This is a genomic window from Bacillus sp. FSL K6-0042 (genome assembly GCF_038006685.1).
Lineage (GTDB): Bacteria > Bacillota > Bacilli > Bacillales > Bacillaceae_G > Bacillus_A > Bacillus_A pseudomycoides.
On record NZ_JBBOVS010000001.1, the window covers coordinates 2,479,874 to 2,537,544 of the forward strand.

Genomic DNA, 57,671 nt, shown 5'->3' on the forward strand with positions numbered 1-57,671 from the left:
GCATCTTTCATAACTGTTTTTTCAAATGTAGCACGTGTACCAGAAGATGCTGGACGGTTTACCACATTAATTTTCTCATCTTTACCGCCTAGCTCTTTCCAGTTTGTAACTTTTCCAGAGAAGATATCTTGTACTTGTTTCACAGTTAAGTTATCAACCTTCACATCTTTATTTACAACAAGTGCAAATGCAATACCTGCCACTTTGTTATCTACTAATTCCTTCGCTTTTGCTGGATCTTTTATTTTATCTGCAGCTGGAACATCAGAGTTACCGATTTGAACCGCCCCAGAAGCTACTTGGTTAATCCCTGTTCCACTACCGCCACCTTGAACTTGAATAGAAACTTTCGAATTCTTTTCCATGAATTTTTTACCCGCTTCTTCAGCAAGCGGTTGAAGAGCTGTAGAACCAGCTGCCGCAATTGTACCCGACAATTCTTGTTTTGCATCGTTACTACCTTTAGCAGTTTCTTTGCTATCTGTGCTTTCTGATTTGCCGCATCCAACTAAAGCACCAGCAACCACTAATGCCGCTAACGAAAATTTAATACCTTTTTTCATAACCATGTCTTGTACCCCCATTTGGATTATCGCTTTTTCACATTCATCTACTTCTTTCGAATACAAATTCATTGTAGGACAATAATATTATGTTAGTGTTAAGCAATTTTTAATTTTAAGTAAAGAGAGGCAGCATACCGCAAAACCTATATATCTCACCTCTTTTTATTAAAAAAACCAAAAGAATCCACACCAAATAGCTCGTATTGTAAATTTACTTTTAATAATGTAAATTTATCGTAAATAAAATTCTGTTTTTCACTACTAATGTTAAAAATATATTTACAAATCCCTTCATTTTTTGGACTTTATAGATGTTACTCCACATGTATCCCACATAATTTCAATAATATTTTTCTGTACAACAAAATAAATTGGAACAATTCTAAAAATAATTGAATATTTTTAAAGTACCAATTGACAACATCATCCAATGTATTCTACTATATTAGTAGCAAAAAGTTTCCCTCGGCAAACTTTTTAAACCAAAACTAAAAATATAGAAGAGAGGTAACTTTTATGGTATCGGCTAATATCAAACCCCTTTCAAAATTCCAAACAGGGCAGTTTGTACAAATCGAGAAGATACAATTAGAAGGAACTATGAAACGTCGTTTATTAGATTTAGGCTTTATTCCCGGAGCTACTATTAAAGTATTGCAAAGAAGCCCGCTCGGAGATCCAATCGCTTATCAAGTGAGCAATACGACCATTGCACTGCGTAGTGAAGAAAGTTCCCTTATTTTCGGGAGATTAATAGGAGATGATTTAGTATGAAAAACCATCGCATTGCGCTAGCAGGAAACCCAAATACCGGAAAGAGCACATTGTTTAATACGTTAACAGGATTAAAACAACATACCGGAAACTGGACTGGCAAAACTGTATTAAAAGCAGAAGGTGAATATGAACATAACGGAAGTGTATATACCGTAATTGATTTACCTGGAACATACTCCCTATATTCAAACTCTGCCGATGAGGAAGTTGCACGGGATTATATTATTTTTGAAAAACCTGAGGTAACAGTAGTAGTTGTAGATGCAACTGCAATGGAAAGAAACTTAAATTTAGCATTACAAGTGACTGAAATGACTAACGACGTTATAGTGTGTATTAACTTAATCGATGAAGCAGAAAAAAAAGGAATCATCATTGATGAAAAGAAATTAGCAAAATCACTGGGTGTACCTGTAGTCAAAATTTCAGCTCGAAACCGCGTTGGAATCGGACATTTGCTAAATGTAATCGCTAAAGTGGCTAGCAGAAAATTAATTCCTACACCTGTTCAAATTACTTATAATGAACAAATTGAAAATATGATTCAGGAATTAGAACCTCAAATTTATAAAGTGTTCGGTGATACATACCCTGCACGCTGGGTTGCACTACGAATACTAGATGGAGATAAAAACTTTCTAGCTACACTTCAAAAACATCATAAAGAGCCGCTGATAAGGGAGGTCGTAATAAATGGAATCTCACTCAGCCAGTAAGACCCTTCCATTAGATTATATTGTTCAACATGCACAAACACTTACAAAAGATGATATACGAGATGATATTGTAGGTGATATTTACCGAACTTCCGCAAGTATATGTAAAGAAGCTGTTCAATACACGAATACTGATAAGTTATACCGTTCAGAAAGGCTAGATAAAATTTTCACTTCTCCTATATTTGGATTCCCAATTATGCTCGGAATTTTATCTATTATTTTTTATCTTACAATTGCAGGAGCTAACGTGCCATCTGATATGATTGCTGAATTTTTCGGGTGGGCAGAAGGTCATTTAACCGCTTGGTTTCAAGCGATGAATGCACCGACTTGGGTACATGGCATCTTAATTCTCGGCTTATTCCGTGGTACTGGAGCTGTAATTAGTGTTATGTTACCACCTATGGCTATTTTCTTCCCCATGTTTGCTTTATTGGAAAATTACGGATACTTACCACGTGTTGCTTTTAACATGGATCGTTTATTCAAACGTTCTGGCGCTCACGGAAAACAATCATTAACAATGGCAATGGGGTTTGGTTGTAACGCTGCTGCCATTATGTCAACACGTATTATCGAATCACCACGCGAGCGTATGTTAGCGATTTTAACAAATAACTTCGTTCCATGTAATGGACGTTGGCCTACATTAATATTAATGGCATCATTATTCATGGCCGCTGGATATACCGGCAGTATGCAAACACTTGTTACGGCAGGTGTTGTAATCGGAATGGTTATAATTGGGGTTATTGTAACATTAACTGTATCTTGGGTATTATCAAAAACCGCTTTAAAAGGCGTCCCAACTCACTATACGTTAGAGTTACCACCATACCGTAAGCCGAAAATTTGGAATACCATTGTACGTTCCACACTTGATAAGTCATTATATGTTTTAAAACGCGCAGTTATCGTAGCTGCACCTGCCGCTATGCTAACTTGGGTTTTAGCAAATATTTATGTTGGTGACACAAGCATACTTATGTATTTTGTGAATTTCTTAGATCCATTCGCTAAATTACTCGGTCTTGACGGATTTATTCTAGCTGCATTCATCCTTGGATTGCCAGCCAATGAAATTGTCATTCCGATTTTATTAATGTCTTATTTATCAACGGGTGCCTTAACTGAAATAGATGATTTAAATCAAATTAAAAACTTGTTCTTAGAACATGGCTGGACTTGGTTAACTGCGTTAAATACAATGTTGTTCTCTCTTCTTCATTTCCCATGCGGAACAACATTAGTTAACATATATAAAGAAACAAAAAGTCCAAAATGGACATTTCTATCGTTTGCAATCCCTACCGTTATCGCCATTGTTGTTACATTCTTCACAGCGCAATTGGTACATTGGTTAGGGCTTATATAAAGTGAAACTTCTATCAGTCGGGAGTTTTCTTCATCCCCACTGATAGTTAGCCCGCACCAATCGTTCTTTTACGGACAGTTATTCACCACCTATCTTCCTCGCTTTCATTTGAATTTTGCGGTGGGTAGATTACTTTCCGTTAATGCGGGATAAAGTGAGACCAGGCATCAATAGAGGGAATCTCATTAACGCTTCGTTGATTATCAAAGGAAATCTGAGATTTATTCAGATTTCCTTTTTTGCTTATTCTTTTGCCACGGCTGTGCACCATACTCCATAATTTTCTTATGAAGAAAGTATACTGTATATGGGAGAATTGCTATTAATATCGTACATATTATACTCAATTTGGTAAACAAGATAAAACACCTCTACTCCACTCGAGTTGGTAATGAAGAACCTGAATGCTCAATTGTCGGATGCACCCGAACTACGATGTCACAATTACTAAAATAATTTTTACCTTGATCCCAATTCTTTTTTATTTTGCTCCACTTTTTATAATCATGACGTTTATATTCTTCTCCCAATCCTAATACATCTACCTTATAATCTTTTTGTACAATTTTTATCGTTTTTTGAATACGTTTTTCTATCTCTTTTGCAATATACTGCTTTAGTTTCTTCTCTCCCATAATTTGGTCATGATCACTAAAATGCAGTTCCGCCAAAGTTCCTTCTAACGATAAATCAATAACAAACTTTGGCTTAGTAGCATTTGTAACGGACGTAGTAATTTTACGCCGCATTTTATGAATTTCATATGTAACAAATTGATTCCCTTTACGAATCGTAAAAAAACCTGCCATCTTCTCTCCAATAATATAATTTAATCCTAGTGTGTTTTCTCCACTCAACCTACCGACAAGCTTATTATCCTTCCCTCTAAATAAGGCTGCTCCATTCATTTGCACCCCTTGTTTTGTCAATCCTAAAACAGGCAATACAAAACTTCTTTTGGCTGTAATTTTCCCCTGGACATCACCAATCCGAGCCGCTTCTATCATCTGTGCATTTTTCGAAGCGTGGTCAACTAACATATCAATATACTTTGCAGGTAAATTCTCAGGTTTTGCACTTTGGTTTAATATATCCTCTGCTTTTTTTTCAGAAACAAAAATACGAATGTTCCGTCTCATTTCATGGTCACGAACATATACATCCAATGTATTTTCTAACACATACGGTTTTGCTAACAAATCGTTAGAAAAAATTAGCACTTGTATATGAGGGAAAAATAGTGCACGACTAATTTTTTTAGCAACGATACGAATTTGTTCAAAAACTCCATCTGCTACCGCACTAATGTTAATATAATTTTTACTCCCCGCATTCCCTTGTGCTCCTTGTGGTGTTAGCGTACGGGGCAAAACCATTTGGTATGTTCCCTTCATAACCGGATTGGACTTTTTTTCTTTTACAAGATCGTACGCTGCCCCTACAACAAAGCCTCTTTCTTCAATTTCTTGTTGTTCGGAGCAAGCACTGAGGTAACATAACAAACTAATCAGATATATGAATTTAAGAAGGCGTTTCATTTCTACCAGCCCTTCTTTTTATTTTATATACAATTAGAACTAGTAAGGGCACCAATAGGATACACCCCATATCTATCCAAGCTAAATATGTACCATAATTCGATAACTTTCTCACATCTCCTGGAACCATATTGATCCAAAAAATAATAGGCGCACTTATAAAAATAAAAATATGTTTATTCACTTTAGAAAACATTGCACAAAACAATAGAGAAGCAAGGTCATAATACATAGCTGTTGTGTTATAAACCGTAATAATCCAAGTCGTAAAGAAGATTGCGTCGAATCGTTCTAAAAATCCTCCTCCAATTTCAATTTCCTTTCCTAGTTCAATTGTAGGATACGTTAATCCCCTCGTTGTCATATACGTAAAAACACTAATACAAGTCACATAAATTAAAATATACGACATAACGGTTACCATTACGCCTTTCGCTACAGCCAAAGGAGCTTTTTTTATATCCCCCTTTAACATCATTGAATAAAAAAGAGCAACTTCAAATCCAATAAAAGTGAAAATAGAATCTTTAATTCCTCCTGCATATTTACTTACTTTCGTTTGAAATACCGGTAATAAGCTATTTACCTCCATTAAATTTATATTTAATAAAGACAAGAGCACTATAGCTAGTAGAACAATCGGCAAAAATAATACATTCAGTCTTAATAATGCAGCTCTTGATCCACTCACTCCGTAAATCACAACAAGTAAAAAGAAAAAAGAAAGCCATTGTATAGACGTATCACTAAATAAATAAGTTTGTGAAATAATAGAAATCGTTCTGATCTCATACGCTGTCAACGCAACAAATGTCAAAATCAAAATAACACTAAATACATAAGTAACTGGTTTTGTTAAATGAGCACTTGTATATTCAACAAAATTTTTTTTTGGAAATAAAATCGCAACTTTTGTTACAAACCAAGCAAAAAATGCACATATAATTCCACCCGCTAATAAAATGATCCAACCATCAGAAAACAAAGTTTGTGTAGCAATGACCCTTGGCATTGACAACGCACCGGTACCAATAATGGTTGAAGATACTGCAAAAGCGAGTTCACGCGTTCCAATTTCTTCATCCCCGTACTCAAACGGTCTCAATTTACTCTCGCTCCTTTGGACGTAATGTATCATCCTTCGTTTGCAAATATTCTGGTCGTTCCTTAAGCATTGATTTTGGTAAGCGAATAATTTCTTCTTTCCAATCTTTATAGAATGCTGGCGCAATAGGCGTAGTATAAGGTACCCCCACACTCTTTAAATTTGTAAGGTGAATTCCTAGGGCAATTAAAGCCAAAATAATACCGTATAATCCGAATACTGTAGCAGCTAAAACGAATACAAATAATAAAATTCGAAATGTAATTGTGATGCTATATACCGGAAGAGAAAAAGTAGCAATGGCAGTTACAGCAATGATAATTACTAAAAAAGGATTTACAATCCCTGCACTTACTGCCGCTTCTCCAATTACAAGCCCACCAACAATTCCGATTGTTTGCCCCATCGGTTTTGGTAGCCTGATACCGGCCTCTCTTATCAGTTCCATCGTGAGCGCCATCATAAACGTTTCAATATAAGCTGGAAATGGCACCCCTTCTCTCGCTCCAGCAATAGAATAAGCCAATTTTGATGGAATCAGCCCTTGATGATAAGAGACAAGAGCTACATACATAGCTGGCAATAAAACTGCAATAATACCAGCCCCCATTCGTAAAAACCTTAGTAACGTTCCAATTATCCAACGTTCATAATGGTCTTCTACAGATTGAAATATATCAACAAATACCATTGGAGCAATCAGAGCAAATGGAGAGCCATCTACCAAAATGGCAGCTTTTCCTTTCCCCAACGAAGCGACTACATTATCAGGTCTTTCTGTATCCAAAAACTGAGGGAAAGGCGATAAATTATTATCTTGAAGTAGCTGTTCAATTGTTCCTGTTTCAAAAATAATATCTGTTGCTATCGATTGGAGTCTCCGATCTAACTCTTCTATAATATAAGAATTAATAATATCTTCTATATATACTAAGGTTACTTCTTTTTGCGAACGCTTCCCCATGATATAAGATTGAAACCTAAGCTGCGGATCACGTAAGCCACGACGAATTAACATTTTATTTACGTTGATATCCTCATTAAAACCAATTCTCGGCCCACGAATTAGAGCCTCTGTCACTGGAGATTCTAAACTTCTTTTTTCCCACGCTCGACTGTTTATAACTACCGCAGAAGGAATGTCATCAATTAGTAAAATTGTATCTCCAGCTAAAAGGGCATTAATAATATCCGGAAACGTTTTTGCAATATTCACCTCTGCAATAGAAAGGAAACGATCCAGTAGAGTTTGAATGATTGCAGCTTGTTTCGGTAATTCTTCATATTGAAGTGGCCTGATAATAAACTTATAAATATTATCTTTATCTGTTAATCCACATAAAAACACAACCGCACAACGTGTAGAACAACCGGCAAGTGTAAATTCTCTAACCGTTAGATCATTAGGTGAATCTAACTTTTCTCGAATTTCCTTTGTAATTTTAGATAAGTTAGCATCTAACTTGAACAAACTTCCCACCTAACTTTCTTTTCAACAAGTTGTAGTTAGATTTCGCCAATAGAAACAAATATATACAAAAAGAGCTATCTCTTTTATAAGATAGCTCTTACATATGAATTATTTATCCCGCATTAACGGACAGTAACACTCCCACCTCAAAATTCAGTGAAAGCAAAGCAGTTAGGTGGGAGATGAACTGTCCGTAAAAGCCCGATTGGTGAGGGCTAATAATCAGTGGGGGATGGAGAAAACCCCCACTGATTAAAGTTTCACTTTATCTACTATCTCCTTTGCTCATAAAATTCAAAACAGATGAAACAAAAACTTCTACCCCAATCGGCAAAGCATCTTCATCAATTGTAAAACGAGGATGATGATGTGGATACAGAATCCCCTTCTCTTTATTCCCAGCACCAATAAAGAAAAATGTACCCGGCGCTTCTTGTAAAAAAGCTGAAAAATCCTCTCCGGCCATCGTCGCCTGTAACCTTACTACTCGTTCCCTTCCGTAAAGCTCTAATGCCGTATGTTCAACAAGTTGCGTAACCTGTTCATCATTTACAACCGGACGATAGCCGTACTCATATGAAAATGTATAATTCGCGCCATAAGATTCCGTAATATGTTTAACAAGCTTTTCAATTCGCTGCGCAGTTTGTTCTCGTAATTCATGCTTTAAACTTCTTATAGTTCCTTCAATCTTTGCTTGTTCTGGAATTACATTATGTGTTGTTCCGGCATGAAATTGCGTTACAGATAAAACGAGGGAATCTAACGGATTCGTAAGACGGGATACGATTTGTTGAAGCTGCGTGACTACTTGCGTACCAATGGCAATGCTATCCACTGTCTCATGAGGAATACCAGCATGCCCACCTTTTCCTTCTATTGTAATTTTAAATACATCAGGTGCTGCCATCGCTGGACCATAAATTACACCAACTTTACCCACTTCTAAAGAAGCCCAAAGATGTGCTCCAATAATATAATCAACATTTTCCATCACTCCTGCTGCAACCATTTCTTGTGCACCACCTGGAAAATTTTCTTCAGCATGTTGAAATAGAAAACGAATTTCCCCTTTAATTTTTTCCCTTTGCTCTACGAGCGCATATACAGCACCAAGAAGCATCGCAATATGTCCATCATGCCCACAAGCATGCATCACTCCTGGATAGTTAGAAACAAATTCAAATTGATTTTCTTCTTGAATTGGAAGGGCATCCATATCAGCGCGAATTGCAATTACTTTTCCAGGTTGTTCACCAATTAATCTTGCCATAATGCTGTACTTTGTCGGCCTTGAAATTTCTAGATGAGGAATTGTTTGAAGTATGTCGTATATATACTGAGATGTTTTTTCTTCTTGAAAAGATAACTCTGGATATCTGTGAAAATGCCTTCTCCATTTTATTAATCGTTCTTTAGAAAGAACAATTTCTTCAATTTCACCCATCTATCCTCTTCCTTTCTTCACTAAGTTAAACGTTATTATAGCTCGAAGTAAAAACAAAATAAATAATATTCTGAATATTTAACTTACAATAAAAGCTACCTGACATTAGATAGCTTTTATTTTTATAAAATAGTAATTGCTTGTTTTCCCATTTGTTCCCACGCTTTTTCAAATTCAGAACGTGATACTTTTTTATTCGGATTGTTAGCTAACGGATCATTCATATATACAAAGTTTTGATCGTATCCAACAACTACTGCACTATGCTCATAATATGTAATTTTCACATCACCGTTATTTGTATTCCAGGTTTCAAAACTATCCTCAGCTAGCGGCTGAAACGTTGTATTTGCAATTACCCATACTGGTGAGCCTGAACTAATGACTTTATATATATCTTCAATCTCTCTTCCAGTTAAATCAATCGTTTTTTCAGGTACATATTTTTCTGCAAGTTTAAAAATCGGCCCATGATAAACACCGTAACCTGGTTCAGATTTCGTGTAAATATTTCCAACAAATCCTTCATGAGGATTTCCTCGAAGATTATTTTCTTTAAATGAAACATGATTGATTTCACTTGCGAGTTGCATCTTATCCACTTGCACATTTTTATACTGCAATAACATCGCTAAACTCGTAACCTCACAACCTCGCTGTAATTCCGGAAGTTGTTTTATAAATGGAACATTTTCAATCATAGCTGTTTCTTTCATATCAAACAAAAAATTCACTCGTAACGCTTGTACTTTTTGAAGAATTTTATTTTTCCCTACAAAAATAGCACCAACAAGTATAACCCCTATAATACATATATATTTAAATTTCTTTAACATATGCAAAACTCCATTACATCATTATTTTCATCAAACACTATCCTTTTTATTGTACCTTTCTTCTACCTAGTTTGCTAGAAAGATTATATGAATTATTATTCAATTAAATTGTTTTAAAATTCTTATTCTTTGTAATAAAAAGAAAAATAAATATACATTTTCAGAATATTTTGCTAGAATTAAAAATGTTTAATGTGGTTAAAGAAAAATGTATTTCTTTCAATCACAAAACGAAAATCAAGGAACACTAATCATTTCGTTGTTGTTTTTTATTACTACTCAAGCACCCAGAAAATATACGTAATCCATTCGTATAGGAACATAAAGAAAAACTACAATCAGTATGTTTTTTATCCCCCACTGATGATTAGCGAAACGAAGCAAGCTCAATATTCATTGAGTAAAACAAACAAGAGAAAAGTACGGGGTGAAGGGAATATGGATCAAACAACTACAGAACAAACTAGTTTAAAACGTACAATGAAAAGCAGACACCTTTTTATGATTGCGCTCGGAGGTGTCATCGGTACGGGATTATTCATGGGATCAGGACAAATCGTCCATAATGCCGGACCTGGTGGGGCAATCCTTGCATTTTTAGTTGGTGGTTTCGTCATGTATTTAACAATGCTCTGTCTTGGCGAATTATCCGTTGCCATGCCAGAAGCAGGTTCATTCCAAAGTTATGCAAGCAAATTTATTTCACCTGGTTTTGGATTTGTCGTTGGCTGGATGTATTGGTTAAATTGGGCTGTTACAGTTGGGGTAGAGCTAACGACTGTTAGCATTTTAATGAAGCGTTGGTTTCCAGACGTATCTTCATGGATTTGGTGTGTTACATTTGCAGTAATTCTTTTCCTTGTAAACGCTTTATCAACAAAAGCATTTGCAGAGACGGAGTTTTGGTTTTCCAGTGTAAAAGTCTCAACAATTGTTGTCTTCATTATACTTGGAGGCGCTGTTATGTTTGGGTTCTTAGATTTCAATGGGCAACCCGCACCAATGCTTCATAACTTCACCGAAAATGGTGGATTATTTCCAAATGGTGCCTTAGCCGTTCTTCTTACAATGATTACTGTAAATTATTCCTTCCAAGGAACCGAACTAATTGGAATTGCTTCAGGTGAAAGTGAAAACCCTGAAAAAACAATTCCAAAAGCAATTAAAAATACAATTTGGCGTACTTTATTCTTTTTCGTACTAGCAATTGCTGTTGTTGTTGGTTTACTTCCATGGCAGGAGGCTAATCTTGTAGAAAGTCCATTTGTACTTGTTTTTGATACAGTTGGTATTCCATATGCGGCTGACATTATGAACTTTGTCATTATTACTGCTGTACTATCAGTAGCAAATTCAGGATTATACGCGAATTCACGTATGCTTTGGGCTATGTCAAAACAAGGTATGGCAAGTCCTGCATTTGCGAAATTAACAAAAAAGGGAATACCTCTGAATGCTTTGATTTTCAGCTTAGTCTTTGCAAGTCTCTCGCTTTTAACAAGCGTATTTGCAGCAGATACAGTCTTTTTAGTACTAACATCAATTGCCGCGATGGCAGCAGTTGTCGTCTGGATGTCAATTGCTGCTTCACAATTCTTCTTTCGAAGAGATTTTATAAAGAATGGCGGAAATATAAACGATTTAAAATATCGTACACCGCTTTATCCAATCGTTCCAATTGTTGCTTTTTCTTTAAATTTCATTACATTCGTTAGTTTAGCTTTTATACCGGATCAACGCATCGCACTTTATTGCGGAATTCCATTTATGATCATTTGCTACATCTTGTATCAAATTAAATATAAAAAAGTTGTCACATTTGAACAGCAACGAAATATTACACAAGAAATAAACTAAATATATAAAATATTCAACTATCTTATCCTATGATAAGATAGTTTTTTTCTATTTCTTGGATATGTTGGTATAACTTTATTTATCTTAAAATTTTTACAATCATGTTTTCATCAAAAAAATAGTTTACAATGTTATCAAGTTACAAATGATATTCACCGTAAAAAGTGTGCATTTGTGTCTATTTTTTAACAATATGACAAAAACTATTGCCTTCTATAAATTAATAGGTTTATATTGTTTTATTGGCATAGTTTCAATCCAAGGAGAAAGGAGATTTTCAATCGTGCAACTGAAAAAAAAATTTTGGAAGTTGGCTTCGCTTCTTCCACTATCACTACTCTTGTTCCTCGGTGGCTGTGATAAAAAACTTGCAGTATTAAATCCGCAGGGGCCTGTTGCAAAAGCACAGTATGATTTGATCATTTGGTCATTCATACTCATGTCGTTGATTATTGCAATTGTATTTATCTTGTTTACAGTCATCTTGATTCGTTACCGTGAAAAACCGGAAAATATGGACTATGAGCCACCTGATATACACGGTAATACTCTTTTAGAGGTTATCTGGACTATTTTCCCTGTTATCATCGTGATTGCATTGTCAATCCCAACAGTAAAAGCAACATTTGCATCGGAAAAGCCGCCAGAGCAAACAAAAGATATGAAACCAGTTGAAATTTACGTTACATCTGCCAACTGGAAATGGTTATTCAGTTATCCAGAGGAAAATATTGAAACCGTTAACTATTTAAATGTACCAGCAGGTGTACCAATTCAATTTAAGCTAACTTCTGTTGGTCCAATGAATGCCTTCTGGATTCCAGAGCTTGGTGGTATGAAATACACAATGGATGGCATGATCATGGACTTATATCTACAGGCTGATAAGCCAGGTTCTTACATTGGCCGTAGCGCAAACTTCTCTGGTGAAGGATTCACTGACATGGAGTTTGAGCTTGAAGCAAAAACAAAAGAAAAGTATGACAAGTGGGTAAAAGAAGTTAAAGAAACTGCTAAACCACTTACAGAAGAAAAATACAATGAAATCATTAAACCTGGTGTAGTAGGGCGTATGACATTCTCTAGTACACATTTAAAATACGTAGATCCAAAATCACTTGAATATTGTGATTACAACTACTACAAAAACAAAAAGTAATAACGAATATTCCGACAGATTGGAGTGAATATAGTGAAGCTTGATGAATTTTTTGTCACAGGCGATCCGATTATCTATGGAGCGGACGTATCTATTGTTCTTGTGACGTTAGCGATCCTTTTTGTGCTAACAAAGTACAAAAAATGGAGATGGCTTTGGGATGAGTGGTTAACTTCTGTTGACCATAAGAAAATTGGGGTTATGTATATCATTTCAGCAATTGTAATGATGTTCCGCGGCGGTATGGACGGATTAATGATTCGTGCCCAGTTAACGTTCCCTGACACAACATATTTAAACGCTGAACACTATAATGGTATATTTACAACACACGGTACGGTTATGATCCTCTTCATGGCAATGCCGTTTGTTATGGGACTTATGAACGTTGTTGTTCCTCTTCAAATTGGAGCACGTGACGTTGCATTTCCTTTCTTAAATGCATTAAGTTTTTGGTTATTCTTCGTAGGTGCTATGTTATTTAACATCGCCTTCGTTATCGGTGGTTCTCCAGATGCTGGGTGGACATCATACTTCCCAATGGCTGGTACAGAATTCTCACCTGGAGTAGGAAATAACTTCTATGCAATTGCATTGCAGATTTCAGGTCTCGGGACGCTGATGACAGGGATTAACTTCATGGTAACAATCTTAAAAATGCGTGCACCAGGCATGAAGTTAATGCAAATGCCAATGTTTACTTGGTCTATTTTAATTACATGTGTAATCATTATCTTTGCTTTCCCAGTATTAACAGTTGCTCTTGCATTAATGACATTCGACCGTCTATTTGATGCTCACTTCTTTACAATGGCAAGCGGCGGTATGCCAATGCTTTGGGCGAACTTGTTCTGGGTATGGGGTCACCCTGAAGTATATATCGTTATTTTACCGGCATTCGGTATTTTCTCTGAAATCGTAAGTACATTCTCACGTAAACGCTTATTTGGATATACCGCAATGGTTTATTCAATGGTTGCAATCGCAGCTCTAAGTGGTCTTGTATGGCTGCATCACTTCTTTACAATGGGTGCAGGACCAGCAGTTAACTCATTCTTCTCGATTTCAACAATGGCGATTTCGATCCCAACCGGTGTTAAAATCTTTAACTGGTTGTTTACGCTTTATAAAGGTCGTATCCGTTTTACAGTTCCAATGCTTTGGTCATTGGCATTTATTCCAAACTTCGTAATTGGTGGAGTTACGGGTGTTATGCTTGCGATGGCAGCAGCTGACTATCAATACCATAACAGCTACTTCCTAATCGCTCACTTCCACTACGTATTAATCGCTGGTACAGTATTCGCGATGCTTGCTGGATTTACATTCTGGTATCCGAAGATGACTGGTCATATGCTAAATGAACGCCTTGGTAAATGGACATTCTGGATCTTTATGAGTGGATTTAACATTTGTTTCTTCCCAATGTACTTCTTAGGTTTAGATGGTATGACTCGTCGTATGTACACTTACTCTGCAGACCTTGGATGGGGTTGGTTAAACCAAATCGCATCTGTCGGTGCAGTAATGATGGCAATTGGCTTCGCCTTATTATGCTACAACGTAGTTTATAGCATTCGTCATGGTGAGCGCGATGTAACTGGAGATCCTTGGGATGCTCGTACACTTGAGTGGGCAACACAATCTCCAGTACAACATTACAACTTCGCAAAATTACCAGAAATTAAGTCTAGCGATGTATTCTGGGAAATGAAGAAGAACGGCGAATCTATTACACCAAAACCTGAAGAGTTGAAACCAATTCATATGCCAAGTACTACAGGCGTTCCAATCATTATGTCTTGTTTTATTGGTCTTGCAGGTTTTGCATTAGTATTTAGCTGGTTCTGGTTAGCAATTGTCGGTGGTATTGGTATGTTAGGTTGTATGATCTGGCGTTCGTTTGATTACAACGACGGATATTACGTTAGCGTAGATGAAATTAAAAAGACAGAACATGTTGCATGAGAGGTGAAACGAAATGGCGGCTTTAGATAAAAGCTTACCTCTAGAATATCAATCCGAACAAAGCAGATTGAATATTTTAGGGTTTTGGATTTTTCTTGGGGCTGAAATCGTGCTGTTCGCAACACTTTTCGCCTCTTATCTAGTACTTGCTGGTCGTACGGCTGATGGCCCTACACCAGCTCAGCTGTTTGAACTTAAAACCCTTTTAATTCAAACGCTCCTACTTTTAACAAGTAGTTTTACATGCGGTATCGCAATTCATGAAATGCGTAAGCACAACCAAAAAGCGATGTTAGGATGGTTCATCTTCACATTAATTTTAGGTGCAGGCTTCCTTTTCTTTGAAGTTGAAGAGTTTATGGCTTATGTTGCAGAAGGCGCAACAATCCAAACAAGCGGATTCTTATCTGGATTCTTCGTTCTTCTTGGAACGCATGGTGCCCACGTAACAGCTGGTATCATTTGGGCAACTTGTGTTGTTATCCAAATTTTAAAACGAGGTTTAACACCAGTTACAGCTCGTAAAGTATTTATTATCAGCTTATACTGGCATTTCCTTGATGTTGTTTGGATCTTCATTTACACACTAGTTTACTTGAATGGGATGGTGGCGTAATAATGGGACAAAACAATACACAAGCAAACGCACATAGCGGTTTTCCATGGTCACACGTTTTCGGATTTATTTTATCGCTTGCATTAACGTTCCTCGCTGTATATGTAACGTTATATACAAGCTTGCCACTTTCAACAATCTTAACAGCCATTCTTGTAATGGCAGTGGCACAAGCAGCATTGCAATTTGTTATGTTTATGCACATGACAGAAGGCGAAGGAGTAATACAAACAATCACAATCGTATTCCACTTTTTCATCGCTGCAGTAACGGTTGTTGGTACAGTTTGGATTTTCTTCTCTATGTAATGAACATGAAAAAGACTGCTGAGGTAATCTCAGCAGTCTTTTTTTATTTCCCTTCCCCTTTTCATCCACATTACGGAAATTAAAACATAATCATGAAACCTATACTTATTATGACAAATGTTAAGAAAACTCTTTCTTTATGGAATCGAGTTCACATGCATTGCTTTTCTTCCTATAATATGGCTAAAATGAGTACTATATTATTTGAAGGGAGAGAACGCAGTGGAACACCATTCCTCAGTCCTATCACTTATGATTGTTGTCGCAATCGCGTTTTTCATTCCCCTTTTGTTACAACGCTTTAAACTAAAAGCACTTCCTGTCGTTGTTGCCGAAATTATTGCAGGAATTTTTGTAGGAAAAAGTGGATTTAATATTATCGAGCCAGATATGTGGCTACAAGTTTTATCAACACTAGGATTTATCTTCTTAATGTTCTTAAGCGGTTTAGAAATTGATTTTTCTATATTTAAACAAAAAGGGAAAAAGAATAAGACGAATGAACCCAATACGTTCCAAGCAGCAAGCATTATCTTCTTATTTATTTTCATCTTATCCTATGCCCTATCACTTATATTTGTATGGCTTGGATTTGTAGATAACGCGATGTTCATGACATTGATTATCTCAACGATTTCTTTAGGTGTTGTTGTCCCAACACTAAAAGAAAACAACTTAGGAAAAACAGCAATCGGTCAAATTATTTTGTTAGTCGCCGTTATTGCAGACTTAGTTACAATGATTTTACTCGCTGTTTTCGTTGGATTAAACTCCGAAAGCGGTCAGAGTATGTGGCTTCTTCTCGTTCTATTTGGGGCAGGTATTGTAATTTACTTTGTTGCAAGACGCTTTAAAAATATTCCATACCTGGAAAGCCTAAAAGCTGGTAGTGTACAAATTGACACACGTGCTGTTTTTGCGCTTATTTTAATACTAGTCGGATTATCTGAATCTGTTGGTGCAGAAAATATTTTAGGAGCCTTTTTAGCAGGTGTACTCGTATCCTTATTATCACCAAATGAAGATATGGTTGAAAAACTCGATTCCATCGGATATGGTTTCTTCATTCCAATTTTCTTTGTAATGGTTGGTGTTAATCTAGAAGTATGGTCTATTTTTAAAGAGCCTTCTAGTATGTTAATGATTCCAATTTTAATTGTTGGACTCTTTATTTCAAAATTATTACCATCACTCGTACTGCGAAAATGGTACCCACATAATATCGTATTAGGAAGTGCGATTTTATTAACATCTACACTTTCCTTAGTTATTGCCGCAGCACAAATTGGTGAAAAGCTAAATATTATTAGTCCGAGTCTGTCTGCTTCCCTTATCTTGAGCGCAGTTATTACATGTATTTTTGCACCTGTATTATTTAAAAAGATGTTTCCAAAAGTGGCAACACCAAAACCAAGAGTTTCTATTATTGGTGCAAGTCGAATCACTCTTCCATTATCACTTGATTTAAAACGCGAAGATTATGATGTAACACTATACATGATGCGTCAAAATAAAGTAAATGCCGAGGAAGCGAAATCTCATGACTTCCCAATCGTAAAACTAAATACAATTACGATAGAACTATTAGAAGAACAAAAAGCCTTCGATGCAGATCGAGTTGTCGTCGCAACAAGTGATGATGAGCAAAACTTATTATTAGCAGAACACGCAAAAGAATTAGGCGTTGAGCATGTCATTGCAAGTGTAGAAGATCCTCTTTTACAGGAAAAAGCAACGCAAGAGCATATTGCTGTATTCTCGACGATTAACTCCACACGCATTTTATTACGTGCACTCATTGATAAGCCGAGTCTCGTTCGTTTAATTACGACTGCGAATGAAACGGTTCGCGAAGTAGAATTACGTAGTAATACATACAACGGTTTACCGCTTCGTCGTTTGCCATTCCTAGGTGACGTACTTATCATCCAAATTTACCGTGGTAACAAAGCATTAATACCACATGGTGATACAAAATTACAAAATGGTGATACACTTCTTGTAACAGGATCAAAAGAGCACATTGATACAATGAAAAGCATATTAGAATAGCAAAAAGTCCCCTTTCAAAATTGAGAGGGGACTTTTTAAATCGGCATGTAAAAAATAACACAAAACAATTACTCCTTGTTTCCCTAAACCATAATACTTTTAATTTTTTTCTTAAGATTCTTACTTCCTTATGGTAAAATATTACTATCATAAATTATAAGGATGAATCACACTATGTCTATTTCAACTTTAGCTCTTTTATTATTAGCAGAGGTACTTGTAGCCATTATTCTCATCGGTATTAGCATTGAAATTTGCAGCTATGGGTGGAAGAAGCCAAATGGAACGAAATACTTTTGTCTCTTTCTTTCCCTTATTATTGGTACTTGTAGCATATTAGGCCTTTGTGTCGCGCCGGCCTATTTCTTTTTACAACTGATAGAAAAATCTTCATAAGAAAGGTGAATTATGTATGGTTACAATTAAATGTATTGACGCCTCCGAAACATACGAACTACGCCAAAAAATTTTACGCCCAACTCAACAGTTGGACGATTGTAAATACCCATCTGATTACGAAACAAATTCCTTTCATCTTGGTGCCTTCTTAAATGATAAACTTATTAGCATTGCTTCGTTCTCTCATGAAATACCCCCTTCCTTACAGGGTAACCATCACTATCGTTTACGAGGCATGGCTACAGTACCTACCTTTCGGAAACAACATGCCGGTAGCTCATTAATCCAACAAGCTGAAGTAATCTTAAAAGAGCGTCAAGCAGAGATATTATGGTGTAATGCTCGTATTACCGTTACAGATTACTACAAACGATTAGGATTCCTTGAGCATGGTGAAATATTCGATATACATCCGATTGGACTTCATAAATTAATGTATAAAACATTATGAATTGAACTACCCCCACCTACCTCTACAATGAAGTGCACCCCAATTGTTAGACGCAGTCTAACAATTGGAGGTGCACTTCAGCTTGCGGTGGGGGATTCTACTGTTTTTGTCGCAACAAAAACACTTCCTCTCGATAAAGAGGATATCCTCTTTATTTCACAATTCCGCTCTCTCCTTGTAGCTCTTTTAAATACTCTTCTTTCTCATCACGGTAAAATAAATTATACGTATCAAATGGAATAATCCTTCCATCTGGGTGTACAATATGAACACATGATTTCTTTACCGAACGTATATCTAGATCATAGTTGTCCATAAACTTCATAATTAACACACGAAATACATTTTCATAACCAATCCCTGTTGGAAGACTTACTTTTGGCAAGCAACAGAGTAATTCTTTTAATGAATCCTAGCCACTTTCTGGTGAATGATTCAAGCTAAATAACTTAAAATTTTTCCCTTTTAATTGCTCATCACTTTCAAAAACAATCGTATTTCGATCAATCATACTTGTCAGCCGAAAAATAGATCCATTCAATTTTAGTCCATATCCCACTCCTTTTATGACATAACGGTAAAAAACCATACATAATATCACAAGGTTTTGTAAAACAAATGCCATTCTAGTATGTTTTAGTCCTTGAATCATTAAGCGTTCATCTTTCACGATCCTCATCGATATCCTTCACTCCTTATCCTCCCAAAATAAATCATTTAATGTTTGATTTACGGCATAACAAATTTTTAAACACAAATCTAAAGAAGGGTTATATTTTCCTTTTTCAATTAAACTAATCGTTTGCCGTGTAACTCCTACTTTTTCTGCTAATTGTTGTTGTGTTAAATCTAACTGAACACGAGCGACCTTTATTTTACTTACAGCCAATCTATGCCCCTCCTTCACTATTAATTGTAACGTATATATTCCATTATTAAATTACATTATTATTGAAATACAATTTCTCTCTTCATAACGAATTATCCATTTCTACGAATAAAAGTTTCACCTTATTATACACGAAAAAAGGCACTCCTATTAAAATGTACCCTATAGAATAGACACTTAAAAAAAAGTCTATTCTATAGGGTATTTCTTGTATAATAGGAGAAAAATTAGAATCGGAGAAATTTCACAATGACGAAAAAGCTATTTACAGAAAAAGAGGTTCAAACGCTATCAAAGAATCCATACGTAAAATCTATGAGTGAGAAAGGAATTACTTATACAGACGACTTTAAGCGCATATTTATTGAAGAAAATAGAAAAGGAAAGTTACCACGAGACATTTTTGAAAAATATGGTTTTGATATAGATATGATCGGAATGAAGCGTGTTACGTCGGCAAGAGATAGATGGTGTGCCGCTTATAGAAAAAATGGTGTATTAGGATTACGTGATACACGTAAAGAAAACCTAGGGAGATCTTTAGAGAGAGAACTTACTTTAGAGGAAAAGTATGCGCGTTTAGAAGCTGAACGGAACTTACTAAAAGCTGAAAATGAGCTGTTAAAAAAGATCAAACTTATGGAAGGGAGGATGAAAAGGAAATAACGTTACTACCTAGTAAAAAATATATCTTGATTCGTTCTGTTATCGTAAAATATAACCTAAGAAATATGGTGAGTCACTTATGTAAGATAGCTGGCGTTTCACGTTCTGGATATTATAACTATTTCTCTTTGAAAGCTAGAGAACAACGAAAACAAATGGATAAAAAAGACGAGAAAGTGAAGAGAATCATATTAAAAGCTTTTCATTTTAAAGGACGTCAAAAAGGAGCCCGTCAAATAAAAATGACATTGGAGGGGCAATTTCATATTGTTTACAATTTGAAGCGTATACGAAGAATTATGAAAAAATACAAGATTGTTTGCCAGATTCGGAAAGCGAATCCTTATAAAAAAATGATGAAAGCGACGCAAGAACATAGAGTGGTCCCAAACTTATTAAAGCGAGAATTCAAACAAAACATCCCGGGAAAAGTATTACTTACCGATATCACTTATTTATTTTACGGAAAAGGAAAGAAAGCGTATTTATCGACTATTAAGGATGGATCAACCAATGAAATTTTGGCTTACCACGTTTCTAGTCGAATTACGTTAGATTTAGCCATAGATACACTTGTAAAGCTAAAGAAGAATAGAAAGGTAAAGTTAGCCGAAGGAGCATTTATTCATTCTGATCAAGGCTCTCACTATACAAGTCCTATTTATCAAAAGTTGGTCAAGAAATATGGATTAGGACAATCCATGTCAAGAAGAGGAAACTGTTGGGATAACGCCCCACAAGAATCATTTTTTGGTCATTTTAAAGATGAAGCATATATAAAACCTTGTGAGTCTTTTGCACAATTAAAAAATGAAATTAAGAACTACATGACGTATTACAATCATTATAGATATCAATGGAATTTAAAAAAGATGACTCCTGTTGAATACAGAAATCATCTTCTTGATGTTGCATAACTTTTTTTAAAAATGTCCTTTACAAAGGGTACAGATTATATGAGGAGTACCTTTTTCTATCTCATTATAAAAATAAATGACATCCAAACAAAATCGCAAAGAAATAAAGAAGCGGATGAACTTCCATCCCTTTCCCTTTCACAATCTTTAAGATAGGATAGATTAAAAATCCAAGTGCAATTCCATTCGCAATACTAGATGTTAATGGAATCCCTACGAAAATTAAAAACGCCGGTAATGCATCTTCAATTTCATTCCAGTTAATATCGCGAATACTTTGTGCCATTAGACTTCCTACAATGATTAATGATGGAGCAGTAATTGCTGCTACACTTGATAAAGAGGCAATAACAGGACTGAAAAATGCAGTAACTATCGTTAAGCAGATTACTACAATACCTGTTAATCCTGTTTTACCACCTGCCGCAATTCCCGCTGATGATTCAATCGTTGCTGCTGTCGGACTTGTCCCAAATACTGCTCCCGTTGTACCACCGATTGCATCAGCAATAAATGCTTTACCGAAACGTTTTTCAGTGTTATCTGTACTTAAACCAGCTTGTTTAATTAAACCAAGCAAGGCACCGGTTGTATCAAATAACAGTACAAGTAAAAATGAAAACACAACTCCGTATAATCCATATTCAATCACATCAGATAACGCAGTCATCGGATTTGAAACAATGATCCCCTTTGGTAAGTGAGGGATAGCTGCAATTTTATCCTCAAACTTAAGTTGACCTGTAAAAAAGGCAATGATGCCCGTCACAATCATACTAATAAATAGTGCACCACTCACACGTAATGCCATTAACACTGCTGCTAACACTAAACCAATTAGTGTTAAAATAACAGCTGGTGAATGAAAATCTCCAATTGTAACTAAATTAGATGGATGATCAACGATAATCCCAGATAAACGAAGACCAATGAAAGCAATAAATAACCCAATTCCACCTGCAATAGCCTGTTTTAAACTATCTGGAATTGCTACAATAAGCTTTTGACGAAATGATGTGAAAGATAGTAAAAGAAAAATAATACCTGTTACAAATACTGCTGAAAACGCAATAACATATGTAATGCCTTCTGCTTTTTGTACAACAGAATAAGCAAAGTATGCATTCATCCCCATGGCTGGAGCAATGACGATTGGATAATTTGCAAAAAACGCCATACATAATGTTCCGACAACTGTCGCAATAATGGTTGCCGTAAATGCTTGATCAAAAGGTACACCTGCATCAGATAATATTTTCGGATTGATGACAAGAATGTACGCAAATGTAAAAAACGTTGTGATGCCAGCTAAAATCTCTTGCTTCACAGAAGTGTTATACTTTTGTAATTGAAACATGCTTAAGTACCCTTCCTACACAATGAATTATTATCACACATTCTTATTATTATACGAGAAAATGTAATACTTAATCTTACCAATCAATAAAAAGAAGAGTCAATGTATTCAATAATAGTTTGAATTTTAAGTTTAGGTCTGACAAATATAGATATAGTACAGCATACACCGACAATTTTTGTAGCATAACAGAAAGAAATGTTTTATAATTTAAAATAGTTTCACTTTTATGCAAACGCATTCAAACTTTTTCATCCTATAAGGAGGCTTTTTATGCAGCACACAAACAAATCAGGAAATTTAAACCGCGGTCTAAAACAACGACACATCACGTTGATGTCTCTTGGATCCGCTATTGGCGTAGGACTATTTTTAGGATCTGCTTCCGCTATTAAATTAGCTGGCCCTTCTATTCTGTTAGCCTATATGATTGCTGGACTCGTTATCTTCTTCATTATGCGCGCTCTTGGGGAAATGGCAATTGAACAGCCTGTTGCTGGTTCTTTTAGCAAATATGCACATGATTATTTAGGACCGTTAGCAGGTTATATCACTGGTTGGAACTACTGGTTTTTATGGGTTGTTACTTGTATGGCAGAAATCACTGCCGCTGGTATTTATATGGAGTTTTGGTTCCCAGATATCCCGCGCTGGATTTGGGCATTAATGGCTCTCGTATTAATGAGTGCATTTAACTTTTTATCTGTAAAAGTATTCGGGGAACTTGAATTTTGGTTTGCTTTAATTAAAATTGTCACAATTATCTGTATGATTGTAATTGGGACAGGCATTATTTTATTTGGATTTGGAAATGATGGTATCGCCACTGGTATTTCAAATCTTTGGTCACACGGCGGATGGTTTCCAAATGGTTTTTCTGGGTTACTTCTTTCCTTACAAATGGTTTTATTCGCTTATCTAGGAGTCGAGCTCATCGGTGTCACAGCTGGTGAAGCACAAAATCCAAAGAAAACACTCGCAAAAGCAATTGATAACGTATTTTGGCGTATTTTACTGTTCTACGTTGGAGCCTTATTTGTTATGATGGCAATTTATCCATGGAATGAACTTGGCGATAAAGGAAGTCCATTTGTATTAACATTCCAACAAATTGGTATAGCAAAAGCAGCAGGAATTATTAACTTTGTCGTCTTAACAGCGGCTCTTTCTTCTTGTAACGGTGGTCTATTTAGTACGGGACGTATGTTATTTACATTGGCGCAACAAAAAAAGGCACCTGAAAAGTTCGGCCGTTTGAATAAAAATGGGATTCCAAGTAAAGGAATTTTAGCAACTTCTTTCGTCCTACTAGCTGGTGTTATTTTAAACTATCTTGTTCCTGCAAAAGTATTTACATGGCTTACTAGTATTTCAACGTTCGGCGCAATTTGGACATGGGGGATCATATTAGTTACCCAAATCCGCTTCCGAAAAGGATTACCAGCACAAACTAAGCAAAATTTAACGTATAAAATGCCTTTGTATCCATTAAGTTCTTATTTTTCACTCGGTTTCCTTACATTAGTATTAGGAATCATGGCTTATTCAGAAGATACACGAATCGCATTAATTGTTGGTCCAATTTGGTTAATTGCATTGGTAGTTGTATATTACTTAAAAGGATTTCATAAGATAGATGCTGTAGCAAATTCAAAAATTAGTTAAATAAGAAACCCCCTTCCCGATAGCGAGGAAGGGGGTTTCTTATTTTTCACACAAATATTTATCAACAAAATTCATGTTATTTTTACAAATTTTTTGTATATTTTACATTTTCCATCTTTATTTTCATAAAAAAATCCATTACATTATTAAGGGACATATATTTATTATTAGGGGGATTCTTCTATGAAGAACAAAAAATGGCTTAAACTTTCTTTAGCAACAGCAATTACACTCAGTATCGGAAGCACTTATATTCCACCTGCTTTCGCCGAAAGTTCTACAGATCCAGCACCTGAAATTGCTGCAAAAGTTGTAAATCAAAACAATGGGAAGAAAGTATTATTTGATAATACACATGGGCAAACAGCAGGTACAGCTGATTGGGTCATTGATGGTGGTTTTTCCGATTTTGGAAATGGCATTGCAAAAAATGGATATTTTGTAAAAGAGCTTCGCCAATCTACACCTATTACATATGAAAATTTAAAAGATTATAATGTGTTTATCGTTCCTGAAGCAAATATTCCTTATAAAAAATCTGAACAAGATGCTATGTTACAGTATGTTAAAAATGGTGGTAGTATTTTCTTTATCGCAGATCATTATAATGCAGACCGAAATAAGAATCGCTGGGATTCTTCAGAGGTATTTAATGGATACAGACGTGGTGCATGGGACAACCCTGCAAAAGGTATGCCTAATGAAGAAGCAAACTCACCAGTAATGCAAGGAGTAGAAAGCTCCGATTGGTTATCTCAAAACTTTGGTATTCGCTTTCGCTATAATGCGCTTGGAGATGTTTCTGCCAAAAATATTGTATCACCTGAACAATCCTTTGGTATTACGAAAGGTGTTTCATCAGTAGCTATGCATGCTGGTTCTACACTTGCCATTACAAACCCTAAATTAGCAAAAGGAATCGTGTACCTTCCAGAAAACCCATCAAAATGGAATAACGCTGTTGATAGTGGTGTTTATAATGGTGGCGGTATTGCAGAAGGTCCTTATGCTGCTATTGCTAAGGTTGGCCTTGGAAAAACAGCATTTATCGGCGATTCTTCTCCTGTTGAGGATGCCTCACCAAAATATGTTCGTGAAGATACAGGACAAGCAAAAAAAACATATGATGGGTATAAAGAAGAAAATGACGCTATCTTATTGGATAATATTGTTAATTGGTTATCTAAACAAGAAACCTATACAAGTTTAGATCAAGTAAATGGCTTACAACTTGATAACCCAACACCTTTACAAACATTTGAGCAACCTAATTTATCAACTGAGCCACAACCAGAACCTTGGAGCGCCCCAAATCAAGGATATAAATGGTTCAATACAAATACATTTAAGCCAGGTTCATATGGATACAGCAGTACAGTAACTACACCTGTAAATAATTACGTAGTTACGCATCCTAGTATCCTGCCAAACAATGAAGTATTCCAAGTGAAAATTCAATTAAATAACTTATTACCAAATACAACATATAGTAATTATTCTCTAGGAATTTTTACAACTGGAGGATCACAAGTTGCGAAAATCCAAAATGAAAATGGTACTTGGCCGTCTAACTTTGGATATAGTAATACATTCTCTTTCATAACAAACAGTCTAGGTTTTGCTGAAAAAGTAGTAAATGTACAACTCGCACCAAATACAACTGGACAAGCCACTTTGCGTCTTCGTCAAAATACAACGACAAAATATAATGAAGCTGTCACTATTAATAATAAATAATAAAAAAAGCAATCCTAAATGGATTGCTTTTTTACTACTCATCTTTTTCTTTTGAGAAAAACATTCTAGAAATAACAATTCCTAGTCCACCAATAAGTAAGAATAATACTGCACGAATCATCATTGATACTTCTGGTAAATCTAAGAAGAATAACTTACTCACTGTCACAACTAACACCACTAGCCCCGCATACAGTATTTCATTCATTCTTCTATTACGCCCAAACCAAACTGAAACTAAAGCATATATCATCCATAAAAGAGAGACAGGTACACTAATGATACTTCCGCTTGTTGAAAGAACCTCTCCTATTCTAGTAATTGTAATAAATACAAGTACCATAAAGCCGTACAGTGTAATTGAATACACATGTTTTCCAAACCGTTGTAACATTGGTTTCACTCTCATCATGCCATAATAAAATGTTCCAAGCAAAATGAAGTGAGCTACAAAAGAAGCTGACATAAATGCTTCAAATGGACTAACGAGCGTTTGAAGCATACCAATCGCATAAATGACAACGCTTATATAAAACTTAATTTCTTGTTTCAATTTAACAGAAGTAACAACACCTAAGAATCCTTGTAACATTAAGACAATCGATCCATTTACTAAGCTGAACTCATATAAAATTGCTAAACTAAACGATCCCATTGCAAATCCAAATAAAAGATCGGTAAATAATGATTTTTTATTTTTCGTATATTCAGCTACAAACATTACAGCGTGCACAATTGTACTAATCAATAGTCCCCATGTTGTAAAGTCTGGAATTTTTACAATTGTCATAATAAAGAAGATTGCATTGGCACTAAATATCCCACTTCTAGGCTGATAAATAAATTTTCTATCATTAAACATATGCCAAAAAAGTGTAATATGAATGAATCCATAAACAACTGTTAATTGTACATTTAAATTTCCTAGTAACGCTGTCATAATCACAAAGAAGACAAATGTTACAAGTACAGAAACACAATAAGACACCATATATAAATATTGATAACGGTTCTTATACGCATACCATAATAAACTAATCGTTAATATTGCTTCATATCCAAAGAAAATGTAAGAATTAGGTGCTGTACTATTTAATAAGAACGGTACAAAAAAGGCACCCACAGATACAAATATAGCGAGATACTCTGATTGATATCGCTTAGCAAGATAAATGCCAAGTATAATCCAAATAATATTAAGTATAAATGCAATGCTTGCTGGAAAGAAATGATACAAATAATGTGCAGCAAATGTCGTTAAAACTATCCCTGTAATACTCCCCCCAGCTAATACTAACCCTAATGCTTGACGTTCCTGTTTTATTTGCATATCACCTACATAGTACAAACCAACTGATAATACTACGCCAAATATAATACGAATTGCTGGAGTAAGTAATCCCGCATCTACTCCCGCTTTAAATAGCCAAATTACCCCAAGTAGCATAATTGCAACGAAAATACGTGGTAGCCATGTTTGACAAAATTTTATAATGTCAAATGGTTCAGGCTTAAACGCAGATATATCTACTTGTTTTACTTCTGATTCCTCCACACTTTCTTGACTAACGACTATTTCTTCTTGCCGTACATTTGGCGCGGGGATGCTGACTTCTGGTTTCTTTTCAATAAGCTCCTGTTTGTTCAGCTCTCTTTCTTGCTGAACTTTTCCTTCTATTTCCCTTTGCTGTACCTTTAATTCATAGAGCGCCTCTTGTATTGTATCAATTGCTGTTTCTAGAGCTTCTATTTTTTTGTTTAAATCCTCTTTCATTCTCTCCCCCCTCTAATCTTGCTGCTAAAACAGGAATATACCTATAATTGGTGAAATTACCAATTACCTATATCATACTATTAGTTTATTCATTTTTTAAGAGAATTTTCCTTAATTCCCTCCAGTTTCTGCTATTATAGTAATATAACAGTATTCCACCTTTTATTTTTTAACTACAAAATGTTGTTTATGAGGTGTTGCTTTGAAACAATCGATTGGGGACAATGGCTCAAAAAAGAAAACCCGTGGTCTACGGCGTGCATGCCGGAATTTCTTGCAATATACGACTATGCATACAAGCTCTTTACCAAATGCTAACAAACATTCTGCTTTAGATTGCTGGTCTATTCCTCTTCCCTTCAATCCTTCTTATATGCATTCAAAACGTAAATCAAACGCGATTAAACAATTTTATTTACAGACAGCAATCAATCGAGTAGAGCATTTAATCCGTATAAAAACTACAACTGAAAAAGAGTATCGTATTTATTTTGTTGTCTCTTTCCCTAATTTACACGCTTCTAATATCTTAATTGTATGTAGTAAACAAGGAATAGCACGATTTTTTGAAGGCTTTCTAGGTAGATACATGGACGGACCACAGTGGATTCCATTACCACAAGAACGCGATATTGAAAGAGAATGCGGCTTACATATACCTAACGAATTACAAGTAAAAGGATATACAGAAATTTTTACTGATTCTGATTACAATGACAAAGAAATCTGGTTTATAGGTGAATTAGATTAAACAAAAAAGGCGTTTTCCAGTATAGAAAACACCTTTTTCTTCTAATCCTTTTTATTCATACAAGCACTTACAATCATTCCTAAACAGCCACCTACAATCGCTGGAATAATCCATCCTACTCCTTCTGTATATAAAGGAATGTGTTCTAATATAGATGTCCATTTTGAAAGTAGCACGTTACGATTTAAAATATCTATTCCACTAAACACCGCTACTAGTCCAATAGTCACTGGATATATATACGTATACTTACCGATATACTTATGACATATTCCTAAAATAATAAGTGTTAAAGCAATCGGATAAATAAACCCAAGAATAGGGACTGATACTTTTAAAATTTGTGTTAATCCTAAATTAGCAAGAATCATACTAACGACACTTAAGACAAAAGCCCACACTTTATAAGAGACACTTGGAAATACTTCTGTAAAAAACTGACTACAAGATGTAACAAGTCCAATCGATACACACAAACAAGCAACTGTAAAAATAATTCCTAATAATATCATACCGCTTTGTCCAAATAATGTAGTCATCACATGAGCTAATACTTGTGCACCATTATCAAATTTTCCAAGTGAGCCACTTATTGATCCGACATATCCGAGAATAACGTAAATAAGAGATAATAATAGACCAGCACCGATACCTGCCATACTCATATACTTTGCTAAGCCTTTTTCATCTTGTACTCCTTTTTCACGCAAAGCATTTGCTACAACAATTCCAAAGATTAATGCTGCTAAAGCATCCATCGTTAAATACCCATCTAAAAAACCTTGAAACACCGCAGATTTCCCATAGTTCCCTACAGGTACTTGAACATCTCCCACTGGTGTAATCATACTCTTTATAAAAATAAGGGAAATCATACATAATAATAAAGGTGTTAACAACTTTCCAAACAGCCCTATTAATTTCGATGGCGATAAACTTAACCAATATACAATACTAAAAAAGATGATTGTATAGACGAGTAGGAATATACCACTAGCCTCTGGAAGAAACTGGCCTGGTCCCATTTCAAAAGCTAAACTTCCTGCACGTGGTATACCAAGCCCAGGACCGATAAACAAATAAATTAAACAAGGAAAAATAATTGCAAAAGAGGAATGTACACGATTTGCTAGTCCTTGGAAACTTCCGGCCTTAGCAATTGCCATTACACCTAATATCGGAAGTCCAGTTGCTGATATGATAAATCCAAACAACGAAATCCACACATTGTCCCCTGCTTCATATCCAAGGAAAGGTGGGAAAATAAGATTTCCAGCTCCGAAAAACATGGAAAATAACATCAGACTCATAAGTAAAATTTCTTTTTTCTGTAATGATTTCATTTCTTTCTCCTTTTTTACTTTCAAATAAGGTGGAATCCTTTTCACCCTATATACATTTTGTTTGTTCAACATATAAATTGCGGCTACGCCTAACAAAAGATGATTCGCACTCATCCTCTCTCTTTGTCTTCACTTAGCATGAGACAGAAAAAGGATCTGACTGCTTCTATCCATGAACAAATGCTCTCTCCCATTTAAAAAGAGAGGTATATAACTCGATTTTGATTTTCCAACATATCAGTTGCGGCTTTGAAAACAAAAGCAGACCTCCACTCGTTTTCTCCTTTTGAGCCCCTAACCGCTTCTATACATAGTCGGATGCTCTCTTCCATCTAAAAAGAAAGGTTTTACATTGTTTTTCAATTTTCACTTATACGCTAAAACAAATATAGTCCATAGTCTACCACAAAAGAAATCCCCATTCTATATCCGCTCTGTTTTCCAATTTCTTCTGAAAAATCGACCTTTATTGACATCTAATAGTTAATAAAGTAAACTATTAAACATACAAAACTATTAACCTTGTTTTCGTTTGTGTCAGGAGGAAACTTAAATGGAATCAGCGATACAACTTGAGAAAAAACAACAAAAAAACAAGAAACATCCTCCAGGTTTATACTTACTCTTCTTCACAGAAATGTGGGAACGATTTAGTTACTATGGATTACGAGGATTATTAACACTATATTTAACAACAGCTTTAGTAAGTGGTGGTCTTGGATTTAGTCCCGGGTGGGCACTTTCTATCTATGGTTTTTACACTGGAGCATGTTACTTTACTCCAATGATTGGTGGATACTTAACTGACCGATTTCTTGGAAGACGCTTAGCTATCACGATAGGTGGCGTGACAATGGCAATCGGTAACCTTACGCTATTTGCCCTGCAAAACCAAATCGGCCTATACCTTGGACTCGCGCTTATTATTATTGGTAATGGTTTCTTCAAACCAAATATTTCTACACTTGTTGGACAACTGTATGAAGAAAATGACCCAAAACGTGATAGTGCATTTACCATTTTCTATATGGGTATTAACGTCGGTTCATTTTTAGCTCCACTCGTTTGCGGGTTTTTATCAGAAAATTTATTCAAAACAACAGTAGATGGCGTTGTTCATTACGGCTTCCGTTACGGATTCTTAGCTGCTTCAATCGGTATGATTATTGGACAAATTTTATTTACAACATTGTCTAATCGCTACCTTGGTGATATCGGTAAAAGACCAACAAGAGATTTACAAGCAGCATCAGGGAAACAAACAGCTGGTAATACACCACTCACTAAAAAAGAAAAACAACATACAGCAGTTATTGTTATTCTAACTTGCTTCGTCGTCTTCTTTTGGGCTGGTTTTGAACAGGCTGGTAGCTCGTTAACGTTATATACAAACACGTTTGTTGATCGTTCTGTATTTGGATGGGAAATCCCAACATCTTGGTTCCAATCAGTCAATCCACTATTTATCATTTTGCTTGCTCCTGCTATTTCAGCACTATGGGCTAAGCTTGCTACAACAAAACGTGGAGATTTAAAAATCCCAACAAAAATGGGACTCGGTATGATTTTACTTGGAATCGGTTATATCGTTCTTGTTATCGCTACATTAAAAACAGGTAGTGATGAACACAACATTACAGAGCAAGCAAACCTATTATTTATTGTTTTTACTTATCTTTTCCATACATTAGGTGAATTGTTCTTATCACCTGTTGGATTATCAATGGTCAGTTCCCTTGCACCAGTAAAACTTGCCTCATTACTAATGGGCGTTTGGTTAGCTAGTTCAGGGATCGCTAACATTTTAGGTGGCCAACTCGCTAGTTTTACAACTTCACTTGGATATTCAGAAGTATTCACAGTTATAGGAGCAGTCGCTATTGTTTTAGGATGTGTTTTATTACTGCTTTCTAAAAAACTGGTAAAATGGATGGACTAAAAAAAGCTGAGGGAGCAATTCCTCAGCTTTTTATTTTCTTCGTTTTTACAAATTCCCCAGTAACAACAAAACGCTTGGAGTTATCTGATACAGATACACATGTAATAAGTGTAACTTCCGTTTTCCCGTGATCTTCTACTACTTCCCATTTATCAGGCGTTACTTCTGATACACCAGTAACAGCATACTCATATTCATTTTCATTATCATATAAATAAATTTTATCGTTCTTTTTTAATCTTGATACATCGCTGAATAGAACGCCTTTTTTTGACATGTTATGTCCTGCTAATGCATAGTTCCCTTTTCCCATCTCTTGCTTCTCTCTTACAGTCGTCGCACCTGATAATAAGTTTTTCTCAGTTGAACTATTTAAAACTGGAAGTTCTAATGAAATACTTGGAATAGACATACGTCCTATTACTTGTTTTTTATCCAACGATGCATTCGCAACTTCCGCTAAATTTGGTTGCTCAATTTTAGAAGCATCTACAAATTTTGTTTCATGTTTTTGGTATTCCATTTTCTGAACAGCCTGTGCATTTGCTGTTTGCTTATTCCCTGCCTTATATTCATCATAAAATGGTTTTCCAATTAACACACCACCTACAACAAATAAAAGAATTGCTAGTATACTATATATTCTTCGCTTATTCATACATAATCCCTTTCCTTTACAAAATCTTACTTCTATATAAGATGATAAAGTAAGATGACTATATGTACAAGTATGAGACGAAAAGGAAAAGAAATTTATTTACTTATACGATAAAAACTTAACACTCCATCTACTTCATCCGCACTCACAAACAAATCTCGACCGTTTACTTTATGAATTCCTTCCGGTGCTGCCCCAGCTGATGGAGCAAGTCCAATATAAACCGGAAACATTGGAATTGTCATATCGAAAAATAATACAGCATTCGCCCTTTCAGCAGCCACTGCTAAAATAGGATTTCCTTTTATCATACCAGTCGCTACATTTTCCACTTCACTTCCGCGATTCTCACTTCTGCTATCAGGATATAAACCCGCAGCCGCTACTTTTTCATCAATAAGATTCATACTATCATACACAAGAGATCCAGCCTGACTCCATACAGAAATGTTTCTCCCTCCTGATTTCACGCCATCTTTAAATTCATTTTTACCAAGATCCCCTTCATTAGCAGTAATGAGAAATCGCCCAGACGGATCCCATGTCACACCATCTGGTTCTAATCGTGCAGTTATCTCATCTTGAAAAGATACGGTACCATCCTTTTTTAAATCCGCCTTGTGTGTTGTCGTGCCCAGACCAAATATATTTTCAATTCGTTTTTCTGCGATATTTACAATTGCTACCGCATTATTTTCTTGCAATGTAACAGCCGCTTTATCTCCTTTTGGGCTAATCGCTACATACTCCGGCTGTGGGTCATGTTTATATATTGCTCCATTACTAATGTTACTCATATAGATTGGAAGCTCAATATGTTCCCCGCGCATGACATCACCGTCAGGAAATGTAATCATAGAAATACTTCCTGGTCGTTTTGTTTTTTTCATATTCACTTCATTTTCATCATTTGGATCGTTTTCCTCATCTTCATTACAAATAATAAGTGTTCTTCCATCTGCTGTTAACGCTACTGAATCTGGTCCTACACCTACTTCATACGTTTTTACAACTCTCTGCGCTGCTAAATCCACTACCGCCACTTGTCCCTTATTTGCATAATATAAGTTATCTCCAGTTCGAAAAGCAGCCAATGCGTACTTTCCGTCTGGTGTAACCGTTACACTCGTTACTTCTGCTTCTGAATGAATTTCTTTAAAACTCACATTTCCTAATACTTTTATATTCTCTAAATCTGCAATTGATAGAATCTGAATTTGTCCTAAATCTGCTTCCGTAACAACAAGTGTATTCCCATCAGGTGTTGATGCTGTAATTTCAGCCTTCCCATTTGGCATTTGAAATGAGGCGATTCGATTAACTTTTGTATCCTTATGTTTTTTACCAATAAAGTCCGTCACCATCTGTTCCACTTTCCCGCGATACGCTGGGTTAGATATACTTCCCTTTGGTAACGTCTCTATTTTATTCACAACCTGTTGTTCGTCCTTGTCTATTGTTTCTGCCCTCACATCATTTCCTGTCCATAATACGCTTACAATGATCCCACCGTATAAGAACGCCTTTTTCATTTCCCCACTCCCTTTATTCAATAAGCCCAATTTCTATCATAAAAAACGTTTGTAAATCTTCACTTCGATATACGTTAATTTTTTGTAAAAAATAGGATGTTTATTACAAAAAAAGACGTGCACGTGGCACGTCTTCAAGCAAATTTATTTCGATAAAGTGAAATATGGAATACAGTCATTTGTATAAAGAAGATTAAAAACACAACATATAATGGGTACGCAGGAATATACGGGGTTACAATCGGATATATAACAAGCAATGCAGCTGCAGTCGGCATAACATACCAAAGCGCCATAAAAGTCGTACGACATGCTTTTGCTGTAATGATTTCTTCCCGCTCATCATCTTGTGGAAATAAAAGAGGAAACATCCAAAAAGATAATTTCTTATATTTCTTCTTTTGAACTTTATAAAAAATAGTTGATACAACAGCTACAATCAATAACAATAAAAACGGTGTGATGCTCATCGATATTTCAAATGGCACTTTCTCTGTTTGAATGATATTTGCAAATTCCACCTCAAAATAATAGAGTTCAATAAATGCCCAGCTAGCTAATCCGATAAATAACACATTCACCACATAAGACGAAATGATTCTATTCACCTTTTTCTCCCTCCTTATTTAAAACAAACACATCCTCCATCTTCAAACCAAATACATCACAAATCGTTAGCGCTAATAACAATGATGGAACGTAATCACCCTTTTCAATCGCTGCAATCGTTTGCCTTGTTACGCCAACTTTTTCAGCTAATACGCTCTGCGTAAAGTTAAAACGGGCTCTTAGCTCCTTCACTCTATTGTAAATGGTCAATTTTACCACCTCTTACCATTATTGTATGCTAAACTTTACAAAATGTAAACTCAACTTAACATTTATTTCGTAAAAAAATCCAACTTTACCAGATGTAAAGTTGGATTTGATTTTAATTTAAAATTGTAACTTTAACCGTTCTGCGTCCCCAAGCGCTAGAAGAAGCTTTATCTGGCATTAATACATCAATTCTATGACCTTTAATATCTCCGCCAGTATCCCCGGCAATTGCTTCACCGTATCCTTCAACATATACGCGAGATCCCAATGGAATAACCGCATCATCTACAGCAATTAATTTCATTCCTGGGTTTGCAGTTAAGTTATGACCCAATTTAGATTTTACAGTTTCACCTGGTTTATTTCCATTTTCAGACGGATCAGCTGTATAAGCAGTTGCCAATACATAAATTTCACGACCACCTTTAGCCGGCTTTGGATCTGGCTGAGGAGTAGGTGTTGTTTTTCCACTTTCAGCTTGCTTAGGCGCTGGTGCTGCTTGCTTAGCCGCGTCTGCTATTGCTTTTGCTTCTGCTTCTTTCGCAGCTTTTGCTTCTGCTTCTGCTTTTGCTTGAGCTTCCGCTGCTAATCTTGCAGCTTCTTGCTCACGAGCAATTGTTTCTTGTACTTCTTTCATACTTGATTCAATTTTTGCTTTTTCTTGTTCAGCTAAATTAATTTGACTTGCAATTTGATTATATTTTGCTTGCACAGCTTGTAAGTTTTCTTGACGCTTTTTCAAGTTTTCTTGTAAATCCGCTTGTGCTTTTGCTAATTTTTGTTTGTCTACTTCTAAAGACGCTTCCTTTTCGTCAATTGCTTTTTTGTCTTCTTCAATTTGACGAAGATCTTGTTCTTGCAGACGTAAAATCTCTTTATCTGCATCTAAGATTGTAGATACTGCATTCATACGTTGTAAGAAATCAGCAAAATTCTTTGATTCTACTACAACTTCTACTACTAAACTCGTATTTGAGCTATTTTGAACAGAAACCATACGTTTTTTCATAATATCTTTACGAGCAAGTACTTTATCCTCTAAAACGATAATCTCTTGCTTTTTCTGTTCAATTTGTTTATGCGTTTCATCGATTTTACTTTGAATAGCAGCTTGGTCCTCTTTGTTTTTTGTAATTGTATTATTTAAATTATGTAGTTCATTTTCAATACCTTGTATTTCTTTATTAACAGCTTGCTTCTCTTGTTCTTTTTGCTGAATATCATTGTTATTCTGCTGCAATTGCTGTTGCATGTTGTCCAGTTTCTCGTCGTTTGACTCAGCTTTTACAGCGACTGTACTAGAAAGACCAATAATTCCTGCTAATACTAGACTACTGATTCGCTTAAAATAGTTCATAATCCGACTCCCTTCTCATACAGTTATACATGATTTATTTTACAGTTTGTTTACAAACTCATTAAATACACTTTATTTTTCATGACAAAAAAATGAAAACAAACCATAAAATGTAATGCACACTTAACTTTTAACAACTTACTTTCATACAAATCTTACAAAATGTAAATTCGTATATTAGAAACAAAAGATTACACGACATTAAAAATATTGTCAAATCTTGTAGGAACCCTACTGATACAAAATCAGTCTGTTGACAACATATGACAACCCTCTACAAATTATATAAATCCAAATTGAAAAACCATCATAAAACCTTTCTTTTTGGGCGGAAGAGAGCATCAAGCCATGCATAGAAGCGGTCAAATTCTTCCCTTGCCCCATACCAATCTAAAAAAGAAAAAAAAATAAATGCAGGTCACTTTTTATTCTTCGTAACAGCGACTTATATATTGAAAAATCGAAATAGATTCATATGGTTTAACTCTCATTTTTTCCTTACATTTGATGGCGAAAGGAAATTTAAAATATTTCTCTTTTTATTGTGTCATCGTGGGGATACTCACCATTATTTTCCTATAAGAACGAAAGAGCTGTACTAAAAAATAGGACAGCTTTTCTTATAAAGTGAAACTTTAATCAGCCCTCACCAATCGGGCTTTTACAGGCAATTGATCCCCCACCTAACTTCTTTACTTTCGCTGAATTTTGAGGTGGGGGTCTTACTGTCCGCGAATAGCGGGATAAAAAATTTGTCGTCTTCCTTTTATTTACTTCTAATTTTCAGAATAGCATAACATTAAATGTATATCATGTTTTATAAAATGAATTTCGAACGGGATGAATCGATATTACAAACATGCCCTAACCTTGTAAGAATAACAGGAGGGATTGCACATGTTATGACTAAAACAGGATATTCACTCTAATTTCTTATTACTAATACAAAAGGGGTGCAATCATGTTTATTGTTACAAAACTTATTCATATTAAATTTGGCTATGAAGAAAAAGTAATTCGTTCCTTGCAACAATACTATCCAAACCCTGGTACATACGGGTTTATTAATCTAGAATTTTCTCGTACGAAGCGTACTGAACATGAAAATGAGTATATGATTCGTATATTATGGAAAACGCAACAAGATTATCACGAGTGGATTTCTCAAAAAAAGGAGACCACCACTTTAACATGGAAGCAACAATTCCAAAGCTATATTCTCTCATCAAAATCCAATGCTACGCATGTTAAATATCCCCACTAAGAAGAGCTTTCTGCCAATTTGCAGTAAGGTTCTTCTTCGTATTCATATAAAAGGTGAAAATGAACGAATTACAATTAAAGAATTATTGATTCGTTACGGTCTTTTCTATTTTATTTTAGGAGGAATGAACTATATTCTCTCTAGTAGTTCCATTTTAAATCGTGCCGATACTTTAATTCTACTTGTTACATTATTATTCCTATTCGTAATTAACGGTCTCTTTGTTATCCACGTTCTACTGCACGTATTTAGTCGTGATAAATTACTATTTTACGAGCGAATGAGTCATACACGAAATGCAATTACACTCCAAAAAGCTGACAAATAATTTGTCAGCTTTTTTCATAAACAGAAAACATTTTTGCTACATATGGATTTAAAAACACTCCCATTGGATCTACCTTTTCTCTAACTTCCAAGAAAGAGTTTAACTTTGGATAAACACATTGTAATTGTTCATATCGCATTGTATGCATTTTCCCCCAATGTGGACGCCCTTCGTATTTTTGAAAAATATGTTCTATCGCTGTAAAGTAAGCAGCGTATTTCATTCCTTTATACATATGCACAGCGATATACGCTGAATCTCTTCTATAAGCAGGACTTATCCATATATCATCTCCCCTTACATAACGACATTCAATTGGAAAATGAACTTGGAATTTCTTCTTTTCAATGAGGTTGTAAATTTCCCCTACTACATCTTTCATATACTGCGCTGGGACACTATACTCCATTTCATAAAAACGAACATTACGAGATGTAGCAAATATTTGATAACTTGGACCAATTGTTTTTGCATTCGGTACTGCCTTTGCTGACAGTCTACTAACTCCTTTACTTATAGAAGGGAGTAACTTGCATCCTTTAGACAATAATGAAAAAGCTATATTTTCAAGTAGTTCTGTCTTGAACTTATGCCACTTTAAATCTATCCCTTTAACTGTTGTTTCATTTGTAATTTTCACTTGGACATCATCTGAATACGGAAACACAAAAAATTCAAAATGACGATGTTGCTTATATTTCTCTAGTTTGTTTATTACAGTAGAAAACGATTCCTTTCTGCTTTCATAAATAAGTGAATAAGCTGGAATGACTTTTAATTTAACTTTTACAATAATTCCTAGCATGCCAAGAGATAACTGAAATGCCTTCCAAAATTCAGGATTCTCTTTCTCAGAACAAACAATAATTTCTCCAGATGCCAACACAGCTGTAACTTCTACTACTTGTGTTGCCAAACTACCAAATTGAATACCTGTTCCATGCGTCCCTGTACTAATTGCTCCTGCAATAGATTGTGAATCAATATCTCCTAAATTTTCCTGTGCGTATCCTATGTCTTCCAGCAGTTTTCCTAAGTTATACAACTTTGTTCCGCCCCATACTTCTACTATGAATGATTGTGAATCGACGTCTACTATCCCTTGTAGCTTATCTAAAGAAATTAGAATTTCCTCTGTTTGCACAAGAGGTGTAAAGGAATGTCCTGATCCAACAACACGAATTCTCTTTCCCTGTTCCTTTGCAAACTTCACTACTTCTATTACATCTTGTATACTTTTTGGATACATCGTATATTGTGGATTTCCTTCTACATTCCCTGTCCAATTTCTCCATTTCTGCCCTTTTACAGAAAGCATTGACCATCCCCCCGGTATGTTGAATACTTCCCTATCACTTTGTTACCTACAATACGATGTAACGATGAGAAACGCTCACATAGTTCTCCGGCTTTACTATGCCGAAATAACATGGCATCCCCAACCGTTAGATGTTCTGAACCATCATAATAAACGGGCGTTTGTACTTCTCCAGCTCCTTCTAAAGCTAACAACTTTGCCCCACTTGGCTCCCAAATCTCAGGCTGTTTGTCTTTCCCAACTGCTCCTGAAGCAATATATCCGCCACCGAGGCAAGTATATATATGTTGGCTTGGTTGTCTAACAATCGGCAACGCAAAGCCAACAGCTGGTTCAAATCTAATATCTTTATAGTAATCAAAGAGCTTGGGAGAGTAAAAAGCAGAACCTATTGTAATCTCTGTAACGGATTCATCTTGCATTGTCGTTTTTATACTTCCTGTGCCTCCTCCATTTACAAAACGAAGTGTAATTCCTCGTTCTTGCAACACGCGAACAATGTCTTGTCTACGTTTCATCACTTCAAATACAGATTTTCTCTTTAAATAAGCAACTATTTTATTTTTAAAACCTTGCTTTGGTACAGCGTCCCCAACTCCTGCAATCTGTGCCTCATATCCCATTACACCGTCTATTTGTAAAACGGAAGATTGAATTGCTTTTTCAATAACGTTTAAAGCCTCAGAAGTAGTACGTATAGGAGAACGTCTAACACCAAAATGAAACTGAAAAAAATGACTACTCATATCGATATCAATACAAATTCGAAAGCGTCCACCTGTTTCTATTGCAATTTTCTCTAAATAAGCAATATGTTCTATGCAATCTACCATACAAGTGATTATAAGTCCTTGTTTTGTAAGCAAACTAATTTCTTGAAGTGCTTGTTCATCATGTATAGGGTATCCAAGCAACAAATCATTAAATCCTTGTTTTATTAAGAATATTACTTCTCGTGGTGAAAAACACATAATGCCTTGAAAACAACTATTAGCGGCTAAAATTTTCTTCATCACTGGAACAGATCGTAACGATTTACTAGCAATACGAACTTTCTTTCCTCCGCACAATTGCACAATTGACTCTATATTTCTTTCTAACGCTTCTTCATCAAGAAATGCGCATGGTAAGGGAACCTTTTGAAATATGTTACGCTCCACATTGTTCTCTCCCCTTCTATATATATGTCTTATACATATTGGAACAAAACTATCATTTTCCTGTGTCTAAACAAAAAAAGTTTCTTCTTTACGAAGAAACTTTTTAACTATTTCAATAGAAGTGATTGCCTGTACTGGATCATGAATCATTATACGTATATGTTTTTTAACTAAGAAGTAACCAAGCGTTCTAGCGATTTACATACGTATCAAACCAAAGCTGAATATATCCCGCTGTGACACGCTGCGCTTCTACTAAACGTTTTCCTGTTGCTGGTGTAACTTCTGCACGCCATTTATCTGCATATTCTTGTGAAACTGCCGCTCTTACGAACCAATCTTTTGTAGTGCCATTTACAATACCAGCATAATCTTGCTTAGCAGCTACAGCCGCTCCATGAATCCAGTCTTCAGGATTTATTCCTTTCCAATTCCAATATCCATTTCCATCAGTCACTTTATAATTATTTTTTAGTGTATCTACAAAATTTTCATATTTGGAGTGGAAACCTTGTGGATAAGAAAGATTTGTAAAGTTTGCTGCATGCATCGGTTGATTTACATCTCCTAAGTAATGAAGCGATAATCCTAAATAGAAGAATGCTTGTTTCATATCTTGCTTTTGATAAGCTTCACCAGCAAGTTTAAAGTATTTAGCTCCGGTTTCTTTTGCCTGCTTAGCAAAAGGAATATACGTCTTCCCTGTATCGGGATTATAGAAATGAGAAGCAAATGTACTATTATCATAGTAAGGGTTTTCATAATCAGCAGCATAAATACCATTCTCTAACTCTGTACGCCATTCATTTAATAATGCAACTTGATCTTGTTTTACAACCGTTGTATTACGAGACATAATATCAATTGCACGATTGACAATCCATAAATGGGAGTTTACACCTTCTGCATGTTTATCTTCAGCAGACCAATATTGAATTGCTCTTACCTTATCTCCGCCCTCATTTTCATGGGCAAATGCTACACTTTGCAATGGTGCTACTAATGTAATAGCTGCTGCTAATGCTAATACTTTCTTTTTCATATGAAAACCTCCGTTTATATTTAATTTACTTGGAATATGTAATTCAAATCCTATGGTTAACCTACGATTAGAATATCCCACCTTTCTACTAATTTCTATTGAGAAAATAAATGATGCGAATATTCACATCATTATAATTCTATGGATAATATGTTTCATTTGCATTATAGTAAACGAATATTAATTTCCTGCAAAGAAACAGCTAAAATATTGTAAAAAATAGAAGCAACCAGGTGCATATCCTGATTGCTTCTATTTTTTCTTTCGCCCTGATAATATACTTGATAATTGAACATTTACTGCTAGTTTATGAATAAACCCAAACACTAAACCAATTCCAATGAAAATATAAAATATAGTAAAGATTTTCCCGAAATCTGTTTGCGGGCTAAAATCTCCATAGCCAACTGTCGTTAATGTAACAACGCTAAAATATAATGCATCAATTGTACGTAATCCTTCTACCGTACTGTAAAAAATAGTCCCTGATAGTAACGTTATAATCGTTAATACAAATAACACTTGAAATTCTTTATCTTTCCACGCTCTTGAGCAGGCTTTTAGCATTCGTTTCAAAGTTAGTAAAAATGAAACCTTATAACTCTCCCTTCCTACTTAAACAATTTAGTCAAAGGAAAGTCTATCACCTTTCTATCCACAAAAAAAGTAGCCTTCTTCTATTTCTAGAAAAAGACTACTTTCTTCTATATTATATATTATTTAGGTGAAACAAGAATTTTCACTTGTTTTTTATCTTTTACAAGCGCTTCAAATCCTTCTTCTACAACTTGATCCACTGTAATTTTTTTCGTAATTAATTTCTCTGCTTGAATTTGACCAGAGCTAATTAATTTAATAACAGATGGGAAGATGTGACGGTATCCAAGAATACCAACAAGTTCTTTTTCTTTTAATACTAAGTTGTTCGGAGTAATTGTCGCGTCTTTTTCCCATACGCTGACAATTACTGTTTGTCCTTCAAATCTTGTGCTTTCAATTGCTTGACGAAGTACAACTTCAACTCCTGTTACTTCGAAGCTAACATTTACACCTAAACCATTTGTTAAGTTACGGATTTCAGCTAGCACATCTTGTGTTGCTGGATTTAATACGTAATCAGCTCCTGCCAATTTTGCTAACTCTTGACGTTCTTTAGAAAGTTCAACTGCGATAACAGGTGTTGCACCTGCGGCTTTAGCAGCTTGGATAACAAGAAGTCCGATCGGTCCACATCCAAATACAGCTACAGCTTCGCCTTCTTTTAATTTACTTTGACGCACTGCATGAACTGCAACTGCTGCTGGTTCTACAAGTGCACCTTGTTCATAAGTCATTTCATCTGGGATATGGTGAACCATATCTGCTGGTACTACAGTATATTCAGAGAAGCCACCGCCATCTCCACCAAGACCGTGGAAAACAAGTTGTTCACAAACGTTATAATGACCATGTTTACAAGCTTCACATTTACCACAAGAATAAATAGGTTCTACAACAACGCGGTCCCCTATTTTATGATTCGTAACGCCTTCACCGATTTCAACAACTTCACCACTAAACTCATGACCTAAAATAACAGGTGCTTTCACATGTGTTAGTGGATGTTCTTCTGTTGGAATAAAAATAGGTCCTGCTAAATATTCATGTAAATCTGTTCCACAAATACCACACCATTTAACTTTGATCTTCACTGCTCCTGGTCGTACAGTTGGTTCTGGAACTTCTTCTACTCTTACATCACGTTGATTATGCCAAAGTAATGCTTTCATTTTATGCATCCCTCTCTTGTATATATACTTAACCTGGTGAAGTTTACCAATCTATTATAGTACTTCTATCCATATTTTTCAAAACCCCAATCTGAATTCCACTAAATTTTAACAAAAAAAGTTCATTTTTTTGTCACTTTGTACTTTTTTCCACATCTGTTAATTCAATTTCATTGCAGGTGAAATTCGCATTATGCCATAATAGCATAGGAGAGGTGAACATCGCTTGAAATATTTCATTTATTTTATTGTTATCGTAGCGTTTTTAGATACATTTTCACAATTACCTATTATGAGTACTTACGCGCAAAGTCTTGGGGGAACTCCTCTTATTATTGGTCTTGTTGTAGGGATGTACTCGTTTTCCAATATGATCGGCAATATTATCGCAGGTGCATCTGTTGATAAATTTGGAGCAAAGAAAGTACTCTATATGAGTATGGGAATTACGAGTTTCATAGTATTATTGTATACCGTTGTTCAAAGCGGGGAACAATTACTTATCGTTCGCTTTTTACACGGATTTAGTGATGGTTTCTTAATCCCTGCAGCCTTTACTTTCCTATCTAAACAAACGAAATCTACAAAACAAGGAAAAGCAATGGCACTATCTGGTGCTGCTGTCGGAACAGCGGCTATCGTTGGTCCTGCCTTCAGTGGAATTATGAAAGCAACCGCAGGTGTAGAGTGGGTCTTTGTTACGATTTCTATCTTAATGGTACTCGGTACTATCGTAGCCCTTGTCTTGTTACCAACCAATGTGACTAGAAAAGATACATCACGGACGCAAATGATGAACAAAGAAGATATGGTAGGATTACTAAAATCCGAACCATTATTACAAGCATATATTGGTGCTTTTACATTAATGTTTTCACAAGGAATCGTCACATATATGTTACCGGTAAAAGTAGAAGCACTAGCACTCAAAGCATCTACAACAGGCATGATGCTAAGTGTATTTGGAATCACTGCCATCCTTTTCTTCTTACTACCAACAAATCGTATTTACGATCGCTTTGACCGTTCAAAAATGATGCTGATCGGTATTGCGGTCATGGCACTTGCCTTATCATTACTTGGCATATTTACAACAAAAAGTATGCTCTTTGTTGTGATGATGATTTACGGAATTGGATTCGCCATCCTCTTCCCATCTATTAATGCTTTACTCGTTGAAAATACAACTGAAGATAAACGAGGGAAGGCATTCGGATTATTTTACGCATTCTTCTCATTAGGCGTCGTCGCAGGCTCTTTTACAGTGGGGGCAATCGGTGCATCACCGAGCGTAAGCTTTGTAATTGGAACTGCATTCTTACTCACATTTGCTGGAATGATTTATTTCAGGGGAAAAATAAAAGAGACAATGATGAATTAACTCATCATTGTCCCTTTTTTTAATCAACTATTTACTATAAATCCTCAACATATAAAGGATTAGCAGTTATATAGTTTCCTGATTTTAGCTTGTACATTTTTGAACCATTTACAGTTAACGTTTCCACAACAGTGAATACATCACCTTTTTTCACAGTACCAGCCTTTGCATTCCAATCAGGTTGATTATAATAATATAATTCTTCTACTTTTACACGAATTAAGGATGTTTTTCTCTGTAATCCAAATGCCTTTACTAAACCATTTACATGCCCTCTTGCAAGTTGCTCTCTAAATGTTGCATTACCTAATTTTTGGGCATCTTCTGCTCGATCAATAAACCCATTTTCAGTTAATACTGCTGGCATATTCGTTTCTCTTAACACATGGAAATTATTCGTTTTAACTCCTCTATCAGCAAGGTTAGTTGTTTTCATAATTTCTTGATGAATTACCTTTTGGTAAGTCGTAGTTGGTGCTCCTGCATTTGGATAACTATAATCTTCATAACCAGTGCCACCACCACTATTAATATGTACAGATAAGAAAAAGTCTGCTCCCCAATTATTTGCATCAGTTGTTCGCTGTGTTAGCGTAGGATATACATCACTCGTACGACTCATTCTAATTTCATGCCCTGTATATTCTGCATTTAAAATGTTACGAATACGTGTTGCAATATCTAATGTTAAGTCTTTTTCTCGTAAACCATTTCCAATCGCTCCTGTATCCGTTCCACCATGACCTGGATCAAGATAAATCTTAACTGTCTCCGCACTTGCATGTGCAGTTGGTATAGCAAAATACATACATGCTACACATAATAAAACAATACTACTTTTCACAAAAGCTGATAATTTTTTCAATGCTGTCAATTACTGTACTCTCCCTTTATATATAAATTTACAAATATCTCCTACACTCCAAGTCTATTAGACTCTACATTCCCTTCCTAAAAAAGGTTTTCAATTAAACTACTAAACTATCACTATTCTAAATAATCCTTTTGAATTTCACTCAAAATAAGAAACAAAATCAATATATAATTTTGTTTTTTATAGATAATTATTTTTTAAGATTAAAAATTAGTAAAACCTTAATCAGCCCTCATCAATCGGGCTTTTATGGGCAGTTGATCCCCAAAACTCCCTTCTTTGTTTCTCTCTGAACTTTGAGGTGGGAGTCTTACTGCCCGTTAATGCGGTATAAATATCGACTATACTTCGACAATTTCCCTGGAAATATTTCTTTTCCCTACACCATTTGATAGACTGTATATAGGTAAACAATGTATTACACAAAATAAAATAATAGCTTAATGTATAAATAAAAAAGTACGTTCTTTCTACGAAGAACGTACTTTTTTATTTTATTACTAATCTATTAACGACGAATCCAAATAGCTCCTGCCGACTTATCATCTGCTTGCCCAACAACTTGGAATTTCAGCCCTAATTGCGGTACTTTTCGTCCCGCATCAGGAATTTGAGTGTTACTGTATACTTTAGAATCATCAAATGTTGCAACACCTGGTAAGCCTGGGTAATTAAATTGTCCACGTGTAAATGAATTTACGTTCCACGCCGGTGTTTGATCAAGTGAAAATGCAGCATCTGCAATTTGCAACCCTGTATTACCGTATACTGGTTTTCCATTTAAATTTCCAACAACTGCTTCTGGGTGAGAATCAACAACACCAAGGAAGCCTTCACCAGGATGCCTGCCAACCCAGTTATCTTTAAAACTATCATCTGCATACCAAACAACAAGACCAGTATTATATACTGGACCTCTCCCTGCTTTTAACCCTTCATCTGAGCCAGCATAGTTTCTCCACTCTAAATAATAATAATGTGGTTTCTTTTCTGTTCCATCAGAAACGACAAAACCATTTAACTTCATTTTCGCTTGTCCTTCTGCATCATCTGAAAATACCACTTTTCCATCGACTGTTACATTCACATTATCCATTGCAAATCCTTTATATGTTAAAGCAGGATCTGTAATATAATCAAATTGCAATTTCACTTTCTTCCCTTTAAATTGACTTAAATCATATGATTTATCAATCCATTTTCCTTCTGTCGTATCTTGGTCACCTTTTACCACTTTATCGCCTAGTTTATCGATTAATGTTTTTGTTCCATCTTCTGTCACCGCATGCACTTCAATAAAATCACATTCTGCTTCAAGTTCATAGTTTGCTTTATAATCAAATTTCGCATTAGCTGCCTTCGTTAAATCAAACAATGGTGTTTCTAATGTTGTATGCATATCATCGCCTCTTGTACTGTAGTATGCATGCTTGCCAAATCCAGTTTTAATTGTTTCAACACTTTTCTCAGGTAAATTTACACGTACAAGACCTGGACGATTGGATTTTGTAACACTTTGATCAATATATGTAGGGAAACCTACTCCACGTTTTATTTTATCGTAATCTACTTCTACAATTTCCGCCCAGTTTCCACCCATATTTTTTTGTAAGAAATCTTTATTTTGCGGTGAAAAACTTGTTGGTTCTGTCCCTGCGATTCTTCCTGTCCAGCTACCACCACTCATTAATGACCATGCTTCCACAGGTGATCCAGCTCCAGTATAGTTCGTATCATATTCATCTGGTAAACCAAGATCATGACCAAATTCATGAGCGAATACGCCAACTGCACCATCCTCAGGCTCAATTGTGTAATCATGTGCAGCAACTTTTCCATCCCAATATGAAACTTTTGACTTTGTCCCTTCAATTGCAACTGGATCTTGTGCTAATTTAGAACGATGTGACCAGATTGCATCATCACCTAATTTACCGCCACCAGCTTCTTGACCAACCCCAGCATGAATGACCATTAAATGATCAATTACGCCGTCTGGTTCATTTTGATTTCCATCACCATTTGTATCATAACGATCAAACTGGTCAAATTGAGATAAATCTAATCCTTTCTCTGCTGCTGCTTTTAAGGCTTCTTCCACAAGGTCACGTGCCCCTTTAGGTCCTTTATTATCATGGCCAGTCTTACCATCTGCTCCGTAATCTGCCGCTTTCCCAGGAACCGTTAACCATTCTGTTACATAACCATCTGTCGTATAACTACCACCAGACTGCTCTTCATAATATTGTTTAAATGTTTTTACTTTTGAACCATCGAATAACGTGAATGGTTCATTACCGAATAACATTTTTTGATAATGCTCTCTACTAAAATCGTTCGCATACATATAACCAGGGCTTTGTTCAATATTATTATGTTTATAATCACTAAACTCTACAAGTAGTACAAGTACTTTATCTGTACGAACAGCTCCGTTATATGGAGCCTGCTTTGCTGGAGAAGTTGGTACTTTTCCATTTAACTGTTTTTTATTTTGTGAAGGCGTTTGCTCTGAACTAGCATTTTCTACAGACTTCTTCACTTTTTCCTTTTCTTCCATCTTTTTTTCTTTTACTTTTTTTACAAAATCAGATGCTTCTTTAACAGGATCACCCGGAAGAATTTCTTTATTTGGCTGATCACCCTTCTTTTTTTCAATATATTTCTCTACAGCCTTTTGTGTCTCTTCTTTTGATGCTGATCGATCAATCGTTCCACGTTCTTTTAAAGCTTCAGCCAAACGTTCTTCTTGAATTAAATTGTTATCAATTGGAGTTGTTGAAATACTTCCTTTTGACTGAGATGTTGTTTCCGCATAAGCTGATGATGTACCAAGTACAAATGTGCAACCAAGCATTGTCGTGATTGCCAAAGATGAAAACACTTTAAACGGTTTTTTTCTTTTCATTACTATTTCCTCCCTTATTAATTGTAACAAGACTTAAAATTCAGATAATTAATAATATGAAATGCACAATATATATAAGTTCTATAATATAGATCTATCCCCCCTTCTATATACATAAAAAAGACATAGTTCTATAATCATGGAATAGTGATTATCCCCTTATAGAATCATGCCCTCCAGTTCTCTGGTCAGACCCTGTGTTGACTACTTACCTCGTGTCGAAAAAACTCACAAAAAAGAGTTATTTATTATATATTAAATAACTTAGATAGAAAATTTAAAAGACAATATGCACAATTGCATGAAAATTCTTTTATTCATTATTTTACAAACAAAAAAACCACCAAGGTTAGCGTAATGCTAACCTTGGTAGTTTTTGTTTCCCCCTCATAAACGGGGACCAATCCTTCACAGATGGAAGTTTTACTTTATTTCCCTTGTGTTTTCTCCCAATCAGCTAAGAACTTCTCAATTCCTTGATCTGTTAACGGATGTTTCACTAATGCTCCAATTACATTTGCCGGAATTGTTGCGATGTGTGCACCGTTTAACGCTGCGTCTGTTACGTGAACGCTATGGCGTACAGATGCTGCAATAATTTCTGTTTTAATGTCATGAATTACAAAGATATCAGCGATTTGGCGAATTAAGTCCAAACCATTATGACCGATATCATCTAAACGACCTAAGAATGGAGATACGTACGTTGCGCCAGCACGTGCTGCAAGCAATGCTTGTACCGCAGAGAATACTAACGTAACGTTTGTACGAATTCCTAAATCAGAGAATGCTTTTACTGCTTTTAAGCCCTCTTTTGTCATTGGTACTTTTACAACAACGTTTGGAGCAATTTTTGCTAATTCTTTTCCTTCTTCAATCATTTTATCTGCTTCTAAACTAATTACTTCTGCACTTACAGGTCCTTCTACAACGCTGCAAATTTCACGAATACGTTCATGGAAATCTACGCCTTCTTTTGCTACAAGTGATGGATTTGTTGTTACACCTGCTAATACGCCTAAATCATTTGCCTCTTTAATTTCATCAATGTTTGCTGTATCAATAAAAAATTTCATTTGTTTTTCTTCCTTCCTAAATGTAAGTTTATATTTTATTTTTTCTTAATAAGCTCTAATTCAATCGGAATGAATTTTTCCACTTTTTTACCTTGGTTCACTTGTCTTGCTGTTTCCATCGCTTTCTCTCCGATTAATTCTGGTTTTTGCGCAACAGTTGCTGTCATACGTCCGTCATTAACCGCTTTCACAGCATCATCTGTGGCATCAAATCCAACAACAACCACATCTGTTTTCCCAGCAGATTTTAATGCTTCAAGTGCCCCTAATGCCATTTCATCGTTATGAGCAAATACTGCTTTTATATCGCTATTTGCTTGTAAAATATTTTCCATAACTGATAATCCTTTGGCACGATCGAAGTCTGCGGCTTGCTTCGCAACAACTTTTAGCCCCTTATCGGCAACTTTATGGAATCCTTTCCCACGCTCGCGAGCAGCGGATGATCCAGGAATCCCTTCTAACTCAGCAACATTTGCACCTTCACCAACAAGTTCACGAATGTAGTCACCGGCCATACTTCCGCCTTCTACATTATTTGACGCAATGTGTGAAACAACTTTTCCTGAGTTTGCAACGCGGTCTACTGTAATAACAGGGATATTTGCTGCATTAGCTGCACTTACTGCTGAAGCAACTGCATCTGAATCTGTTGGGTTAATGACAACTACATCAACGCCTTTTTGAATTAAGTCTTCAACATCATTCGTTTGCTTCGCTGCATCATTTTGTGCATCAACAGCAATTAACTCAATGCCACTATCTTTCGCCTTCTTTTCTGCCCCTTTTTTCAACGTGACGAAAAATGGATTGTTTAAAGTGGAGACAGAAAATCCAACTTTAATAGTTTTACTTCGACCTTTATCGCTAGAATCCTTTGCCCATTCTGGTGGTTCCATTGAACAACCAGCAGTGATTATCACTATGAGTGCAACGAGTACAAGTAACCATTTTTTCATGAATTGTCCCTCCATTATGCTTCTTTTCGACGATCAATTAATACAGCAAGTAAGATCACAAGTCCTTTTACAACTTGTTGGAAGAAAGAAGATACGCCTAATAAATTTAGACCGTTATTTAGTACACCGATAATCAGTACACCAATGAATGTGCCGACAATCCAACCTCTTCCACCAGAAAGACTTGTTCCTCCTAATACAACTGCAGCAATTGCATCTAATTCATAAGCAGAACCAGCAGTTGGCTGGGCAGAATCTAAACGTGATGTTAACACGATACCTGCAAGCGCTGCCAAAATTCCGGAAAGACCATAAATCATTACTTTTATTCTTGTTACATTAATACCTGATAATGCCGCTGCTTCTTCATTTCCACCAATTGCAAAGGTCCGACGACCAAACGTCGTTTTCTTTAAAATAAAGTACAATGCAGCAAAAGCCATCATCATCGTTACAGCCGGTACAGGAATACCAAGGAAGTAACCACGACCGAACATTTGAAACATTAAGTGATCACCAAGGCCAGTGATCGGACGTCCGTCCATATAAACAAGCGTCAGCCCACGAAAAATGGTCATTGTTGCTAATGTCGCAATAAATGGTGCCACTTTTCCCTTCGCAATGATGACACCGTTTATAATTCCCATTACAAGACCAGCCAATAATCCAACCGCCATTGCAAGGAACGGATCCACACCACTTGCCATCATTCCAGCAACAAGTGCACTTGATAATGCTAAGATAGAACCTACCGATAAGTCAATACCCCCAGTTAAAATAACGAAGGTCATTCCAAATGCAATGAGTGCATTAATAGATACTTGGCGTAAAATATTAAATAAATTTGGTATTTCAATAAATGCTGGATTTAATGCTGTAATAACTACAATAATCAGTACCAATCCAATTAAAGAACCTAGCTGCTGCAATATATTCCCCTTTTTAGCCATAACTTACTCTCCCCCTGTAGCTAATGCCATAATGGACTCCTGTGTTGCTTTATCTTTCTCTAAAATACCGCCTACTTTTCCTTCATGAATAACAAGGACACGATCGCTCATTCCTAAAACTTCTGGAAGTTCGGATGAAACCATAATAACTGCATCCCCCTGCTTTGTAAGCTTGTTCATAATAGAGTAAATTTCTTTTTTTGCTCCAACATCAACACCCCGTGTTGGTTCATCTAAAATTAACAGCTGCGGATGGATTCCTAGCCATTTTGCAATAACAATCTTTTGTTGATTTCCACCAGAAAGTGATTTGACGGCTTGTTCACCATTTGCCGCTTTTACATTGAGAAGCTTCATCATATCCTCTGTGAACTGTGCTTCTACTCCTTTATCCATCACACTACCTTTTGAGAGACTCTCTAGATTTGGCAATGCTAAATTTTCACGAATAGAAAAATCTAAGACAAGCCCTTCTGATTTTCGATCTTCTGTAATAAAGGCAATTCGTTGCCGTATTGCATCAATTGGGCTATCAATTTTCACTTCTTGCCCATTCATAAATATTTGGCCCGAATCTAACGGTTCATGTCCAAATATCGCCTTCATAATATCAGTACGGCCAGCTCCCATTAATCCAGCGACACCGAGAATTTCACCTTTTCTCACTTGAAACGAAATATTTTTAAACTTTCCTTTTTTCGTTCCGTTACGCATTTCAAAAATAACTTCACCGATCTTCGCATCGCGCTCCGGATAGCGCTCACCGATGCTGCGACCAACCATCATACTCACTACTTCATCAAATGATGTTTCTGGAATTAACCTCGTTCCAACATATTCCCCATCACGTAAAATCGTAATAGCATCACAAATAGAAAAGATTTCTTCCATGCGATGTGAAATGTAGACGAACGATACGCCTTCTTTACGTAATTTATTAATAACCGTAAAAAGTGTTTCAATTTCGCGGTCCGTTAAGGCTGCTGTCGGCTCGTCCATAATAATAACGCTCGCATTTGTCATTAAGGCCTTACCAATTTCAATAATTTGCTGCTGTCCAACTGATAATTCCCCAGCAAGCATAGCCCCTTTTACGTGAAGCCCAAGACTTGCTAATTGTTGCTGCGCTAACCCATTCATTTGCCGTGTACGTAAAATGCCTGTTTTGCCGTACATCAACTCTTTCCCAAGAAACATATTTTCAGCAACTGTTAAGTTCGGTAATATGTTCAGCTCTTGATGAATAAAAGCAATTCCGTATTCCTCAGCTTCTTTTGCGTTTTTAAATGTCCGGTCTTGCCCATCAATCGTGACTTGACCACTATCTTTCGTATATACACCCGTTAAAATTTTCATGAGCGTTGATTTTCCCGCTCCATTTTCCCCCATCAGTGCATGGACTTCTCCTGTTTCAATACTAAACTGTGCGTTTTTCAAAACAGGATTACCATTGAACGCTTTTGAAATATTTTGCATTTCAATACGCATTCTCATCACATCCCTTTATTAAAAAATCACGCCTGCATGTAAAATAACATTCGCATATGGCGTTGCTTCTCCCGTACGAATAACTACCTTGGCTTGTTTTGTACGTTCTTTAAACTGTTCATGTGATACATATTCAAAAGCAGCTTCTTTTAAACGTGCTTCGACTTCTCTGTTTACTTCTGCATTATTGATCGTAATCTCTCCTGCTAATGTTAGTTTTTCAACTGCCATGTCGTCTATCACAACTTGTAATACCTCTAGAAACGATGGTTTTCCAAGTTCTACCGCTAAATCAATTCGCTTTACACCATCTGGAATAGGTAAACCACAATCAGCAATCACAATTGTATCCGTATGTCCAAGGGAAGCAAGTACCGCAGCAATTTCACTATTTAATACACCATGCTTCTTCATCCAACAATCACCTGCACTTCTCTTACCTTTTCTCTTGTTGGCATACCACCTTGTGCCCCTAGCTTTGTTACAGAAAGACCGCCGGCAATGTTTGCAAAGCGGATTGCTTTTTGTAATGTCTCACCTTCGGAAAGCGCAACCGCTAATGCACCGTTAAAAGTATCACCTGCTCCTGTTGTATCCACTACTTCAACATCAATACTTGGTACATGAACAATCTCTGTACCATTATGGAAACGAACACCTTTCCCACCTTCTGTCATCAGTAATTTATTTGGATATTTCGCAAGTAACTCTTCAATTGGTGACGTAAAATCATCTAATACAATGCGGCATTCATGTTCATTCGGTGTAATATACGTCGCCTTTTCTAAAATATCTACTGGCAATACTTGTGCCGGAGCTGGATTTAACATAACCGGAATTTTGTGTTCTTCACAAATATCAAGAACGTATTCCACTGTTTCTAGCGGAATTTCAAGCTGAAGGACAACCATATCAGCTTTTACAAGAAGATCTTTCGCACGATCAACAATTTGTTCATTCACAAGACGATTTGCTCCTTGTACAACGACAATACTGTTGTCTTCTTCCGCTAAAACAATATGAGCAATTCCTGTCGTTCCATCTGTAACCGGTACCACACAGTCGATAAAAATACGTTCATTCTCTAAATTTTTTCTAACTAGCTTACCATAATCATCATTTCCTACAGCACCTACCATTGCCACATTTGCACCTAATCTAGCTGCGGCAACAGCTTGGTTTGCTCCTTTGCCTCCAGGCACTGTATGAAACGCTTCTCCAATCACTGTTTCTCCTGCTTTTGGTCGCTTTTTTGAAACAGCGACTAAATCCATTGAAATACTGCCGACTACTGCAATGTTTGGCATATATCTCATCTCCTTACTTCGTTGTATTTCGTTCTATAATTTCAATCGGTAAACGATAATGTTCGGTTTCTAATTGATTTCCTTCCATTTGCTCTAGCAATAATTCTGTTGCAATTCGTCCCATTTCATAAATAGGTTGTGCAACTGTTGTAAGAGATGGATACATCATTTCTGTTAAAGAAATACCATCAAATCCAATAATTTGTAAATCATCTGGAATGGAAATTCCTTTTTGTAATGCCGCTTTCACTACCCCAATGGCAATCAAATCATTTCCAGCTACAATGCCATCGATATGCGGATACTCTTCTAACAATTCCATTGCCACACGTTCGCTATCTGCTGGATCAAACGTACTTTCTGCAATCATATAAGAAAGCCCATATTGCGTAATAACATCTATAAAACCTTCAAAACGCTCATTTGCTGTACTCACATCGCGCGGTCCACGAATATGCGCAATATGTTGACACCCTTTTTCTAACAGTAACTTTGTTGCTTCTTGACTTCCCGCATAGTTATCTGCATATACCGTCGGAATACGTTCATTAAACATGCGGTCAATTGCCACAACTGGCACAGACAAGTTCATGTAATTCATACTATTTTGTGGGTTCGTAGCCACAATAAACCCATCAACATTATTTTGTCTGAGCACATCAATATATTGTTTCTCTTTCTCTAAACTTTCATCAGAATTACAAAGTACAACTGTGTATCCTTGCTTATGTGCTACATCCTCTACGGCACGTGCAACTTCTGGAAAGAATGGATTCACGATATTTGGAACAACCAAACCAATTAAGCGAGATTTTTTATTATATAAAGAACGTGCTACTGTACTAGGCTTATAATCCAACAGTTCAATTGCTCGTTCCACTTTTTTTAATGTATCTTCGTGAACATATCCGTTCTTATTTAACACCCTGGAAACGGTCGCAACAGATACTCCCGCTAATTTCGCAACATCTTTAATCGTACTCATTCTCTTCCCTCTCCATTTCATGTAACCGTTTACAGAAAATAATATAACTCATTTACAAAAATACGTCAATCATTTCTAACTAAAAAAGCTTACATGTTATACTCATAATAAAAAAGCATCGCTATATAGCGATGCTTTTTTATTATGAGTACGATACGTTTGTATCCTTTTCCTCTTCTGCTACAGCAGGCTCTTCTGCACCTTTTTTACGATCAGACAGTTTAATCTTCTGTAAGAAAATCGTAAATACAGCACCTACTACAATAAACACTAATCCTGTTAAGAATACAGTATGAAGTGAATCCACTAAAGAATTTTTCAAAATTGGTACGATGCTGTTAGAGAATGCTTCTGGCATTTGTTTTAATGCTTCTGGACTAAAGAGCATAGAATATAAACCTTGTGGGTCCGTATGAATCATATCTTTAAACTTCGTTACCATTTGTCCCGCTTCTTGTGGGAACGTATCCAATACAGGTACTAATTTGTTTGTTAATGTTGTACCTGAAGTATTATTCATAATAGAACCTAAAATCGTAATCCCAAATGTACCACCGATTTGACGGAAGAATTGACTAGATGATGTAACAACGCCAAGGTCTTTTTTCGGGAAGCTTTCTTGCAATGCTAATGTTAAAGTTGGCATAACAAGACCCATTCCTAAACCGATAACCATCATATAAGAAGTTGCGAGAAGCTTACTTGTATGCATATCCATTGTCGTTAGTAGCCAAAATCCACCGGCCATAATGAGCATACCTGTAATAATTTGTGGTTTCACACCAACCTTTAATACAAGCTGACCACCAATAATACTCATCACAATCATCGTAATCATCATTGGTGTCATAATTGTTCCAGATTCAGCCGCACTTACCCCAACAATTCCTTGCATAAAGAATGGTACGAACATAATTGCCCCAAACATTCCAATACTCATAAAAAAGCCGATTGCATTTAATAATGTAAATGTACGGTTTTTAAAGAAATGCATTGGTAAAATTGGTTCTTCCGCCTTTGTTTCAACAATGATGAAGCTTACTATACCAATGATAGCAAGTGCAAATAATCCAATGATTTGCCAAGAATCCCAAGCATAGTCTTTCCCGCCAAACGTTAATGCAAGTAATAAACTCACAACACCGAGAATCATCGTGAAAATACCAGCAAGATCAATTTTAATTGGACCTGTTTGTTTATGTCCTTTTAATCCCATTGCAATAAAGATTGTCGCCAAAATACCGACTGGTAAGTTGATATAGAATACCCATCTCCAGTTGACAGCATCCACAATCCAACCGCCCACTTGCGGTCCAATTACGGAAGCAAGACCATATAACGCTCCAAAGATCCCTTGCCATTTCGCACGTTCTTTACCTGTAAACATATCCCCGATAATAATCATCGCCATTGGCATCATAATACCGCCACCAAGACCTTGAATACCACGGAAAATAATTAACTCAGTCATACCGTTCGCCATACCGCAAAGTGCTGAACCAACCATAAAAATGATTAACCCTGTAATATATACGTTACGACGTCCTAATAAATCCGCTAACTTACCTGCAATTGGTACAACTGTCGTTGAGGTTAGCATATATGCTGTTGTTAACCATGTCATTAAGCTTAATCCGCCTAGTTCTCCAACAATACGAGGCATTGCTGTACCGACAATTGTTCCGTCTAATGCAGCAAATAACATCGCGATTACTAAACCGATTAACAACAGCTTTCTATTCTGATTTTCTTGTTGTTCCATGTAATCTCCTCAATTCTATTTAGTTTGTCTCTTTTTTCTCAGATTCCCCGCAAATAATTGCTTCTAACTTTTCAAATAAACGTAATAAATCTTCTCTCTCTTGTAATTCTAACTGTGAGAAATATTTTGCAATATGCTCATTACGAGCAGACATTGCCTCGTTTACTACATCTTTCCCCTTCTTCGTCAGCTCAATTACAACAACACGGCGATCCTCTTTGTCATGGTAGCGCAGTACCAACTCTTGATCGATTAACCGATCAATCATCACTGTAATTGCACTTGGTTTCACATACATTTTCTTTGCCAATTTTGTTGCTCTTGATGCACCGTAATGGTCTAAAATTTTTAAAATATAAAACTGCGGTGGTGTAAGTCCTGATGCTTGCATTTGTTCTAGTAGCTCCGTTTGCATTTTCTTTCCTATAGAGAATGTTAAAGCCTGAATTCTATCAATGTGAGTCATATCATTTGGCATGTTATCCACCTCTTATTTAAACAATGAAATATTTAACGTATTTAAATATTAAACCCTATAATTAATTCCGTCAACAATTATATTTCACGAAAACGTTTACATTTTTATCATAAAGTTGTATAATTTATGACGACATTAATAGTGAATGTCACGGAGAGTTAGCGTATACGGCTATGGAACATAGAAAGAGTGCCTTTCTGTATTTCATGGTCTTTTTTATTTTCCATGATATAAAATGTTTTCAATAAAACTTCTATAAAGATAAAATAAAATTTTACTTAGTGGGAACAAAAACTGAAGTAAAGAAATAAAATAGCTCCTAGCATTCAGATATATGCTAAGAGCTATTTTTTATTTATGTCTAGTGATATTGTCTTGCCAACTATAACAATCATTTCCCTTCTATTTACAACATTACCTTTATTAAAACATCTACTGAAACATTTTCACAGCAACAGCCAACAGCACCGAACTAGCAAATCCACCTAAACAAATCAAACTTACGCTCTGACTATATGATAAGTTTTGAAATCCTTTCATTTCTTTCTTCCTCCCATTCATTCCCTTTGATGAT

52 protein-coding genes and 1 pseudogene (1 of these 53 cut by a window edge) are annotated in these 57,671 nt (G+C 35.9%); 19 read left to right on the top strand and 34 right to left on the bottom strand.

All coding sequences use genetic code 11. From position 1 onward, the window contains the following. Positions 1–569 carry the 5' portion of a phosphate ABC transporter substrate-binding protein PstS family protein gene (locus MHH45_RS12785; RefSeq protein ID WP_016113162.1) on the bottom strand. The gene continues 334 nt to the left of window position 1, outside the view, so only the first 569 of its 903 coding nucleotides appear in the window; its start codon is at positions 567–569; the stop codon falls past the left edge of the window. Between the two features lie 513 nt (positions 570–1,082). Between MHH45_RS12785 and MHH45_RS12790 the strand changes: the two genes are divergently transcribed. The 3 genes from MHH45_RS12790 to MHH45_RS12800 are packed head-to-tail and all read left to right on the top strand — an operon-like array spanning position 1,083 to position 3,437. Beyond that, complete coding sequence (locus MHH45_RS12790) at positions 1,083–1,340, top strand: FeoA family protein (RefSeq protein ID WP_016113161.1); 258 nt, start codon at positions 1,083–1,085, stop codon at positions 1,338–1,340. Beyond that, positions 1,337–2,059: a FeoB small GTPase domain-containing protein gene (locus MHH45_RS12795; protein ID WP_016113160.1), complete on the top strand. Its 723-nt coding sequence runs from the start codon at positions 1,337–1,339 to the stop codon at positions 2,057–2,059. Before MHH45_RS12790 ends, MHH45_RS12795 begins: the two co-directional genes overlap by 4 nt. Beyond that, positions 2,037–3,437, top strand: a complete 1,401-nt coding sequence (locus MHH45_RS12800) for a nucleoside recognition domain-containing protein (protein ID WP_016113159.1) — start codon at positions 2,037–2,039, stop codon at positions 3,435–3,437. Before MHH45_RS12795 ends, MHH45_RS12800 begins: the two co-directional genes overlap by 23 nt. Positions 3,438–3,808: 371 nt before the next feature. On the opposite strand, the gene MHH45_RS12805 is transcribed toward MHH45_RS12800, so the two are convergent. The 5 genes from MHH45_RS12805 to MHH45_RS12825 all read right to left on the bottom strand — a co-directional run bounded on the left by MHH45_RS12805 (position 3,809) and on the right by MHH45_RS12825 (position 9,834). Then, positions 3,809–4,975: a Ger(x)C family spore germination protein gene (locus MHH45_RS12805; protein ID WP_016113158.1), complete on the bottom strand. Its 1,167-nt coding sequence runs from the start codon at positions 4,973–4,975 to the stop codon at positions 3,809–3,811. Continuing rightward, on the bottom strand, positions 4,959–6,080 hold the full coding sequence (locus MHH45_RS12810) for an endospore germination permease (RefSeq protein ID WP_088094576.1): 1,122 nt from the start codon (positions 6,078–6,080) through the stop codon (positions 4,959–4,961). The genes MHH45_RS12805 and MHH45_RS12810 overlap by 17 nt, the downstream gene beginning before the upstream one ends. A gap of 1 nt (position 6,081) precedes the next feature. Beyond that, positions 6,082–7,551 carry a spore germination protein gene (locus MHH45_RS12815; RefSeq protein WP_283936167.1) on the bottom strand — a complete coding sequence of 490 codons (1,470 nt, stop codon included), beginning with the start codon at positions 7,549–7,551 and terminating at the stop codon, positions 6,082–6,084. A gap of 265 nt (positions 7,552–7,816) precedes the next feature. Continuing rightward, positions 7,817–8,998: a M20 family metallopeptidase gene (locus tag MHH45_RS12820; RefSeq protein ID WP_088094574.1), complete on the bottom strand. Its 1,182-nt coding sequence runs from the start codon at positions 8,996–8,998 to the stop codon at positions 7,817–7,819. Between the two features lie 122 nt (positions 8,999–9,120). Continuing rightward, positions 9,121–9,834: a C39 family peptidase gene (locus MHH45_RS12825; protein ID WP_016113154.1), complete on the bottom strand. Its 714-nt coding sequence runs from the start codon at positions 9,832–9,834 to the stop codon at positions 9,121–9,123. A 438-nt stretch (positions 9,835–10,272) separates the two neighbouring features. On the opposite strand from MHH45_RS12825, the gene MHH45_RS12830 reads away from it, so the two are divergent. The 8 genes from MHH45_RS12830 (at position 10,273) to MHH45_RS12865 (ending at position 18,644) form a co-directional block, all read left to right on the top strand. Then, positions 10,273–11,691, top strand: coding sequence for an amino acid permease (locus MHH45_RS12830; RefSeq protein WP_033671000.1), 1,419 nt, complete (start codon positions 10,273–10,275; stop codon positions 11,689–11,691). A gap of 283 nt (positions 11,692–11,974) precedes the next feature. Next, entirely contained in the window at positions 11,975–12,850 is an 876-nt protein-coding gene (qoxA, locus tag MHH45_RS12835) for a cytochrome aa3 quinol oxidase subunit II (protein ID WP_016113152.1), read from the top strand. A gap of 33 nt (positions 12,851–12,883) precedes the next feature. Then, on the top strand, positions 12,884–14,818 hold the full coding sequence (gene qoxB / locus MHH45_RS12840) for a cytochrome aa3 quinol oxidase subunit I (RefSeq protein ID WP_016113151.1): 1,935 nt from the start codon (positions 12,884–12,886) through the stop codon (positions 14,816–14,818). Between the two features lie 13 nt (positions 14,819–14,831). Then, positions 14,832–15,434 carry a cytochrome aa3 quinol oxidase subunit III gene (qoxC, locus tag MHH45_RS12845; protein WP_003195274.1) on the top strand — a complete coding sequence of 201 codons (603 nt, stop codon included), beginning with the start codon at positions 14,832–14,834 and terminating at the stop codon, positions 15,432–15,434. Positions 15,435–15,436: 2 nt separating this feature from the next. Beyond that, positions 15,437–15,742, top strand: a complete 306-nt coding sequence (qoxD, locus tag MHH45_RS12850; protein WP_003195276.1) for a cytochrome aa3 quinol oxidase subunit IV — start codon at positions 15,437–15,439, stop codon at positions 15,740–15,742. 222 nt (positions 15,743–15,964) lie between these two features. Continuing rightward, positions 15,965–17,794, top strand: coding sequence for a monovalent cation:proton antiporter family protein (locus tag MHH45_RS12855; RefSeq protein WP_016113150.1), 1,830 nt, complete (start codon positions 15,965–15,967; stop codon positions 17,792–17,794). Between the two features lie 162 nt (positions 17,795–17,956). Continuing rightward, complete coding sequence (locus tag MHH45_RS12860; protein WP_080740155.1) at positions 17,957–18,190, top strand: DUF4022 family protein; 234 nt, start codon at positions 17,957–17,959, stop codon at positions 18,188–18,190. Between the two features lie 16 nt (positions 18,191–18,206). Continuing rightward, positions 18,207–18,644 carry a GNAT family N-acetyltransferase gene (locus tag MHH45_RS12865; protein WP_016113149.1) on the top strand — a complete coding sequence of 146 codons (438 nt, stop codon included), beginning with the start codon at positions 18,207–18,209 and terminating at the stop codon, positions 18,642–18,644. A 151-nt stretch (positions 18,645–18,795) separates the two neighbouring features. Here the strand turns inward: MHH45_RS12865 and MHH45_RS12870 are convergent, their stop codons facing one another. Genes MHH45_RS12870 through MHH45_RS12880 form a run of 3 tightly spaced genes read right to left on the bottom strand, consistent with a single transcriptional unit; the run spans position 18,796 to position 19,533 of the window. Next, positions 18,796–19,029, bottom strand: a complete 234-nt coding sequence (locus MHH45_RS12870; RefSeq protein WP_016113148.1) for a hypothetical protein — start codon at positions 19,027–19,029, stop codon at positions 18,796–18,798. A gap of 27 nt (positions 19,030–19,056) precedes the next feature. After that, positions 19,057–19,323 carry a hypothetical protein gene (locus tag MHH45_RS12875; RefSeq protein ID WP_016113147.1) on the bottom strand — a complete coding sequence of 89 codons (267 nt, stop codon included), beginning with the start codon at positions 19,321–19,323 and terminating at the stop codon, positions 19,057–19,059. A gap of 9 nt (positions 19,324–19,332) precedes the next feature. Further along, entirely contained in the window at positions 19,333–19,533 is a 201-nt protein-coding gene (locus MHH45_RS12880) for a helix-turn-helix transcriptional regulator (protein ID WP_016113146.1), read from the bottom strand. A gap of 249 nt (positions 19,534–19,782) precedes the next feature. On the opposite strand from MHH45_RS12880, the gene MHH45_RS12885 reads away from it, so the two are divergent. After that, a protein-coding gene (locus MHH45_RS12885) for an IS3 family transposase (RefSeq protein WP_340862339.1) occupies positions 19,783–21,116 on the top strand; the annotation gives its coding sequence in 2 pieces (ribosomal slippage) (positions 19,783–20,170 and positions 20,170–21,116; 1,335 coding nt in all). Positions 21,117–21,180: 64 nt separating this feature from the next. Here the strand turns inward: MHH45_RS12885 and MHH45_RS12890 are convergent. Beyond that, positions 21,181–22,473 (bottom strand): NCS2 family permease, encoded by a 1,293-nt coding sequence (locus MHH45_RS12890; protein ID WP_016113143.1) that lies wholly within the window; start codon positions 22,471–22,473, stop codon positions 21,181–21,183. 273 nt (positions 22,474–22,746) lie between these two features. Here MHH45_RS12890 and MHH45_RS12895 point away from each other — a divergent pair, with 273 nt between their 5' ends. Further along, entirely contained in the window at positions 22,747–24,138 is a 1,392-nt protein-coding gene (locus MHH45_RS12895) for an amino acid permease (protein WP_016113142.1), read from the top strand. A gap of 183 nt (positions 24,139–24,321) precedes the next feature. Continuing rightward, positions 24,322–25,875 (top strand): DNA-binding protein, encoded by a 1,554-nt coding sequence (locus MHH45_RS12900; protein ID WP_088094309.1) that lies wholly within the window; start codon positions 24,322–24,324, stop codon positions 25,873–25,875. A 34-nt stretch (positions 25,876–25,909) separates the two neighbouring features. Here MHH45_RS12900 and MHH45_RS12905 read toward each other — a convergent pair whose 3' ends face one another. After that, a complete protein-coding gene (locus MHH45_RS12905; protein WP_016132542.1) occupies positions 25,910–27,649 on the bottom strand; it encodes a DUF2339 domain-containing protein in 1,740 nt (579 codons plus the stop codon). A gap of 202 nt (positions 27,650–27,851) precedes the next feature. Between MHH45_RS12905 and MHH45_RS12910 the strand changes: the two genes are divergently transcribed. After that, positions 27,852–28,400, top strand: coding sequence for a DUF3916 domain-containing protein (locus MHH45_RS12910; protein WP_016113139.1), 549 nt, complete (start codon positions 27,852–27,854; stop codon positions 28,398–28,400). 41 nt (positions 28,401–28,441) lie between these two features. Here MHH45_RS12910 and brnQ1 read toward each other — a convergent pair whose 3' ends face one another. Beyond that, on the bottom strand, positions 28,442–29,743 hold the full coding sequence (gene brnQ1 / locus MHH45_RS12915) for a branched-chain amino acid transport system II carrier protein BrnQ1 (protein ID WP_077295003.1): 1,302 nt from the start codon (positions 29,741–29,743) through the stop codon (positions 28,442–28,444). Positions 29,744–30,296: 553 nt separating this feature from the next. Between brnQ1 and MHH45_RS12920 the strand changes: the two genes are divergently transcribed. After that, on the top strand, positions 30,297–31,682 hold the full coding sequence (locus MHH45_RS12920) for a peptide MFS transporter (protein ID WP_016113137.1): 1,386 nt from the start codon (positions 30,297–30,299) through the stop codon (positions 31,680–31,682). A 22-nt stretch (positions 31,683–31,704) separates the two neighbouring features. Here the strand turns inward: MHH45_RS12920 and MHH45_RS12925 are convergent, their stop codons facing one another. The 5 genes from MHH45_RS12925 to MHH45_RS12945 form a co-directional block, all read right to left on the bottom strand. Beyond that, positions 31,705–32,340, bottom strand: coding sequence for a class A sortase (locus MHH45_RS12925; RefSeq protein WP_016113136.1), 636 nt, complete (start codon positions 32,338–32,340; stop codon positions 31,705–31,707). 95 nt (positions 32,341–32,435) lie between these two features. Beyond that, on the bottom strand, positions 32,436–33,872 hold the full coding sequence (locus MHH45_RS12930; RefSeq protein WP_016113135.1) for a hypothetical protein: 1,437 nt from the start codon (positions 33,870–33,872) through the stop codon (positions 32,436–32,438). Between the two features lie 134 nt (positions 33,873–34,006). After that, the gene (locus MHH45_RS12935; protein WP_016113134.1) at positions 34,007–34,480 is read right to left on the bottom strand and encodes a hypothetical protein; all 474 of its coding nucleotides are present in this window, start codon (positions 34,478–34,480) and stop codon (positions 34,007–34,009) included. Beyond that, a complete protein-coding gene (locus MHH45_RS12940) occupies positions 34,473–34,700 on the bottom strand; it encodes a helix-turn-helix transcriptional regulator (protein ID WP_077294953.1) in 228 nt (75 codons plus the stop codon). The genes MHH45_RS12935 and MHH45_RS12940 overlap by 8 nt, the downstream gene beginning before the upstream one ends. A gap of 103 nt (positions 34,701–34,803) precedes the next feature. Continuing rightward, complete coding sequence (locus tag MHH45_RS12945) at positions 34,804–36,048, bottom strand: 3D domain-containing protein (RefSeq protein WP_016113132.1); 1,245 nt, start codon at positions 36,046–36,048, stop codon at positions 34,804–34,806. Positions 36,049–37,009: 961 nt separating this feature from the next. Here MHH45_RS12945 and MHH45_RS12955 point away from each other — a divergent pair. Both MHH45_RS12955 and MHH45_RS12960 read left to right on the top strand, forming a co-directional pair. Next, entirely contained in the window at positions 37,010–37,312 is a 303-nt protein-coding gene (locus tag MHH45_RS12955; RefSeq protein ID WP_016113131.1) for a hypothetical protein, read from the top strand. Positions 37,313–37,337: 25 nt separating this feature from the next. After that, positions 37,338–37,640, top strand: a pseudogene (locus MHH45_RS12960) (hypothetical protein); the annotation flags it as partial. A 4-nt stretch (positions 37,641–37,644) separates the two neighbouring features. On the opposite strand, the gene MHH45_RS12965 reads toward MHH45_RS12960, so the two are convergent. The 5 genes from MHH45_RS12965 to bdhA all read right to left on the bottom strand — a co-directional run bounded on the left by MHH45_RS12965 (position 37,645) and on the right by bdhA (position 42,929). Then, a complete protein-coding gene (locus tag MHH45_RS12965) occupies positions 37,645–38,958 on the bottom strand; it encodes a D-arabinono-1,4-lactone oxidase (RefSeq protein WP_016131187.1) in 1,314 nt (437 codons plus the stop codon). After that, the gene (locus tag MHH45_RS12970) at positions 38,946–40,118 is read right to left on the bottom strand and encodes an amino acid deaminase/aldolase (protein WP_016113128.1); all 1,173 of its coding nucleotides are present in this window, start codon (positions 40,116–40,118) and stop codon (positions 38,946–38,948) included. Before MHH45_RS12970 ends, MHH45_RS12965 begins: the two co-directional genes overlap by 13 nt. Before the next feature lie 190 nt (positions 40,119–40,308). Beyond that, positions 40,309–41,160, bottom strand: a complete 852-nt coding sequence (cerA, locus tag MHH45_RS12975; RefSeq protein WP_016131186.1) for a phospholipase CerA — start codon at positions 41,158–41,160, stop codon at positions 40,309–40,311. 252 nt (positions 41,161–41,412) lie between these two features. Beyond that, complete coding sequence (locus MHH45_RS12980) at positions 41,413–41,727, bottom strand: potassium channel family protein (RefSeq protein ID WP_016113126.1); 315 nt, start codon at positions 41,725–41,727, stop codon at positions 41,413–41,415. A gap of 149 nt (positions 41,728–41,876) precedes the next feature. Further along, entirely contained in the window at positions 41,877–42,929 is a 1,053-nt protein-coding gene (gene bdhA / locus MHH45_RS12985; protein WP_016113125.1) for a (R,R)-butanediol dehydrogenase, read from the bottom strand. A gap of 226 nt (positions 42,930–43,155) precedes the next feature. On the opposite strand from bdhA, the gene MHH45_RS12990 reads away from it, so the two are divergent. Continuing rightward, on the top strand, positions 43,156–44,310 hold the full coding sequence (locus MHH45_RS12990; RefSeq protein ID WP_016113124.1) for an MFS transporter: 1,155 nt from the start codon (positions 43,156–43,158) through the stop codon (positions 44,308–44,310). Between the two features lie 34 nt (positions 44,311–44,344). On the opposite strand, the gene MHH45_RS12995 is transcribed toward MHH45_RS12990, so the two are convergent. From MHH45_RS12995 to MHH45_RS13050, 12 genes are all read right to left on the bottom strand, one after another. Continuing rightward, on the bottom strand, positions 44,345–45,184 hold the full coding sequence (locus tag MHH45_RS12995) for an N-acetylmuramoyl-L-alanine amidase (RefSeq protein ID WP_088094308.1): 840 nt from the start codon (positions 45,182–45,184) through the stop codon (positions 44,345–44,347). Between the two features lie 508 nt (positions 45,185–45,692). Continuing rightward, positions 45,693–48,092 (bottom strand): immune inhibitor A, encoded by a 2,400-nt coding sequence (locus MHH45_RS13000; protein WP_088094307.1) that lies wholly within the window; start codon positions 48,090–48,092, stop codon positions 45,693–45,695. 428 nt (positions 48,093–48,520) lie between these two features. Next, a complete protein-coding gene (gene fsa, locus MHH45_RS13005; protein WP_016113121.1) occupies positions 48,521–49,168 on the bottom strand; it encodes a fructose-6-phosphate aldolase in 648 nt (215 codons plus the stop codon). Positions 49,169–49,203: 35 nt separating this feature from the next. Further along, complete coding sequence (gene rbsB, locus MHH45_RS13010; protein WP_016113120.1) at positions 49,204–50,127, bottom strand: ribose ABC transporter substrate-binding protein RbsB; 924 nt, start codon at positions 50,125–50,127, stop codon at positions 49,204–49,206. A 14-nt stretch (positions 50,128–50,141) separates the two neighbouring features. Then, entirely contained in the window at positions 50,142–51,077 is a 936-nt protein-coding gene (locus MHH45_RS13015) for an ABC transporter permease subunit (RefSeq protein WP_016113119.1), read from the bottom strand. A 3-nt stretch (positions 51,078–51,080) separates the two neighbouring features. Further along, positions 51,081–52,565 carry a sugar ABC transporter ATP-binding protein gene (locus MHH45_RS13020; protein ID WP_016113118.1) on the bottom strand — a complete coding sequence of 495 codons (1,485 nt, stop codon included), beginning with the start codon at positions 52,563–52,565 and terminating at the stop codon, positions 51,081–51,083. Between the two features lie 18 nt (positions 52,566–52,583). After that, entirely contained in the window at positions 52,584–52,979 is a 396-nt protein-coding gene (gene rbsD, locus MHH45_RS13025) for a D-ribose pyranase (RefSeq protein WP_016113117.1), read from the bottom strand. After that, the gene (gene rbsK, locus MHH45_RS13030) at positions 52,976–53,872 is read right to left on the bottom strand and encodes a ribokinase (RefSeq protein WP_016113116.1); all 897 of its coding nucleotides are present in this window, start codon (positions 53,870–53,872) and stop codon (positions 52,976–52,978) included. Before rbsK ends, rbsD begins: the two co-directional genes overlap by 4 nt. Positions 53,873–53,885: 13 nt before the next feature. Next, positions 53,886–54,857 carry a LacI family DNA-binding transcriptional regulator gene (locus MHH45_RS13035; RefSeq protein ID WP_016113115.1) on the bottom strand — a complete coding sequence of 324 codons (972 nt, stop codon included), beginning with the start codon at positions 54,855–54,857 and terminating at the stop codon, positions 53,886–53,888. Between the two features lie 142 nt (positions 54,858–54,999). After that, complete coding sequence (locus MHH45_RS13040) at positions 55,000–56,619, bottom strand: MDR family MFS transporter (protein ID WP_016113114.1); 1,620 nt, start codon at positions 56,617–56,619, stop codon at positions 55,000–55,002. Positions 56,620–56,638: 19 nt separating this feature from the next. Beyond that, positions 56,639–57,097: a MarR family winged helix-turn-helix transcriptional regulator gene (locus MHH45_RS13045; RefSeq protein ID WP_016113113.1), complete on the bottom strand. Its 459-nt coding sequence runs from the start codon at positions 57,095–57,097 to the stop codon at positions 56,639–56,641. Between the two features lie 432 nt (positions 57,098–57,529). Next, positions 57,530–57,637 carry a DUF4027 family protein gene (locus MHH45_RS13050; protein WP_016113112.1) on the bottom strand — a complete coding sequence of 36 codons (108 nt, stop codon included), beginning with the start codon at positions 57,635–57,637 and terminating at the stop codon, positions 57,530–57,532. Between the last annotated feature and the right edge of the window lie 34 nt (positions 57,638–57,671).

Bases quoted from the DNA above. Each gene is read 5' to 3' on its own strand.
- MHH45_RS12945 (WP_016113132.1), bottom strand. From the start codon at position 36,048: ATGAACTATTTTAAGCGAATCAGTAGTCTAGTATTAGCAGGAATTATT.
- MHH45_RS12965 (WP_016131187.1), bottom strand. From the start codon at position 38,958: ATGCTTTCTGTAAAAGGGCAGAAATGGAGAAATTGGACAGGGAATGTA.
- MHH45_RS13015 (WP_016113119.1), bottom strand. From the start codon at position 51,077: ATGGCTAAAAAGGGGAATATATTGCAGCAGCTAGGTTCTTTAATTGGA.
- MHH45_RS12790 (WP_016113161.1), top strand. From the start codon at position 1,083: ATGGTATCGGCTAATATCAAACCCCTTTCAAAATTCCAAACAGGGCAG.
- MHH45_RS13000 (WP_088094307.1), bottom strand. From the start codon at position 48,092: ATGAAAAGAAAAAAACCGTTTAAAGTGTTTTCATCTTTGGCAATCACG.
- MHH45_RS12890 (WP_016113143.1), bottom strand. From the start codon at position 22,473: ATGTTTCAATTACAAAAGTATAACACTTCTGTGAAGCAAGAGATTTTA.
- MHH45_RS12805 (WP_016113158.1), bottom strand. From the start codon at position 4,975: ATGAAACGCCTTCTTAAATTCATATATCTGATTAGTTTGTTATGTTAC.
- MHH45_RS12920 (WP_016113137.1), top strand. From the start codon at position 30,297: ATGGAATCAGCGATACAACTTGAGAAAAAACAACAAAAAAACAAGAAA.
- MHH45_RS12905 (WP_016132542.1), bottom strand. From the start codon at position 27,649: ATGAAAGAGGATTTAAACAAAAAAATAGAAGCTCTAGAAACAGCAATT.
- rbsK (WP_016113116.1), bottom strand. From the start codon at position 53,872: ATGCCAAACATTGCAGTAGTCGGCAGTATTTCAATGGATTTAGTCGCT.
- qoxD (WP_003195276.1), top strand. From the start codon at position 15,437: ATGGGACAAAACAATACACAAGCAAACGCACATAGCGGTTTTCCATGG.
- MHH45_RS12955 (WP_016113131.1), top strand. From the start codon at position 37,010: ATGTTTATTGTTACAAAACTTATTCATATTAAATTTGGCTATGAAGAA.
- MHH45_RS12900 (WP_088094309.1), top strand. From the start codon at position 24,322: ATGAAGAACAAAAAATGGCTTAAACTTTCTTTAGCAACAGCAATTACA.
- MHH45_RS12895 (WP_016113142.1), top strand. From the start codon at position 22,747: ATGCAGCACACAAACAAATCAGGAAATTTAAACCGCGGTCTAAAACAA.
- rbsB (WP_016113120.1), bottom strand. From the start codon at position 50,127: ATGAAAAAATGGTTACTTGTACTCGTTGCACTCATAGTGATAATCACT.
- MHH45_RS13020 (WP_016113118.1), bottom strand. From the start codon at position 52,565: ATGCGTATTGAAATGCAAAATATTTCAAAAGCGTTCAATGGTAATCCT.
- MHH45_RS13040 (WP_016113114.1), bottom strand. From the start codon at position 56,619: ATGGAACAACAAGAAAATCAGAATAGAAAGCTGTTGTTAATCGGTTTA.
- fsa (WP_016113121.1), bottom strand. From the start codon at position 49,168: ATGAAATTTTTTATTGATACAGCAAACATTGATGAAATTAAAGAGGCA.
- MHH45_RS12820 (WP_088094574.1), bottom strand. From the start codon at position 8,998: ATGGGTGAAATTGAAGAAATTGTTCTTTCTAAAGAACGATTAATAAAA.
- MHH45_RS12825 (WP_016113154.1), bottom strand. From the start codon at position 9,834: ATGTTAAAGAAATTTAAATATATATGTATTATAGGGGTTATACTTGTT.
- MHH45_RS12795 (WP_016113160.1), top strand. From the start codon at position 1,337: ATGAAAAACCATCGCATTGCGCTAGCAGGAAACCCAAATACCGGAAAG.
- MHH45_RS12930 (WP_016113135.1), bottom strand. From the start codon at position 33,872: ATGAAAAAGGCGTTCTTATACGGTGGGATCATTGTAAGCGTATTATGG.
- MHH45_RS12980 (WP_016113126.1), bottom strand. From the start codon at position 41,727: ATGCTAAAAGCCTGCTCAAGAGCGTGGAAAGATAAAGAATTTCAAGTG.
- MHH45_RS12830 (WP_033671000.1), top strand. From the start codon at position 10,273: ATGGATCAAACAACTACAGAACAAACTAGTTTAAAACGTACAATGAAA.
- MHH45_RS12865 (WP_016113149.1), top strand. From the start codon at position 18,207: ATGGTTACAATTAAATGTATTGACGCCTCCGAAACATACGAACTACGC.
- cerA (WP_016131186.1), bottom strand. From the start codon at position 41,160: ATGAAAAAGAAAGTATTAGCATTAGCAGCAGCTATTACATTAGTAGCA.
- qoxC (WP_003195274.1), top strand. From the start codon at position 14,832: ATGGCGGCTTTAGATAAAAGCTTACCTCTAGAATATCAATCCGAACAA.
- MHH45_RS12800 (WP_016113159.1), top strand. From the start codon at position 2,037: ATGGAATCTCACTCAGCCAGTAAGACCCTTCCATTAGATTATATTGTT.
- MHH45_RS13035 (WP_016113115.1), bottom strand. From the start codon at position 54,857: ATGAGTACGATTAAAGATGTTGCGAAATTAGCGGGAGTATCTGTTGCG.
- MHH45_RS13050 (WP_016113112.1), bottom strand. From the start codon at position 57,637: ATGAAAGGATTTCAAAACTTATCATATAGTCAGAGCGTAAGTTTGATT.
- bdhA (WP_016113125.1), bottom strand. From the start codon at position 42,929: ATGAAAGCATTACTTTGGCATAATCAACGTGATGTAAGAGTAGAAGAA.
- MHH45_RS12875 (WP_016113147.1), bottom strand. From the start codon at position 19,323: ATGAGGATCGTGAAAGATGAACGCTTAATGATTCAAGGACTAAAACAT.
- brnQ1 (WP_077295003.1), bottom strand. From the start codon at position 29,743: ATGAAATCATTACAGAAAAAAGAAATTTTACTTATGAGTCTGATGTTA.
- MHH45_RS13045 (WP_016113113.1), bottom strand. From the start codon at position 57,097: ATGCCAAATGATATGACTCACATTGATAGAATTCAGGCTTTAACATTC.
- MHH45_RS12925 (WP_016113136.1), bottom strand. From the start codon at position 32,340: ATGAATAAGCGAAGAATATATAGTATACTAGCAATTCTTTTATTTGTT.
- rbsD (WP_016113117.1), bottom strand. From the start codon at position 52,979: ATGAAGAAGCATGGTGTATTAAATAGTGAAATTGCTGCGGTACTTGCT.
- MHH45_RS12860 (WP_080740155.1), top strand. From the start codon at position 17,957: ATGAATCACACTATGTCTATTTCAACTTTAGCTCTTTTATTATTAGCA.